The following is a 57,671-nucleotide window of genomic DNA, read 5'->3' as shown; positions in this document are numbered from 1 at the left end:
GCTTCCCGCTCGGTGCCAACACAACTGAAACAAAAGCGTTCGAAACAAAAGACGCCATTTCAAAAGGCGCCACTGAAGTGGACATGGTTATTAACATTGCTGCTTTGAAAGACAAAGAAGACGATATGGTTGAAGCGGATATCCGCGGGGTAGTCGAAGCCGCAGCCGGAAAAGCGCTTGTCAAAGTCATTATCGAAACCTGCCTTCTGACTGATGAGGAAAAAGAACGCGCGTGCCGTTTAGCGGTTTCTGCCGGAGCGGATTTCGTGAAAACATCAACGGGCTTCTCTACAGGCGGCGCAACGAAGGAAGATATCGCCTTAATGCGCAAAACGGTAGGTCCTGATATCGGCGTGAAAGCATCTGGCGGCGTCAGAACGAAAGAAGATGTAGACACAATGGTCGAGGCGGGAGCGAGCCGAATCGGCGCAAGTGCGGGCGTTTCCATTGTAAAGGGAGAAAACGCATCAGGCGGAGATAACTATTAAGAAGCCGACGGAAGGCAGACTGCTTTCCGTTTTCTGAGGAAACAATGGTTGTAAGCGAATACAAATAAAGGAGAACACATATGAAGTATTTGATTGGGATTATCGGTTTAATCGTGTTTTTAGGCCTTGCGTGGATCGCAAGCAGCGGGAAAAAAAGAATTAAGATCCGCCCAATTGTTGTTATGCTCATTTTGCAATTTATTCTCGGCTATATTCTCCTCAATACCGGAATAGGAAATTTCCTCGTAGGAGGCTTTGCGAAAGGATTCAATTACCTGCTTGGATATGCGGCAGAAGGGATCAACTTTGTGTTTGGAGGTCTGGTGAATGCGGACCAAACGACATTCTTTATGAACGTGCTCCTGCCAATCGTGTTTATTTCCGCTCTGATTGGGATTTTGCAAAAGTGGAAAATACTCCCGTTTATTATTCGATATATCGGCCTTGCCCTCAGCAAGGTAAACGGTATGGGGAGACTGGAATCGTATAACGCAGTCGCTTCTGCTATTTTAGGACAGTCGGAAGTATTCATCTCCTTGAAGAAAGAACTCGGTCTTTTAAATCAGCAGCGCTTGTACACGCTTTGCGCTTCTGCGATGTCAACGGTATCAATGTCAATCGTCGGCGCGTATATGACGATGCTCAAACCGGAATATGTGGTAACGGCGCTGGTCTTGAACTTATTTGGCGGTTTCATTATCGCTTCCATTATTAATCCTTACGAGGTTGCAAAAGAAGAGGATATGCTTCGTGTTGAAGAAGAAGAAAAACAATCCTTTTTCGAGGTGCTCGGGGAATACATCCTTGACGGCTTCAAAGTAGCGGTTGTCGTTGCGGCGATGCTGATTGGATTTGTCGCGATTATCGCCTTGATTAACGGTATTTTTAACGCAGTATTCGGTATTTCCTTCCAAGGCCTTCTTGGATATGTGTTTGCTCCATTCGCTTTTCTTGTGGGTATCCCATGGAATGAAGCCGTTAATGCGGGAAGCATTATGGCAACAAAAATGGTATCGAATGAATTTGTCGCCATGACGTCGCTGACGCAAAACGGTTTCCATTTCAGCGGCCGTACAACAGCGATCGTATCGGTATTCCTTGTATCATTTGCGAACTTCTCCTCAATCGGAATCATTGCCGGCGCGGTGAAAGGACTGAATGAAAAGCAAGGAAATGTCGTCGCTCGTTTCGGTCTGAAATTATTATACGGCGCTACGCTTGTCAGCTTTTTATCAGCGGCAATTGTGGGCTTGATTTATTGAACTTAATCGTAAAGGATCGGTGACTATACATGAGAATGGTAGATATCATCATCAAAAAACAAAACGGAAAAGAACTCACCACAGAAGAAATTCAATTTTTCGTGAATGGCTATACGGACGGAAGCATACCTGATTATCAGGCAAGCGCGCTTGCCATGGCGATTTTCTTTCAGGATATGAGTGACCGTGAACGTGCGGACTTGACGATGGCTATGGTGAACTCCGGTGAAACGATTGATCTTTCTGCCATTGAAGGAATTAAAGTTGATAAGCACTCTACCGGCGGCGTCGGCGACACGACAACACTCGTTCTCGCTCCGCTAGTCGCGGCTCTTGATGTGCCGGTTGCCAAAATGTCCGGCCGCGGCCTCGGCCATACGGGCGGAACGATTGATAAATTAGAGGCAATCGACGGTTTCCACGTGGAACTGTCGAAGGACGAATTTATTAAGCTTGTGAACCGTGACAAGGTCGCCGTCATCGGCCAAAGCGGCAACTTAACGCCGGCTGATAAAAAACTGTACGCGCTTCGTGATGTAACGGGAACGGTTAATTCCATCCCGCTCATTGCAAGCTCCATTATGAGTAAAAAAATCGCTGCCGGCGCGGATGCTATTGTACTCGATGTCAAAACGGGAGCGGGCGCCTTCATGAAAACGGAAGAAGACGCAGCTGAACTCGCCAAAGCGATGGTGCGCATCGGAAATAACGTCGGACGCCAAACAATGGCTGTCATTTCAGACATGTCCCAGCCGCTCGGCTTTGCGATTGGAAATGCGCTTGAAGTGAAAGAAGCGATCGACACGCTCAAAGGCGAAGGTCCTGAGGATCTTCATGAGCTTGTCTTAACGCTCGGAAGCCAGATGGTTGTGCTTGCGAAAAAGGCCGCTACTTTGGACGAAGCGAGAGCAAAGCTGGAAGAAGTCATGAAAAACGGCAAAGCGCTGGAGAAATTCAAAGACTTCCTGAAAAACCAAGGCGGCGACAGCTCGATCGTTGACGATCCATCTAAGCTTCCGCAAGCTGCATATCAAATTGATGTGCCTGCCAAAGAAGCGGGGGTCGTCTCCGAAATCGTCGCGGACGAAATCGGCGTCGCTGCGATGCTGCTGGGTGCCGGACGCGCCACAAAAGAAGACGAAATCGATTTAGCCGTCGGCATCATGCTTCGCAAAAAGGTCGGCGACAAGGTAGAAAAAGGCGACCCGCTCGTGACCCTCTACGCCAACCGCGAAAACGTCGATGAAGTCATCGCAAAAGTCTATGACAACATCCGCATCGCAGCGGAAGCAAAGGCGCCGAAGCTGATTCATACGGTGATTACGAGATAAAAAAATAAGATGAAAACAGATCGTGTTTTGTAGCGATCTGTTTTTTTTGTTTTGAATAAACTTACACAGCAAAGAAGTCACATTCTTCAACGACCGCTCCATCAAACCATCCGGCATAAAACAGATGGATAGCTATTCATTTGAAACAGAAATGAAAAATGAGCAGGATACGTCCAACCAGGCCATAACCCCGCATGCTTTAACAAAGCTCCTATTAATATTCCATACTCGCACGGAAAAGACATCCCAACCGGCATCAAAAAGCCACCACCATCCAGCTCAACAAAAACCACACCATCTCCAGGGAAATGACAGGAACATGGAGGGAAATTGAGAATAATACAGCCCAAATCACATTAGCTAGCAAGAAATCTAATGGGGTATTTGTACGTCAGTGGTGAGGCTGTTTGGAGGAGTAGGCATAAAAGATAAAATTATATTTAAGAACCTTTTCTTACTTACTTCATATTAGGTATTTTGAAAACACCTTATTAATTTTGTATACTATAACAAAAAATAACAATTTTATATAGATAAATAAGATGTTTTGGAGGGAATAATTTGGCGAATGTAATCATTGAGATAGGTAATACAACATATTCTGATCAAATTAAAGAATGGCGATTATCTAAACGAGATAATGCTAAAATAATTGTTGATATTACATTGAGCAGTGGAATGAGGAAAAGTGAAGAATTAGATAAGTGTATAATTACCCCTGTTCGAGAATTGGTCATTAACAAGCAAGAACGACTAATTTTAAAGGGAAATGTAAAAGCAAATATAGAAAACGTTAAAATATATGGGGATAAGTATGCTGTTTTGACTTTTAAGGGAAACGATCAGAAATATATTTATAAAGTAAAAGATATTGAAAAGATTACTTTAGGTAATGCAAAGTTTAAACAACTTTTGGATTATTTTAGACATGTAGCGGCAGTTAAAGATAAAACAAAAAATGATATCCCTCCTATTTTAGAAGGCGAAATTCAGCGTATGCCGTTAAGAATAGAAAGTGCTCTCTATGCTTATTTTTCAAAGGAAAGTCGGTCGTACAAGGATTCAGAGACCCTTCTTTTTCCTTTTGGGTTAAACCTAAGTCAAATCCAGGCAGTTCAATCTGCTTTTTCTTCTCAAATAAGTGTAATTGAAGGCCCTCCTGGTACAGGGAAAACGCAAACTATTTTAAATCTAATTACTAATATAGTGATGCGAGGAAAGAATGCTGCAATTGTCTCAAGCAATAATTCCGCAGTTGACAATGTTAAAGAAAAAATGGAGAAAGCAGGATACGATTTTCTTCTTGCAACATTAGGTAGCCAAGATAATCAAAAAAAATTCTTTGAGCAACTTCCGGAACTTCCGCGAGATATAGCCGAATGGAAGATTGAGGATGGAAGAGAATCAGAGTTACTGAAAAATGTCTTAAGTGACATAGAATCTATTAAAGAACTATTACAGTTACAAAACCGACAAGCAGTAATCAAACAGCAAATAAAAGACCTAGAAACAGAGAAAAAATATTATAAACAACATTTTGAGTCACTAGAAACCACGAAGCCAAAGCTTTTACCTTTTTATAAGTTTAATAATGTTAAGATTTTAAATTTTATGGCTGATGAAGTACTTAACAAACAAAAGCGAATGAACTTCTTTAAGAAAACCAAATATCTGTTTTACTATGGGTTATATGACTTCAAACAGATAGGAGATAGTTTAAATAAAGAGAAAGTGCTCTCACAACTCCAATACCAATTCTATAAGCAAAAACTAACTGAATTAAATTCTGAGTTAAATAAAATAAATCAAATGCTACAGGCCAAAAATTTTGACGATCTAAGTAATCAAATTCAAAATTACTCTGCTTTAATTTTTAAAAATTATATACATAATAAACAAAACAGGATTAAGGAAGAGAATTTTGAGCACAAGAAATATAAAGATGCAAAGCAGTTTGATCGATTTATAAATCGATATCCTATTATTCTGAGTACTGCATTCTCTTTAATGAAATCAATCCCAGATGGTTTCTTATTCGATTACTTAATTATAGACGAAGCCTCACAGTTAGAATTGATGCCAGGTATCCTTGCTCTAGGTTGTGCTAAAAATGTGATTATTGTTGGAGATACAAAACAGCTACCTCATATTCCAGACAAGAACATATCAAAGGGAGAAATGGGAATCGAACCTTGCTTTGATTATGTAGAAAATAGTCTTCTGCATTCTGTTTTAAAAGTATACGAGGATAAAATTCCAGTTACTTTGTTAAAGGAACACTATCGATGCCATCCAATGATCATTAAATTTTGTAATGAACAATATTATGATGGCAACCTCATTCCTTTGACTAGATATGATGAAGTAGACGATTCTTCAATTATTTTAATAAAAACCGTTAAAGGAAATCATATGAGATTCCAAGGCGGACGACACAATGTTCGTGAATTGGATTCTCTTGAAGAGACAACTATTAGAGAGAAGGTTTTCCCACAAGATTTTGATGATATTGGATTCATTGCTCCCTATAGAGCCCAAATAAAAGCTGCTAATCATTATATGAGAGAAGAAATTATGAAAGATACTGTACATAAGTTTCAAGGAAGAGAATGTGATGGAATCATTTTCTCCACAGTACTTGATGAAAAGGGCAGTAAAAAGGATATTGAGTTTGTTGATAGTGCCAACTTAATTAATGTCGCTATATCGAGGGCAAAAAAACGGTTTGTTTTAGTATCTACCGTCGATATTTTCAAGAGGAGTAACAAAGAAATCTCCGAGTTAATACGTTATATGGAATATTATACGGAAGCTAGTTTATATCATGAAAGTCAGGTCATTTCCGTTTTCGATTTACTATATAAAGAATTCTCAGAAGTTTTAGTTGAAAGAGAAAATAAACTACGAGAGAGTGACTCAAAGTATAAATCTGAAAGGATAATTGCGAGTTTGCTCAGAGATATTCTTAAAGAAGAGGCCTATAAAAAAATTCAGTTTAGACGGGAGTATCGTTTAAAGGATTTATTTAATGATACCTCCCATTTAAACAAAGAGGAACGAAGGTTCATTAAAACAGTAGCAAGATTTGATTTTTTGCTCTATTACAAAATGGGGAATGAACCTGCTGGGGTAATAGAGGTAGACGGTACTGCTTATCATCATTCAAGTGACCAGAAAAGACGAGATGAATTAAAGAATTCTATTTTGAAGAAATCGGGGATACCTTTTATTAGATTAAGGACAAATGAGAGTGGCGAGGCAGAAAAAATAAAGGGACTATTAAATTCAATTTTAAAACAATAAGATAAAAAATATTAGACACTAGATAGGACTATTTTGAGTGTAAAAATAACTCTATATAGTGAAAAAAATTATGTTGTTATAGAATCTTTTCAGTATGATAAAGTTTAACTAGATCAGATCATAAAATAAATATAGCTTTATGACTTAAAAGAAATGAAAGGAAGAAATAAAATGAAAAAAACAATTAAAGTTGCTGCAGCAGTGATTCAAAACGATAGAGATATGATTTTATGTGCACTTCGTTCGCCAACCATGTCTTTGGCCAATCTATGGGAATTCCCAGGAGGGAAACTTGAAGAGGGAGAGAATGCTCGAGAAGCTCTTGTCAGAGAAATTCATGAAGAGCTTGGTTGTAAAATTGAAGCCGGTGAAATTATCGATAACATTCATCACGAATATGAGAAAATCATTGTTAATTTAATTTCTATTCAAGCGAAAATTGTTGAGGGTGAACCTGATGCTAAAGAACATGCGGAACTCAGATGGGTGCCCGTGAGCGAACTTGATTCACTTGAATGGGCACCTGCTGATATTCCAACTGTAAATGCACTAATGAATTAAATCAACATACAAGTTTTCTGGGACAGGCTGATGGAGCTTCCATATTACATTCATAGGTTTGTCCCCATTGCTTGATACGTAATCTACTTTACCTAGATAAATGAAGGGTAAGGTAATATCATGCATTTCGTTAAATTTACGAACGAATAGATGTATATTATATTCTCTTTGTCTATGGTTAATAAAATTCTGACCGACATTAGAATGATGTGATGTTTGATTTGGACTTTGCCAATGAAAATGGTAGGGATCAATAAAGTAATCTTTATATAACAAATGGTCCTCTACTTTTTCAGATTTATTTAATGTAATAAAAATTAAGTAATTATTGTTAACTCTCTTTACACCTTCTCGCCACGTTCCCTCTTGATCAGTAGATTGAAATAAATGTATGAGTTCATTTCTAGTATATGTTTGAAATAAAGTGAGTTGTAGTTCACTAGATAAAAGTGCTTCTATATTATTCAAACGTCTAAATTCAGTTAATCCATATTGAATACGCTCCTTAATATAAGGACCAAACTGAGGATGGCATAGGCGTTCAATAATATCTGATTGTAGGATGAACGTACTTTCCTCCACTGTACCAAAACTCCATTGCTGTTTTTTTAGTGGTTTGGCTAAACGCTCCATAGATCGTTTAATTAAATTGTCGTGTATATTAGTGTTTTTGATTTGTAAATGAAATGTATCCTCTAAAGACTTTTTAACATCATCGACAGTGATTCTTTTTGTATTATATCCACATTGCAACACTAATAAATCATAAGGCCACTTGATAGGAAACTGTTGTTCTAACCAGGATACCATTTTTAAAACTAACGAATCATTTAATATTATTTTATCCAAAGAATGAAGGTCATCCATTCTGCGTTTCGTTTCGACCCAAGACTTATATTTCTTTATAAAAAAGGTAAGGCCTGGAGCTTGATCTGAATAAAGAAAATCTAGTAGCTCAGGAGAGCGTCCAATATCTCGTTTGAATTGATAATATAAAGTTTTCAACATGGCAACTGAATTTAGTTTAATACTATCAATTTTGTGTAAAATCTCTTTTTTCGTTACAGATGAAAGGTCTACATAAGACCCACCTGGTAAGTCTGCAAACTCATGGGTCACGGCAACTCTTAATGAATCTTTATCAAAGGATTTTTGACTCGTTTGTCCGGAAAGGGCTAGCGGTATGACAAACGACTTTTGATAATTACCTATAAAATCCAGAACCGTCACAAACTCTTTATCATCAGTCTTTCTTAATCCTCTTCCTAACTGTTGAATAAATATGGTTGGTGATTCAGTCGGTCTCAAAAAAAGCAGTAAGTTTAATTTTGGTATATCAATACCTTCATTAAAAATATCTACTGTGAAAATTAGCTCTAAACTGTGATGCGGGTCTTCAAGTTCTCTGATGACTTTCTGACGTTGAGCTGAAGAATCTTGCCCTGTTAAATATGTTGTATGGAATCCTAATTGATTAAATTCTTGACTCATATATTGGGCATGTTCAATGTTAGTACAGAAGCCCAACCCACACATTTTTTCTCCATGGAAACCGTACATATTTATCATCTTTATTACATAATCGACTCGCTCATGGTTTTTTAAGTGGCTGACCAGAGAGCGTTCATCATAAACCCCGTTTGTTATTTTTACTTTATCATAATCAACAGTATGATCTGGAATACCAAAGTAATGAAACGGGGCGAGCAATTCAGCTTCTAACGCATCTCGTAGGCGAATTTCATAGACAACATTATGATTACAGATTTCAAGTACATCTTTACCGTCTAAACGTTCTGGAGTTGCAGTTAATCCTAATAAGAATTTAGGTTTAAAGTAATTCAACACTGATTGATAGGTAGAGGCTTCTGCATGATGAAATTCGTCAATGACAATGTAATCAAATTCATCTGGTGCAAACCGTTTTAATGTTTCTTCTTTATACAAGGTTTGAACTGTGCTAAATAAAAACCTTTTATTCCATTCTTTTTTCGATCCAGTTAACAATCCAAAGTTATCATGATCATTAGTGACTTTTTTAAATGTTTCAATGGCTTTAGTTAGTAACTCCTCGCGATGAGCGATAAAAAGATATTTTTTTGGTTGATATTCGGAAAAATCAAATGCTGCAAGATATGTTTTTCCTGTACCAGTTGCAGCGATAATAACAGCCCTTTCCTCACCTTGTTCTCTCGTTTTCTTAAGGTTTTTAAGCGCTATTTCTTGCATGGCATTAGGTTGTATTTTTGTTTGGTAAAGAGAGTTTTGAGAGACGAGAGACGCACTAATTTTGTGATTAGCTGTTTGAAATTCTTCATAAGCTTTTAAGAACTGGTCATCGACCGGTTGTGTTTTTTCAAGCCATACTTTATTAAAGACATCTTTTGTTTGTTGAAAAATAGGAAGATATTTTGTATCAGGTATTCTCGCATTTAGCTCATACCCAGTGGTCAGAGCGGATTGCGAAAGGTTTGATGATCCAATAATGACGCTATGTTGCCCTGACTGACGTTCAAATAAGTAAGCTTTTGTGTGAAAAGATTGACGATAATCATTTACAATTCTTAAGGTAACATTTTGAAATTGCATGAGTTGTTTAAGGGCTTTAGGTTCAGTAATTCCCATATATGTGGATGTAATAATACGTACTGGTACATTGCGTTTATTGAGCTCTTGTAATGGCGGAATAAGAAGTTGGACGCCAGACCATCTTGTAAAACTGACCATAAAATCCACACGATCAGCAGTTAACATTTCATTCTTTAATGTTTTAAAAAAATTATCATCCGCTCTATGGTTTCCGAGTAGATTCAATCGTGATAGCGAAAAGTGCTCAGATACAGGAAGATCCAAGTCACCTAAATGATAAAGAACTGAAGAAAGTGGTGTTGCAAAGGCAGTATCATTACCAAGATCAGAAGATACTTTTTGGGTTAATTCAACCGCCTGATGATATTCTCCATGATGAACAAGCGTTTTGATTTTTTCACCAAATTGTTTTGCTATATGTAAAGTTAAAATTTCTGTGTATTCTTTCGGTAAAACAGGCTGAAATCGATGTTCAACCGGATAAAGCTTGTGCTTTTCTTGCAATTCTTCATGAAAACCACTGTTTTTTGTCATTTTTTCTCTCTCCATATTTAAATAGATATCCTGATTTTATCATTATTATTGACTATAGGTAACAGAGATTTGCAAAGGCACCTCGAACAAATGAGGATAATTGTACCTGCACTTATAGTCCTGTGCAAGCTGAATTTCACTCGCGAGAAAGTGAAATGAAAAGGATAATAGTTAAATATACTTATCTTATCCCTCTTCAAGACAAACCCTTTTGCCTATTTATCCAATATGACCCATCATGTAATATGAAAATAGTCTGTATTGTAAAGAATTGACACAGTTTGATAGAAACACGAGGTGTTGCGGCATGCATAGTGAAATGTTGTTACATTCGGTAAAAGCCGACTTACATGAAAAACAGGAACAGATCCATCAGTTAAAACGAGTGCTGCACGAAATCAGGCAAATCAAACACGAATTTTCCGAGGCTAAGCATCTCATTCACCGGCCTCATCTTAACCGAGAGGCATGGAGAGGAACACATGCGGAGCGATTCGAGGATATTCGTGAAGGAATGAACAAAGCATATCAGCAAATTAAAAGCGATCAAGTCAGCGGAATCATCGAAAGCATCGAAGGGAAAATCCACTCCTTAGAGGGCGATGTCTATTCCATCAGACGCCAAATCACAAGAATAGAGCATGAAATAGAGAAGGAAAAACACAAAAAGTGAGGTGAGCACAAATGGCACGGGAAATTAAAATGGTGTATGGCACAGTGAAGCAAGGGCTCTCACAGCTCAAAAATTCAGCTGAACTCAAATCCTCCTTGCCCGGCCACATCTCAGGCCGAAACCATTTAAACGTTGTGAAGTCCATTGAGCAATTAAATGAGGAGATCAAAGAGCTCACCGAAGCCTATGCGTCCGTTCTGGCCAAACATATCGCACAAACGGAAAGCGCGGTAAACGCCATGAAGGAAACGGACGAAAACATATCATCTTCCATGAAATAAAGCGCGGGAGGACAAGGGATTGAAAACATTAGATGTCCACGCTCTTCACGAGGGCATTCAACATACGATTGAGAAACTGGACAAGCAAAAACAGCAGCTGGAGAAGCTGGAAAAAAGCGTTGAGCACCTGGCAAGCATGAAGGACGCGCTAAAAGGAAAAGGCGGAGACGCCATCCGGACCTTCTACGAGGAGTGCCACAAGCCTTTTCTCCTCTTCTTTGGCATGTTTATCGACGAATACAAAAAAGTGCTGAAACAAACCCAGCATGCGATTGCATCTGTAGAATCTGACTCCCACGGCATGATCGCCGAGGCTTTTCTCTCACACGATGCAAGACACGGAGTCAAGCATGCACGAGAAGTGACAGAGCAGCTCACAGACGCAGTGAATCGCCAAACATCAGCCATCGGCCACATCGTCAGCCTGCCGACAGTCAATGACTCCATTTTTCGGATGGAAACAGAACAGGCTGAACGGCTGATCACAGACACCCTGCATAAGCTCTTTCAATTTGACGGCCAGCAAACCCAAGCACTAGAAACAGCAAAATCAGATTTTCAAACGATGAAAAAGTATATCGATCAGCTCGAAACGATGTACACCGGGCCGAAAATTGAAATCACAGGCTACAAAAGCGGCTCCATCTTGAAATCACAGGAAGAAGAAAACATCAACCAAACCTTCGGCGCGATTAACCCGCAAATGAAGCAGGCGGATGACTCACCGATGGAGATGATGTTGAAGAAGCTAGGAGAGAAAGAAGGTTCTGAAGTTGATTCGCTGGCTGCCCATAATCGCCTAGAACAAATGATAAAGAGTCAAAAAATCACCAAGAAAGTCTATACTGAAGAGGATATAAAAAAACTACAGAAAATTTACAAAACTATTGATGGAATAACTTACTGTGCCTACATAGATGGAAATATAATTGTTAAGATAGAGTGTGTTGATGAATCTCTAGAACCAGATGACAATGAACGTGATATAGAGAGATACTTAGAAATGGGTTTGGAGTTATTTAGTGCAGACGATTGGGAACGAGCAGCATTAGGATATGACCCGAATACACATGAAAAACTCTCACTTCTAGATCGATTCAAAGCTGGTGTTAACATAACGCCGCCTGCTAAAGTTATCAAATGGATTCGACGGGGAAATAAACTAGCTAAAGTGTCTAAGAAAGCAGAGAAAGCCACTGATGAAGTTTCGAAAGTTGAGAAAAGGGAGAAGGAGGCTGAGAAAGTTGCTAAAGTGGAGAAGAAAAATTCTAAATCAGCAAGTAAAGTTAAATTTTCAGAAATGACCGCTGATGAACAAATAAAAATAGCCAAAGAATACTCCAAGAGGGCACCAATTAGAATCCCTGATGCGGCAAAAGTTAAAGCTCAATCGAAAACTGATTATGAACAAATAACTTATAAATGGAATGATGGAACATACAAGTATGAGGTCAGATGGCACACAAGTACGCCTGGAGCTCCTAAAAACCAAGGGAATACGTGGGTTGTACAAAAGACTGTTCCGGGAAATGGTGGACAACAACCACAGAGGTTCTTTAAAATCGGAGAAAACGAGTGGATTGAAGGTCATAAATGGTTTGAAGCTATTAGGGAAAGAAAAGCTGGAACAGCTACTAAAGACCAATTAAGAATTTTAGAAAAAGGCCATTGGAAGGATTGATTGAGTTGTTAAATACAAAATTTTATGATGGATTTGAGGGTGAACCTGAACTTGCCTTATTTGATGGAGAAAACAAGTTCATCATGTGGAATGGATACTTTGAAACTTTATTAAAAGCTTTATTAGATAACAATCTAGAAAAAGAGGGAATTATTAAAGAATACTTTTATCAAGAAGGCTGGTATGATGACTCACCTTGGGTAATAGAAGACGTACAATTAGCAATAAACCAAATGAAAAGTTTTGATGTAAGCAAACTAGATGCCTCAGACGGTTTTAAAGAAGAATTAGTAGAATTAGTTCAAGAGATTATACAATTTCTTGAAAATGCAAAAAATAAAACTGTTGTTATTGAATACGATTAAATCTAGGGCTTTCAGTTTTTCGACAAAAGAAGCTGGGAATCCAGCTTCTTTTTGAAGTTTGATGTAATTTGATTTGAGAAAACAAAAAACAATAACATTTCCAAGCGTAAAAGTTTATGTTAAATCTGTTTGTTATTATTCTCAAAATAATTGTTAGTAGTTCTCATTCTTAAAAATTAAATTTAACGGCATATTGTAATAGAAGGAATATGAAAGCGTTGACATCCTATAAATCTAGTGCTAAAGTATACCTATAAACAAATAAAACGGCCCGTCAGGATTGTTACTGCGAAAGCAGGCAAAACCTAAATGGTGCAGGTGCAGGAGGAGACTCTCGCAATCTGCGTCATTTAGGTTTTTTTTATTCTCATTGAGGAGGTGATGCGGCATTGTGATACAAAAAAAGCTGGTGAAAGGCGGCAACCTTTCATCCAGCGGGTTCCCCCATAAAAAGGAGGTATACACATGGATTATGATAAATTATCGAAAGAGATATTACAACTGGTGGGCGGTGAAGACAATGTTCAGCGCGTCATTCACTGCATGACGAGGCTGCGTTTTAATCTTCATGACAACGCGAAGGCGGATCGCAGTCAATTGGAGCAGCTGACGGGGGTGATGGGCACCAATATCAGCGGCGAGCAGTTTCAAATTATCATTGGAAACGATGTGCCGAAGGTGTATCAGGCGATACTGCGGCACAGCAATCTCAGCGATGAGAAGAGCGCTGGTTCATCTTCTCAGAAAACGAATGTGCTGAGTGCGGTTTTTGATGTGATTTCCGGTGTGTTTACCCCGATTCTGCCTGCGATTGCGGGAGCGGGAATGATCAAAGGGCTTGTTGCGCTGGCGGTCACGTTTGGCTGGATGGCGGAGAAGAGCCAGGTTCATGTCATTTTGACGGCTGTCGGTGACGGCGCGTTCTACTTCCTGCCGCTCCTGCTTGCGATGAGTGCGGCGAGAAAGTTCGGCAGCAATCCGTACGTAGCGGCGGCCATTGCGGCGGCGATTCTGCATCCAGATTTGACGGCACTGCTTGGTTCGGGGAAACCGATTTCCTTTATTGGGCTTCCTGTAACCGCTGCCACTTATTCGTCAACAGTCATTCCGATTTTGCTGGCGATTTGGATCGCTTCGTACGTGGAAAAGTGGATCGACCGTTTTACACACTCGTCTCTCAAATTGATTGTGGTTCCGACGTTGACATTATTGATTGTCGTGCCGCTGACATTGATTACAGTCGGTCCGCTTGGCGGTATTTTAGGAGAATACTTGTCTGCCGGCGTGAATTATTTGTTTGATCATGCAGGGCTTGTGGCGATGATTTTGCTGGCGGGAACGTTCTCTCTCATCATTATGACGGGCATGCATTATGCCTTTGTGCCGATCATGATCAACAACATTGCCCAAAACGGCCATGATTATTTACTGCCGGCGATGTTTTTGGCGAATATGGGGCAGGCCGGAGCATCATTTGCCGTCTTCCTTCGCTCCAGAAATAAAAAGTTTAAATCACTTGCGCTGACGACGAGCATCACGGCGCTGATGGGGATTACAGAACCTGCGATGTACGGCGTGAATATGCGTCTGAAGAAACCGTTTGCGGCCGCTTTGATTGGCGGTGCGGCCGGCGGCGCGTTTTACGGTATGACAGGTGTTGCTTCCTATATCGTCGGAGGGAATGCGGGTCTGCCGAGTATCCCTGTGTTTATCGGCCCGACGTTTATGTACGCGATGATTGGTCTTGTGATTGCTTTTGCGGCGGGAACAGCGGCAGCTTATCTGATCGGATTCGAGGATGTACCGTCTGAAAGCGACCAGCAGCCGTCAGTGCATGAAGGCAGCGGAGAAATCATTCACAGTCCGATTAAAGGAGAAGTGAGAGCATTAAGCGAAGTGAAAGATGGGGTGTTTTCTGCCGGAATCATGGGAAAAGGATTTGCCATTGATCCTGAAGAAGGAGAAGTCGTTTCACCTGTACACGGAAGCGTTACCACCATTTTTAAAACAAAACACGCAATTGGCATTACGAGTGATCAGGGAGCTGAAATCCTCATACACATTGGATTGGAGACGGTGAAGCTGGAGGGGCAATGGTTCACGGCTCACGTCAAAGAAGGCGACAAGGTTGCACCGGGAGATCCGCTCGTGTCCTTTGATCTCGAGGAAATCAAAGCCGCGGGATATGACGTCATTACCCCGGTGATCGTGACCAACACAGACCAATATTCGTTTTCGCCGGTGAAAGAAATCGGCAAAGTGCAGACAAAAGAAGCATTGCTTGCTTTATCTTAAAAAAACTGATGGGGTGATCAATATGAGTTCAAATGCAAAACGATTTCCAGAAGGATTTTTATGGGGCGGCGCGGTTGCTGCCAACCAGGTGGAGGGTGCTTATAACGAAGGCGGCAAGGGGCTTTCGACCGCTGATGTATCGCCGAACGGCATCATGTCTCCATTTGATGAATCAATGACTTCCTTAAATCTGTATCACACCGGAATTGATTTTTACCACCGTTATAAAGAGGACATCGCCTTGTTTGCGGAAATGGGGTTCAAGGCATTTCGCACATCGATTGCGTGGACAAGAATTTTTCCGAATGGCGATGAAGAGGAGCCGAATGAAGAGGGACTCGCATTCTATGATGATCTGTTTGATGAATTGTTAAAGCATCAGATTGAGCCTGTCGTCACCATCTCTCATTATGAAATGCCGCTCGGTTTAGTGAAGAATTATGGCGGCTGGAAGAACCGCAAAGTCATCGAGTTCTATGAACGCTATGCCAAAACCGTTTTCAAACGCTATCAGCACAAAGTGAAGTATTGGATGACCTTCAACGAAATTAACGTGGTGCTCCATGCGCCGTTTACCGGCGGCGGTCTTGTCTTTGAAGAAGGGGAAAACAAATTGAACGCCATGTACCAGGCGGCACACCACCAATTTGTGGCCAGTGCTCTTGCTGTCAAAGCGGGTCACGACATCATTCCTGATTCGAAAATCGGCTGTATGATAGCGGCAACGACAACCTATCCGATGACATCTAAGCCAGAGGACGTCTTCGCGGCCATGGAAAATGAGCGCAAAACGCTTTTCTTCTCAGATGTTCAGGCACGGGGCGCGTACCCGGGATATATGAAACGCTATCTGGCAGAAAACAATATTGAAATTGAAATGGCTGAAGGCGATGAAGAGATTTTGAAAGAATATACGGTGGATTACATCGGATTCAGCTATTACATGTCGATGGCGGCGAGCACTGATCCAAAAGAGCTTGCGAAATCAGGGGGCAACCTGCTTGGCGGAGTCAAAAACCCTTACTTGAAATCATCAGAATGGGGCTGGCAAATTGACCCGAAAGGCTTGCGCATCACGCTCAACACCTTATATGATCGCTATCAGAAGCCACTTTTCATCGTGGAAAACGGCCTTGGCGCTGTAGACAAAGTTGAAAAGGACGGCACCATTGAGGACGATTACAGAATCAACTATCTGCGTGATCATTTAATTGAAGCGCGCGAGGCCATTGCGGATGGCGTTGACTTAATCGGCTACACATCATGGGGGCCAATTGACCTTGTCAGCGCATCCACTGCAGAAATGAAAAAACGCTACGGCTTTATTTATGTGGATCGGGACAATGAAGGAAACGGAACATTAAAGCGCATCAAGAAAAAAAGCTTCAGCTGGTATCAGCAAGTCATCGCCACAAACGGAGAGAGTCTCTGACAACTTTTTGAAAACTCACGCACTTCAATTGACAATAATCGGCAGCAGGCGGACAATAAAAGAGAAAGATGAACCACCCACAGTCCGAAAGGCGGGATGAAGATGTTTAACAAAATGTTAGTTGCGATTGACGGATCAGACATGAGTGAAAAAGCGCTTAATGCCGCAGTGCATTTGGCTAAAGAACAGCAGGCGGAACTAAGCATCCTTCATGTGGGGAGAGAGGCAGTCGTCGCGACTTCTTCTCTGACGGGAATTGTCTATGTGCCCGAACATTTTATTGACGACATTAGAGACCAGGTTAAAAAAGAGGGCCTGAAAATTCTTGAGGACGCAAAAGAAAAAGCAGCCGAGAACGGTGTGCAAGCTGATATCATTTATGCGAATGGCGAGCCGGCGCATGAGATACTAAATCAAGCAAAAGAGAAAGGCGTCAGCCTGATCGTCGTCGGAAGCCGGGGCATCAGCGGCCTGAAAGAAATGATGCTTGGAAGCGTCAGCCATAAAGTGTCGCAATTATCGTCTTGCCCGGTTTTGATTGTTCGATAGATTTGTTGAAAAAAGCGCCCTCGGGCGCTTTTTTTTTATCTGTTAGAAAAGGTAACTAATAAGATATCTCGATGTGCGCCATCTGCATTGACAGTGCCGACCGGTGTTACCGCATGAAAGACCTTTTGCCCGAGAGCAAGTGTTTCAAGCGGGTCTGTCAGCCGCAGCACTTTATCAATTTGCTTAACAGACGGAGCGATTAAGTTATCGCCTCCGATAGCATCCTCGCTCAGCTGAAATAGATGGACGAAAACAAGCGGTTCGTCGTCACGATGCAGCCAAATAGGTGAGCTGTATGAAGGCGCCTCAGGTGTCACTTGATATCTGACTTGGTGGAGCCCGACGATCACTTCTTTCTCCCAATCTACAAAATCGGTTTGGCGGGCCATTTCTACATTTGAATGTATCATGTGCTGCGTTACAGGATGCTGTAAAAACTCATCTGGTATTTTATCGAATTCTCTGACAATTCCGCCGTCATCATAATTATACTCTTTTGATTGGAAGTATCCATTATCGGGATCTAATTCAAGGGTGTCGGAGTGAGGAGCCAGAATATAGCGGGAGTGCGCTCTGTAACGTCCGCCTCCTTTAGGATCAGCTTTCAAAGCATCATATGTAAGCTGTAATTCGCGGACTTCGGCGTCTGTGGTTTTTTGCTGGTAGAACTCTGCTGGAATATACGAATAACCGTTTTCCTTTAAAAAAGAAGCATAGTTAGCCATATCGGATGTTGAGTTTTTTTGTATTTTTGAAACTTGAACCATATAGATCTCCCCTTAAAAAGTAGATGATTTTTTTGGTAACTTCCTGTATGATAGAAAATGTGGAAAATAGAGGATGCAAGGACAATGCTAAATTATTTGTAATATATTGTCAAACTTTAATATTCAGATTATTGGAAATTACCAAAATGAAAAAAGGCAGAATGTAAAATGATGAAAAAAAAGAATATAATGATCACTGGGGCAAATAGCGGAATCGGCTTCGCGGCGGTAAAGCAATTTCTAGCTGACGGTTTTCGGGTCGTTGGAGTGGATATTCAAACGAATAAAATGTCAGAATTTATAGTAAACAATGACTTTTACATGGAAGAAGCTGACTTGTCTAATGTTCAGCAGACAGAATCGTTGATGCCAAAGCTTGAACAACGCCAATTGATTCCGGACATCTTAATCAATGCGGCAGGAATAAGGGAAATCACCCCTGTCCTTGAATTATCAGCAGAATCATTCAAAAAGGTCATAGACATTAATCTCACGGCAGTTTTTATTCTTTCCAGAGATACGGCAAGGCTGTGGTCTAAGCTGGGGAAACGAGGCTGTATAATCAATATCGCCTCTGTGTCCGGGCTAATGGCAGAGCCTGCGCGGGCAGCCTACGTGTCTTCAAAGCATGCGGTCATCGGACTGACGAAGCAGCTCGCTATGGAATTCGGGTCAAAGGGCATCAGGGTGAATAGCATTTCACCGGGCGTGATCCGAACAGAATTAACGGAAGAGTATTTTCAAGACGATGAAATGGTTCAGCTGATCAAAGATAACCACGCCCTTCATACGTGGGGGCAGCCGGATGATATTGTTTCCTGTATGAAGTATTTAGCTTCGGATGAGGCGCAATTTATTACAGGCTCAAACTTTGTCATAGACGGCGGCTGGACGGCCGGCAAGAAACTATAATAAAAGAGAAAAGCACCTTGCAGCTGGGGTGCTTTTCCCCTATACATAATTGGAGGTAGAATACGCTTGATGCAGCAAGATCTCTCAATCACACCAAAACAAAAATCAACAGCCGTGCTGAAAATGGTCATCTCCATGGTGATTTTCGGTTCCATCGGCTTTTTCTCAGAGCATACTAATTTGCAGTCATTTGAATTGGTCTTTGTCCGCTGCCTTTGCGCGACGTTATTTTTAAGCCTTTGCTGGCTGGCATCCGGACAGTATAAAACCGAAAAGTGGAGCAAGAGAGATGTGTTGCAAACATTGGCGTGCGGTTTCTTTCTCGTATTCAACTGGGTCTTCTTATTTAAGTCTTTTGAAGAAACGTCTGTCACGATCGCCATCTCGGTTTATCACCTTGCACCAGTGCTTGTTCTTCTCCTGGGCAGCATCATCTACAGAGAGAAATTAAATGTCATTTCCGTCAGTTCCATTATCATCTGTTTTCTGGGCACTGTGCTGATTTCCGGGATTAACGGCAGCACTTCATTGACACAGCTGATGGGGTCAGGCATCATTTGGGCAGTTCTCGCCGCACTATTTTATGCGTTCACCACTTTAGTGGGAAAAGGCATTCAAAACCTCAGCCCTTACACGACAACCTTCCTGCAAACCGGTTTAGGGGTCATCATTCTGATTCCGTTTATTCACTTCGGCGCTTTTGCCAACCTGTCTCAAGGAAACTGGATCATGGTGGTATCTACCGGTATCATTCATACAGGTATTGTGTATTTGCTGTTTTTTGACAGTTTGCGATTTTTATCAACGAAATTTATCTCAATCATTGTCTTCCTCGACCCGGCTGTCGCAATCGTGCTGGATACCGTCTTCACAGGCTTCCGCCCAGACCTCTATCAAACATTGGGCATCGTCATGATCTTTGCAGGCATGGCTTTGACGCTTGCCAGAAGGCGGGGAAAGGCGGATGTGGTTGCTGAGGATAAGGATATTAAGCAAATTCAATAATGACAAAATGTAAAAAGGCCTAAGCGGCCTTTTTTTGATTCTTAAAATAACATAAACATTCCAGAAAACATATTGTAATCATATTTTAATGACGCTAACATGTTGAATCAATAATACAGTTATTTCAAATTTCGCGGTGAATCATTTGACTCAAGGGAATGTACTATTTTTATAAAATATCAACTCACAACGATAATGATTGGGTGGAAAAAGAATATAAAACAATAGAGCATATAATATTCAATGTATTGAAAAGTATAGAAAATGAACAATATGAAATGTATTCTTACTCGGTATCAAAAAACGATCATAATCATTATATATACTCTGCGGATTTAAAAACTAATACTTTATTTAATGATAAAAAAATTTCTTTTAGAATTGTCAGGATAACAAACGAAGATTGATGTACGTGGTGATCAAATTGACCGAGCCAAAGTTAATAGAATGCATAAATAAAATCAAAAGTGTCTTAAATGGACAAGCAACAAGAAAAGAAGTGTCAGATTGGGCGGGCACTTATGTTTATGCGGATGACCCCGAAGTAGAAGATAATGGTGTCTGGGATATGTTAATCCTTTTAAGCGGGATTGATTTGAAAGATTCATCAGAAACTTATTTACATTCAACAGATGATTTAAATGATTGGATCAAACAATATACGGAGTAATATGTTTTTCTGCTTGGTGGTAAGGTGTTATTGATTAAAAAAGAGGCAGGAGATGACCATGTACAAAACAATTCAAGAATGGGTTGATTACATAGATGAGGGGTGCAGTGTCCTTCATCTAAATTTTAATGTGTTTAAAAATGAACTCTCACTTGATATCAAGGTTTTTGAAAGTGAAGCTGAATATACGCATAATATTATATTTCAAAATGTTGCTTCTGTTTATTTTAATGGAGGTGACGGTGATATAAGATTGGAAAAAATAGATCCGGAAGAATACAATTGGCAAGTGTTTGAGATGAGTTACCATCCAGAAGGAATCGGAAATCTATCAAATTCTGTAATTCCTGAGTATCAATCAAATGCTAACTTTCTTATTGACATGAACAGAATGCTGATTGCTATAGAAGCTGAAATCGTTCGCTTTGATGATCAATCGTTTTATGCATACCAATTAAACACTAAATGATTTAAGACTGAATTGGAAAGTAGATTTATCCCAAAACGATTAATGAAACTAGGCTGTCCGTTACTGATAGCTAATAAATGCTTAATTATCACGTTATTTCTAACCTAGGAGCATAACCAATGAAAAAATTAAAAATGAATAAAATCATCAACACGGGCACCCAAGATTGTTTTTTTCATGCCGATGCACAGGGGCGTGTATACATTGGAAAAGGGTTGAAAGATGATATCACCATTACAATCTATGATCCTTCCGGTGATGTTCGGGATTTTAAAGTGAAAGAGCCGATTGCATACAGCGATATTCAGCTCTTTCAACAATGTGCAGATGGCTATGTCTTCGTTTATTACGAATCGCATGAGCCGAAGGCAAAGGTTTTTTCAGAAGAGGGAAGAGTGAAAAGTGCTTTTCACTTGCCTTCAGGGGTTTCTTGCTGTCTTTTGGATGAGAAACAAAACCTATGGATCGGTTTAAGCGATGAAGGCATTTATGATGATGAAAACTCAAATGGACAAAGTGTGCTGTGCTTCACTTTAGACGGACAACTAAAGGAAACTCACATTGATCAACAGCTTTCAGAAATATATGCGCCCGTGGTAGATGACTGCTATTCACTTGCAGAAAAAGATGGACTGATATACATGCTGTATTACTCTTATACAGTCATTGCCGCGTTTGACGACACGGTCGTGAGACGGGTATGGATTCTGTCGGATAAAGAGCCGGACTCAGAAGCATTTTATCAGCTTGCGATATCTGAAGAAGGTTTTTTGGTTGGGACGTTCAATTGTTACAGTGAAGAGCTTGAGTCGTCTCTTTATTTGATTTCTGCCGATGTGAGTCAAGAGATGGAAGAGATAACATGCTGTGACTCGAACGGTGAAGCCCTAGACATTCAACAGCTGAAACTGACAAGCAACGCTGTTTACGCAGTGGCCTCTTCTGGCATTTATAAGCAGGATATCCAGTAAGGTGTAGAGATGAGATTATGGTAAATTGGCGCGCTTTAAGTCAGACAAAACAAGATCGCATCTGGTCAGAAGTGAACAAGCTCATTAAATGGAAGCCAGGAAGCAGATGTCATCCCATCATCCCGCCTGATCCATATCGAGTGTTTGATATCTCAAGCGCGATGAGTGGTAAAGCCAGTAATGGTGATGTGGTCAGAGTGCTGAATGATTTAGAAACTTCAATTTTAAAAGCATTTCAATCATGCACTAAAAAGAACGATGTCATGTACGCATTAGACTGGCAACATGACGGATATACCTTTAGTCCTCATCAGGCAATGCCTAAGGATGAATTTGGTGAATGGCCTGTTCCGGTATTTCCAAACGGAGACTATTATTTCTTCTTTCATCAGGACTTCTCTTGGGGACTTTTGGGAGACCCGTGGAAATGTACAATCACAGTGTTTGGTGAGGAGCTGTTGGAGGCGATTGATCATGATCCGCCTATCTTGTTTCAAGATAAATGAGATTGTTGCGAAGGGAGGGGATCAGCATGTTTGAAAACCTGAGAAAAAGACAGCAAGAGCTTGAAGAAAAGGCATACCCTAATGAACTGTACGGATTTGAAGCGGAAATCTATGAGTTTTTTATGCTTATTGATGGCAGTTTGGATTATGTGCTGGCGAATAAAAGGATGCCCCGGCATCAACGGCGTTCGTTGGAGAAAAGCTTTTTTGAGCTGTATCCCGACATATTGCCGGATGTGGTCAAAAACGATAAAGATTTGTATCAGCACATTCTCTTGTATGAACAAGTCAGACAAGAGATTTGCGTTGTGCTATCCAATTGATAAGGGGAAGGTTTTATGGAAAGAACCTCTATAAGCAGTATCGGCAATTTGGACATAGTCGTTCTTAAGCCTCACCAAGTTGTTATGTCATGTGAGCTTGAAGATGCAGAGTCATTTTATCGTATTTGGCAAGGGCTTGACTATGAGCGAATTATGATACAGGTGATAACGACTGGTTCATTTATAGAAGACCTATCCGAGTACTTTGAAGGTTATGCTTACAAGGTGACGAAGCTGGCGAAACGAGAATTTCATTTCCAATCTGTATTACAGAAAGCAGACCGGGACATTGCAGGCTTTCTCTTTCTGTTAGCTTCTATCAATGACGATGTTTTTCTGATCACTGATCCTCAACCGGATAAAAGCTATTTTTCCGATGGGAAGCTCCAATGCCTAACGGACTCAGGCGACCGGATCATGTGGTTTGAATATGATGCTGCGGACATTTATATGGTTGGCGGTAACTAAAAATGGGAGGAAACCATTTGAATATCACACAATACGAGAAATTGAAAAAGCATCTTTCTGATGCGGATACAGGTCCATTTACATTAAACGAGTTTTCGTTCTATATGAAAGAAGATGATCGTTATATACATATTCCTGTGTTTGAATTAAAACTATCAGCTCAAACCTGTGACATTCATTTACGGTTTGAAGACATTAGTGCATCGAAGCTGGATGATCTTGAATCCATCGATTCGGTTGCATTGGAGATTGTACCGACTGACGATCAATGGGAAAGACTCAGTTATTATGTGTATGACGAAGAAAACCAAATAAGCTTCTATTGCGGAGGTTGGGATGTGATCAAGTGTGACAAGAAGTCACACTGATTTTCCCCACTTTCCAAGCGTTCTTGCTTTTGTTGCAGCATATGTCATGAGAAACGGGAAAGTCACAATCAAGAAAACCAAAGGCACCCAATTTGATAATCCTGTTACATAATGGAGGGTAAATGACAGGAGAGTCAGGAAACTCAAGGTGCAGGTGACGTTTCGAATGTCTTTTTCGCTTCTTTTATATTTCTCACTCATGGTGAATTGATCACTGTATATCGGCGAGGTCCCGGGATCAGCCGAAAAGATATGCATACCTTGTGAAGAGCAAACATGCTCCCATCCGGCCGCTTCAAATATCTCGATGTATTCTGCAAAGCTTTCTTCCCCGACATCATGATAATCAATACTGTAGATCAGTTTTCGGGGCTCAGCTTTTCTAAGTGTATACCCCATAAACGCAAATGATTCAAGCACCCAGCCTTTTCTGGTCAAATCGCTAAGTCTCTTCATATCCTTTTCCTCTGAAAAGGCCAATCCTTCAGACATTATATATTTTTTCTGTTTCATGACGAATCCCCTTTCAATTGTTGAAAAGCGCGTTGACCATGTTCCGCCATCACTTTTCTGCGCTGAATTTCTTTTTTGAGTAATTCTTGCCCGTTTCGTGTCGTTTGGTACACTTTGCGGCGTGGGTTGTCATTGTTGACGAGCTCAATGATCCCTTCTTGCAGTAACTTCTTTAACAATGTATATAAGGTAGCCGGGCCGATCGTGAAGGAGTCGTCGGTCATGTCTTCAATCTCCTGCATGATCGAATATCCGTGTTTTGGTTCCTGCAATGTTAAGACAATATAATAGGCTGGATCGGTAAGCTGATCCATTTCCTGCGGACGTTGCTTTGGCAAGTGTTCACCTCATTTTCTATATCAATGATTGATATATCATTTATTGATATAATAAAATTTTCCTTTTTATTTGTCAATGTCATTTTGTTCTGCCTTCAGTTGTTATAAAAAGAAAACTGCCGAGTATGTATTTTTCATAGGATGGTGCGCTTGACTTTAGCCAAGAGAAAAAACACATCACAGTAACTTGAGTGTTTTCAGCTCGGTATCCTTTACATTGAACGCTCCGGACAATCCCTCGCGTTATATGGCCAGAGATACGCTGTATCAAAACCGCGGGGGAATCGTACTAATGCGGCATTGCTAGTTTTACTGCATCATTTTTCGACAAAACACATATGCCTTCACCATTTAGAGTATAATGAGAACATCTGCAAGAGACAGGAGTTTATACATGAGTCATTTTAAAAACTATCAAATTAGTCATGACATTTTACGAGCACTGGAAGGACTGGGATATACAGAACCGACCAAGGTGCAGCAGAGCGTGATTCCCGCTGCTCTTGAACGAAAGGACCTTGTTGTCAAATCACAGACGGGAAGCGGGAAAACGGCTTCGTTTGGAATTCCTCTCTGTGAGCTGGCGGATTGGGATGAAAACAAGCCGCAGGCGCTGATCCTGACACCGACCCGTGAGCTGGCGGTGCAAGTAAAAGAGGATATCACGAACATCGGGAGATTCAAACGAATCAAAGCGACCGCCGTGTTTGGAAAATCACCCTTTGACAAACAGAAAGCTGAGCTTAAGCAAAAAAGCCACATTGTTGTTGGCACGCCTGGACGTGTTTTGGATCATATCGAAAAAGGCACACTGCCGTTAGACCGTCTCTCCTATTTGGTCATTGATGAAGCGGATGAAATGCTGAATATGGGCTTCATCGAGCAGGTGGAGGCGATTATCAAGCATCTGCCGACTGAGCGCACGACGATGCTGTTTTCGGCGACGCTGCCCGAGGATATTGAGAAGCTGAGCCGTCAATATATGCAACATCCGGAGCATATCGAAATCAAAGCGGCCGGACTGACCACAAAGAATATTGAACATGCGGTGATCCAAGTAAGAGAAGAGAATAAGCTTGCTTTGCTGAAAGATGTGCTGATGACCGAAAATCCCGACAGCTGCATCATTTTCTGCCGGACAAAAGAGCACGTCAATCAGCTGACCGATGAATTGGATGACTTAGGATATCCATGCGATAAAATTCACGGCGGAATGATTCAGGAAGACCGGTTTGCCGTCATGAATGAATTTAAACGAGGCGAGTACCGTTACCTAGTCGCGACAGACGTCGCCGCGCGCGGGATTGATATTGAAAATATCTCTCTTGTCATCAACTATGATCTGCCGCTTGAAAAGGAAAGCTACGTGCACCGCACGGGCCGGACAGGGCGCGCAGGAAACAAAGGAAAGGCAATTTCGTTTGTCGCTGCCTTTGAAAAACGGTTTTTAGCCGACATTGAAGAATATATCGGGTTTGAGATTCAAAATATAAAAGCCCCTTCTCAAGAGGAAGTGGCAGAGAAAAAGCCTGATTTTCTAGCTAAATTGAATGACCGTCCGGAAGTGAAAAGAGACAAAAGCGAAGAGCTGAATAAAGACATTATGAAGCTGTATTTTAATGGCGGAAAGAAAAAGAAAATCAGAGCCGTTGATTTTGTAGGAACGATCGCCAAAATTGACGGTGTGACAGCTGATGACATCGGCATTATCACAATCATGGACAACGCCTCTTACGTGGAGATTTTAAACGGAAAAGGCCCTCAAGTTCTCAAAGTGATGAAGAACACAACCGTCAAAGGGAAAAAGCTCAAGGTGAATAAAGCGAATAAATGATGAAATGACCTGCTCCCAGTTAAAGGGGCAGGTCATTTTGCTGCTGGCTGACATCGGCACTGTTCTCTTCCGGCACAAACGCAAGAATCACAATTCCGATTACAAATAAAATGATCAGGCTGAACACCGCAGTCGAGGATTTCCCGGTCAGCTGGGCGGTAACGGCGATGAGCAGCGGCCCCATAATCGAGGCGAATTTTCCGAAAATGTTGTAGAAGCCGAAGAATTCATTGGCGTGGCGCTTAGGAACGAGCTTGGCGAAATAAGAACGGCTGAGGGCTTGAATACCGCCCTGCGAGGTAGCGACAAGCATAGCCAGTATCCAGAAATCCAGTGTTGTCTCAAGAAAATAGGCGTACACGCAAACCGCCATATAAATGACGATCCCGACATACAGCATTGTCTTCCCCGTGAAGCGTTCTGCCAGTTTTCCATATACAATCGAAAACGGTGCGGCGACCACCTGGGTGACAAACAGGATGATCAGGAGGCTTGAGGGGCTGATCCCTAAATCAGATCCATAGGATGTCGACATCGTAATAATGGTGCCGACTCCGTCGATATAAAAGAAGTAAGCGAGCAAGAAGAGGAAAAGTGTCCGGTATTGCCTGATCCGTTTTATCGTTTGGCCGAGCCGCTTAAAGCTGTGGATGACGATACGGGGTTCTCTTTTGATGTAATAGCGCTGATGGACATGCTTCAGCATCGGAATGGTAAACAGCCCCCACCAGACAGCTGTTATGAAAAAGGAGAACTGGCTCGCGGCAGACACAGTCAACGGAATGGTCTCTGCTTGTGCGAGCAGGATGACGGCAATGCTGATGATAAATGGAATCGTGCTGCCAATGTATCCTAATCCAAACCCCCGTGCCGAGACGAGATTCATGCGTTTTTCTGATGTGACGTCAACGAGGAAGGCATCATAAAACACGTTGGCACCGGAAAAACCGATAGCCGATATCGTATAAAACAGCAATAACAGCAGCCAGTGTTCACTCGGAATAAAGGCAAGCATCGCAGTGCTGGCGACACCGGCAAACACAAAGAAACGGAAGAACCGTTTTTTGCATCCTTCGTAGTCGGCGATCGTGCCTAAAATCGGCCCGAGCATCGCAAGAATAAATGTTGAAATCGCAATGGTATAGCCCAAGTAGGCAGTCGATTGAGCGGCGCTGACACCGCTTTCCGCAGCTGCTGATTTATAAAATAAGGGAAACACCGCGGTGGTCACGACAATCGAGTAGGCGGAATTTGCCCAGTCATATAACATCCAGCTGTTTTCTTGTTTCGTAAAACGTTTCATCATCAGAGCCCCTCTCCGGTAACGATACTTCTATTGTACGAGAAATAAGCCTGAAAAGAATGGAACGAACGTAAATTTTTACAAAACGTTTATGCTTTTGCCCTTCGAATCATACTTTTGAATGATTGCTGGGTGCAGGTCTATCTGGTACCATTTAACTATATTTTGCCGTGTTTTCCAGAAGAGTTTCAGCAGAGAGGAGACAGAGCATGAGGCGAATAGGCTTGTGTATAAGCCTGCTGGTCACAGTTCTTGCAATGGGCGCATGCGAAAGTGAAGCTCAGACATTTGCAGATTGTGATCAAAAGACGGTGAAACAGACCGCAGCCAAACCAATAAGCAATAAGAAAAAGCAGGACTTTCAGACCCTCCCGCGAGAGATGCAGCTGGCCATTGTATTCAGTTCCATGATACACGTAAGCGAAGCATTTGATTATGGAATCGGTAACCCTGAATACTTCGTGCGCAGCAGCATGACTAAAAAAGACGCAGACAGTGCGAAGGAGAACCTTGAATCGATTCAGCTCGAAAACAAACCGCTCCAAAAACAAAACAGCGAGGCATTCGCTTTGCTTCAAAAAAACAGCAATCAAGAAATGAGCCGCAGTGAGATGCAGCAGCTGAAAGAAAATCGAGCCGCTTTTTTTGAGATCGCAGACAGTATGATCAAGCTCATCAGCCAAGTCACACCGAAAAATGCGAAAAAGACAAGATTGCAGCTGGATCAGCTGAAAAAACAATATACGCAATACAGCGCCGAAAGCGTCAAAATCATGAACAGCATTGTCAAGAAGCAGGGAGCTGACAAGGCATCATTTGATCGTCATCTGGAGGCGCTGCTTCAAAAACAGCCCGGACAGCCGGTGCTGAGTGAGTTGAATTGACCAGTTCCCGTCTTTCTCTGATGATATTGACCTAGTACAAAAAGAATGTACAATCAAGGTGTAGTCTGTTCTTAGTTGATTGGAGGGATATGCCATGAAAATTGCGAAGGTGATCAACAATAATGTGATCAGCGTGGTCAATGAACAGGGAAAAGAATTGGTCATCATGGGCAGGGGGCTCGCGTTCCAGAAAAAGTCCGGCGATGATGTCGAAGAGGCCCGCATTGAGAAGGTATTCACACTCGACAACAAGGATGTATCAGAAAAATTCAAAACTCTTTTGTATGATATCCCGATCGAGTGTATGGAAGTATCCGAAGAGATTATCAGCTATGCGAAACTTCAGTTCGGCAAAAAGCTCAACGACAGCATCTACGTGTCGCTGACCGATCATATTAACTTTGCCATCCAGCGCAGCCAGAAAGGGCTTGATATCAAAAACGCCTTGCTGTGGGAAACAAAGCGGCTGTACAAAGACGAATTTGCGATCGGAAAAGAAGCGCTGGAAATGGTAAAAAACAAGACTGGTGTGTCGCTGCCGGAGGATGAAGCCGGCTTTATTGCCCTGCATATCGTAAATGCCGAACTCAATGAAGAGATGCCCAATATCATCAACATTACAAAAGTCATGCAAGAGATTTTGAGTATCGTAAAATACCATTTTAAGATTGAATTCAACGAAGAATCTCTTCACTATTATCGGTTTATCACCCACTTAAAGTTTTTTGCGCAGCGTCTGTTTAACGGCACACATATAGAAAGCCAGGACGATTTTTTGCTGGAGACAGTGAAAGAAAAGTACCATCGCGCGTATGAGTGCACGAAGAAAATCCAAACCTACATTGAGCAGGAGTATGAACACAAGCTTACCAGTGACGAGCTGCTGTATATAACGATTCACATAGAAAGGGTCGTCAGACAAGTATAATGAAAACGTTGACATTTTTGTTTTGGTTTTTTCCTGCATTCACGATGATCTTAGGATTGTTACTGATAAGCAGGCAAAACCTACATTACAATGAGTGCGGAGGATCTATGTCTGTGCTGATGGTAATTTAGGTTTTTAATTTTTTCAGAGGGATGGTGGCGTTTTACAGAAAAAACCTAAACAGCTTGTTCCTATTGCAATTAGGATAGTTTAGGTTTTTAGTTTTTTAGCAGAAAAATGGGGATTCAAGCAGTTGCAAAACATACTGCAGCTGGTCAGAGAGGAAGAAAATGTGCGTTCTTTTGTACATTGTGCGACACGCCTGCGGCTTCATGTACGTGAAGAATAGCTTTTATTGGTATAAAGAGCTGATTGCCTCAAGCGGTGAAACGCAGAAGGATTAGTTAAAAATATACAAATTATGAACATTGAGTCATAAATGTAAACGATTTAAAGCATCCTGCCGATATATAACGTATAAAATCTGGAAGGAGTTTGTATATGAAAAACAAAAAAATATTTTCATTACCCTTTTTGTGTATTGTTTTGATTGTGGGCTTTAGCTTTTGTCTGAACTCAAATGCTGCTGCAGCGCAAAATGTGCCAAAAGAGAAAGCGATTATGAAGCAGCAGGAAACGTTGAAAAATCATAAGGAAATTGAGGATCCTTCTTTAAAGCAAGCGGATGCGGGAAGCCTTAAAAAGGATAAAAAAGCAAAAACAATAAAAGTGAAAAAGCCTGCCAATGAGAATGTTTTTAAAACCACTTCCACGTACAACTCCGAAGACCAAGTATTTGAAACTTCATCTGTTCTAAACGAAAATAACCCTGACGATATGTATTTCTTCAGCACTTCGTCAGATCGAACTCTGATCACACGGATTTTGTCTGGCAACAGTCAGTACTATTTAAAGCTGTATGTTGTCAATTGGGATACGGGTGAAGCGCAGCCGACTAATATTACAATGGATGCGGGGAACTTAGTGCTTTTAAAAGAGCTTCCGGCCGGTGATTATATGATTCGGGTTTATTCTGAAGGAACGATGGGCGATTCATACAACATTCAGTTAAATGCAAAAAACCCTTCAAATTACACAAATGTAAAGTCGATTACCTCTAATCTGCAATCCTTTGTTGCTGAGTACGCAGACGGCTCTGTCTATGCAAACGGGACATTGTTATACAATACCAGCACAAAAACATCTTCATTAAGTTGGGAAAGAGTATATTATTTTTCATATGGCGACGGATATAATCAGCGCACCCATTCTATTTCTTCTGTGAAAGTGAAAAGCGTTTCTGATCCTGTGACTTATCGTTCAAGTTATGCGAGTTCAAATTCGGCAGTGATGGTTTATTTAGATACAGGGACTCTGTTTATGCATCATGTATCAGCGTATCGAACAGGGGTAGGTTACAATGACTCTTTTCTAGATACGTTAGGCAAAAAAACACCTAGAAGACTCGATGCAGATGATCAAAACTATGGTGATCATATTTTAATCGTTGATGTAAAAACCGGCAAAGCAATCGACTTTTTCAGCGTTTTGAATTATTACTATGCATCAGGCGTTGAAAGCTTGCCAGTCATTTCGTATATTCAATAAAATATTTTAAAATGATACAGCACAAAAGGATTTCCGCCAGCGGAAATCCTTTTCTCATTAGAATGAAATAATCCCAATCAACAGCGCCGCAATTGTCATGACAATCGTTGTCCCCACAGCCCATTTGATGGTGAATTTTTGATGGTCGCCAAAGCTGACACCCGCCATTCCGACCAATAGATAGGTGGAAGGCACAAGCGGGCTGAGCAGATGCACCGGCTGGCCCAGCAAAGAGGCCCTTCCGATTTCAGCGGCGTCTATTCCGTAAGCGGAGGCCGCTTCTGCGATGATGGGAAGGACACCGAAGTAAAAGGCGTCATTCGACATGAAAAAGGTGAACGGCATACTAACGATGGCTGTGATTAGCGGCAGGTGCGGACCCATGGCATCAGGAATGAGAGAGACGAGAGAATGCGCCATTGCATCCACCATTTTTGTACCGGAGAGAATGCCTGTGAATATGCCGGCCGCAAATACCATGGACACAACGTTTAACGCGTTTCCCGCATGCGCAGAGATCCGTTTCTGCTGCTCTTTGACATTTGGATAGTTGACCATCAAGGCGATGGCGAACGCGGTCATAAAAAGAACAGGAAGCGGGAGCAGGCTGGTGATCAGCGCGGCCATCAGAGCGACAGTGAGCAGCAGGTTAAACCATTGGAGAGCGGGACGCTTGAGCGGCGCTGCATCCGGGTCAGAGGACGGCGCGTGATCAAGCGAAATGATACCGAGACGCTTCCGCTCTTTTTTTCCGAGGATATAAGCAACGGCGATTACCCAGAGAACACCCGCAGCCATGGCGGGAATCAGCGGTGTGAAGACCTCCGATGTGTCCAATTTTAAGGAAGCCAAAACCCTTGCCGTCGGCCCGCCCCACGGAATAATATTCATGACGCCCGAACCGAGCATCGCAATTCCTGCTAATACCAAACGGTTCATGCCGAGCCGTTTGTAAAGAGGCAGCATCGCCGCGATGGTCATCATATAGGTTGTTGTCCCATCTCCGTCCAGCGAAATGGTCATCGTCAGAACCGCTGTGCCGACAGCGATTTTTAACGGATCTCCTTTGACAAGTGATAGGATTTTGGCGATGAGAGGATCAAACAAACCTGAGTCAATCATAATGCCGAAATAAAGGATGGCGAATAACAGCATGATCCCGGTAGGAGCGAGGTCTGTAACGCCCTGAATCATCATCTCGCCGAGACCTTTGCCAAAGCCGCTGATCAGGGCAAACACAACAGGAACGACAATCAAAGCAATAAGAGCGGAAAGCCGGTTAGACATAATAAGGTACATAAAAACAATGATCATCACAAAACCGAGTATGGCAAGCACGATATGACCTCCCCCATTTAACATTTTTAGTAAGCGCTTCCGATATTCATTTCTGAGAAGAAGGCTTATTTCAAATATGTATGACCTCATCCTGATTTGTAGACCTAAAATCCTATTGAGCGGATTCGCGGTTTATATGAAGCATGCTGCGGGTAAAGGTCTGTAAAATGTTTCGTTTTAAAAAGGGGGAACAGACATGAGTAATGATGAAAACAAACGTGTAAATGAACACTCAAAGGACGAGCAGCTTGAGCAGTACAGGGTGGATAACAGCGGGAAGAAAATGACGACAAACCAAGGCTTGAGGGTGTCAGAGGATGAGCACTCGTTAAAAGCCGGGGTTCGCGGCCCGACACTGATGGAGGATTTTCACTTCCGGGAGAAAATGACGCACTTTGACCATGAACGGATTCCGGAGCGTGTTGTGCATGCGCGCGGGTACGGCGTGCATGGCTTTTTTCAGGTTTACGAGCCGATGACCGAATATACACGAGCCAAATTTCTTCAGGACCCTTCTGTGAAGACGCCGGTATTTGTCCGCTTTTCGACGGTCGCGGGCTCTAAAGGCTCCGCCGACACGGTGCGGGACGCCAGAGGCTTTGCGACGAAATTTTATACGGAAGAAGGAAACTATGATCTAGTGGGAAATAACATTCCGGTGTTTTTCATTCAAGACGCGATCAAATTCCCGGATTTGGTTCACGCGTTTAAGCCTGAACCACACAATGAAATGCCGCAGGCCGCGACCGCCCACGATACGTTTTGGGATTTTGTCGCCAATAATCCTGAGTCCGCTCACATGGTGATGTGGACGATGTCCGACAGAGGCATCCCTCGCAGCTACAGAATGATGGAAGGCTTCGGCGTTCATACCTTCCGTTTTGTCAATGAACAAGGAAAGGCGCGTTTCGTGAAATTCCACTGGAAGCCGGTTCTCGGCGTGCATTCTCTCGTATGGGATGAAGCGCAGAAAATTGCCGGGAAAGATCCCGATTTTCACCGCCGCGACCTGTGGGAAACGATTGAAAACGGCGGCACGGTTGAATATGAGCTTGGTGTGCAAATGATAGATGAAGAAGATGAATTCAAATTTGATTTTGATATTCTTGACCCGACCAAGCTGTGGCCGGAAGAGCTTGTACCGGTGAAAATCATTGGGAAAATGACGCTGAACCGCAATCAGGACAATGTGTTTGCGGAAACAGAACAAGTCGCATTCCACCCGGGAAATGTCGTGCCGGGCATCGATTTTACAAATGATCCGCTTCTGCAGGGACGGCTTTTCTCTTATACGGATACACAGCTGATTCGTCTTGGCGGCCCGAACTTCCATGAGCTTCCGATTAACCGGCCGGTATGTCCGTTTCATAACAACCAGTATGACGGCTATCACCGAATGACGATCAATAAGGGACCGGTCGCTTATCATAAGAACTCTTTACAAAACAATGATCCGTCGCCTGCGACAGCCGAAGAAGGCGGCTATGTCCACTATCAGGAAAAAGTGGAGGGCAAAAAAATCCGCCAGCGGAGTGACAGCTTCAACGATTATTACTCACAGGCGAAGCTGTTCTGGAACAGCATGTCTCCTGTGGAGAAGCAGCACATTATTTCTGCTTTCTGCTTCGAGGTCGGGAAGGTCAAAAGCAAGGACGTGCAGCGGCAGGTCGTTGACGTCTTCAGTAATGTCGATGCAGGCTTAGCAGAAGAAATCGCCAAAGGGGTAGGCGTGGCGCCGCCGGCAAAACGGAAAGAATCTAAAGAAATTCTCACCTCTCATGCGTTAAGCCAAGCCCGTACAGTGAATTCCGCGGCAACGAGAAAAGTCGCCGTTCTCGCAGGAAATGGATTTGATGAAAAAGAGCTGCAAACCGTGCTGGACGCCTTAAAGCAGGAAGGGGTCACAGCGGATATCATCAGCCAAACTCTGGGGTACATCACAAGCGGCACCGGACAGCAGCTTGAAGCCGGCGGCACGTTCCTGACGGCTGATTCTGTTCTGTATGATGCCGTCTATGTCGCAGGAGGACCAGAGTTAAAAGACAACAAACAAGCGATGGCGTTTATCAGTGAAGCCTACAATCACTATAAGGCGGTCGGCGCGGCAAATGAAGGCGTTGACCTTCTTCAAACCGCTGTCGGGACAACAGAGGGACCGGGAATTGTAACTGCGAAAGGTGAAGCGGACTACACCGCCTTCAGCAAGTCGTTTATCGAGGCGGTAGCCGCTCACCGCCATTGGGATAGACGAATTTGATCAGCTCCTGTATCTTAAAGAAAGATACTTTTCATAAGGAGCATGACAAATGAACGAAAAACAGCTCGCTGAAGCTTACGAACGCGATGAAAATATGATGATTTTGGTGTTTGCCCAATGGTGCGTGAACCATGATCTTGATCCGCTGGAGCTGTATGGCAAAGCGTATCCGCAGCAAAAGCTCAATGAAAGCTTGAAAAAAACCATGGACGATCTCGTGGTGCCGAAACATGAAGCAGAACATATTCCAGACCAGGCTGTCATTGGGGTGTTGGAGATGTTCGGAAATACAGATTTGGCTCAAGCGGTTCACGAAGCGATTTCTGAACGTAATCAGCAAAAGAGACATTAATTGTCTCTTTTTTTTTTTGAAAAAAATTGAGCTGTTAGACCTAGCAACATCTTTTGATTTGACCAGTCTATAAAAGTGTACCTTGCTTAAAAAAGGGAATGATAAACAACGACATCAAAGGAGGAGATCGTATGAAATGGAATCACATGCTGAAAGCCGCGGGGATTGCGGTTTTGCTTTTTTCTGTATTTGCATATGCGGCCCCTTTCACTAAAGCGGTTCAAGCGAAAACACCGACTGTCAGCAGCCATACGTACAAAAAGATCAAGGAATTAAAGTATCCACAGGTGCACCACATCGGGAATGCCGCGTTTGAAAAGAACATCAATCAAGAGCTGACAGCCTACATTGAACAATCGTATCAGGAATACCTGAAAAACAAAAAAGCAGGCGAACAGCAGGGCTTCAAAACGGAATACCAAACCTCCTACATCGTCAAATACAATGCGGCGGGCAAGCTCAGCATTCAAACACTCAATTATGTCTATTCAGGCGGCGCCCACGGTTTAACGTCTGTCCACTCCTTCAACTATGATTTGAAAGCACAAAAGCGGGTGACGCTGAATCAGATACTGAACACCAAAACAAAAGTCAGCAAAACGAAAGACTATCTGTACAGCTATATCAAAAAACACGATGAGCTGTTTTTCCCTGATGTAAAGAAAGAAGATATTGTCCTTAACAAAGACACAATGTTTTCCTTTACGAAAAACGGGATCGCCATCGTTTTCGGCCAGTATGATTTGGGACCCTATGTAGCCGGAATCCGGGATGTACAGGTGCCTTCCTCTATCTATCAATAACGAAAAGAGCCATATCCCTTTTAAGGATATGGCTCAATATGTCTACCACACAAACAGGCCGACAATCGCAGCACTTAGTAAAGATACCGCGATTCCGCTGACGAGGAGCTTCCATACGTTTTTCCCGATGACTGTTGACTTTTCGCCGTCAAGGATCGAGTTGTATGTTCCGTAAATCATGCCGACCGTACTGAAGTTGGCAAATGACGTCAGGAATGTCGTCGCAACCGCAACTGTGTGAGGCTGAAGTGATGCAAGATTGTTTTTCAAGTCAAGCATTGCAACAAACTCGTTCGTCGCCAATTTCATTCCCATCAGCTGAGCAACATACATCGCATCATGTACCGGCAGCCCGAGCAGGAAGGCGAACGGACTGAAGAGATAAGCAAAAATCGTCTGGATGGTCAGACCGTGCATGAAAATGCCAAGAATGCCGTTGACCGCCGAGGTTAATGCTACATATCCGATCACCATGGCCAAAATAACGATAACCATGTTCATGCCGACAAGCATACTGTTAGAAATCGTAGAGAAAAAGTCTTTCTTCTCTTCTTTAGGCGGTGTATAGATGATATCTTCATCCTCCGGCACGTGAACAGGGTTCAGCAGGTTTGCGATAATCAGCGCGTTTAAGCAGTTCAAAGGAATCGCTGTAAACACATATGTCGCCGGCACCATTGACAGGTAAGATCCAATAATGGAACCGCTGATGCTGCTCATGCTCATTAAGCCGAATGTAAGCAGACGGTTGTTGTTTAAGACCGTAAGCTGCTGGCGGATGACCGCAAGCGCTTCTGTGTTTCCAAGGAACATCATTTGAATAGAGAAAAAGCTTTCTAATTTCGGCAGGCGGGAAGCCTTTGAAATCACCCATCCGATTTTATCAATCAGCCAAGGCAGAATACCGAAATAGGTTAAAATATCAAAAAATGTGACGATAAAGATAATTGGAAGAAGTGCACTAAAGAAAAAGTCTACTGTTTCATTCGCCATGACTGACGGGAAGGCAAACGCGATACCGTCACTGGCGCAAGCAATCAGCCAAGTGAAGAAATCACCGATTTTTCCGATGGCCCAGCTCCCGACTTTTGTTCCCAGCATAAACCAAGTAATCAGCAATTCCAGAACAATTAACGTCATGATCGGGCGCCACTTGATTTTCTTTTTCTGCGGAGAACATAGGAATACTACTGCCATAATCACAATGAGACCGACAAGGTTTAATAAAAAGTACATGATAGCAACTCCTATGAGATTTATTTAGGAAACAAAAAAAGCTCTTATTTTTCACAAATTCTGGAAGTTCAGAAAGTGTGAAAAATAAGAGCAAACAGAAAAGAACTTGTCCTTTTCAACTCGTTCAAATTTATTCAAACTTTCTTGTAGTCTAGTTTTTTACGGTTACTAGGTAGAAACAATCAGACCATATTACTGATCATATACAAGAATGTCATTTTTCTAAGATGATAGCAGTATTTTATCCTTTCACTTTTTGAAAATCAACCTTTTTAACTATTTTCACAATAATAAAATTTATATTTTGAAATCAGAAAGTAAAGGGAAAACATGCTGGATAGCTATGTTGATATGATGTTGAAGAGGCTAACAGCATTGCAGTGCTGTTAGCCTCTTCAATATTTGGTTTCAGCTCCCTGAGGTTTGTTGTATCATGAAAATGGGGAAACCCCATACAACAAAAAAGGGAGCTATTTTCATGATTATCCAATTCATTCGTTTTAGATAATGACAGGTATAGACAATCTGCCAGACCTGGCCAATTTTGGTGAAAGGCCCAGGTTTATTTGTCTATGCCTTTTTCATTTATCTAAAAATGAGTGAATGAGGTGTTTTTTGTCATGAAACGAACAACTGATGTCAGCCAATTCGCGCTCATGTTTCGATGCCCGCTTTGCGGTTCTTCCATGGATGCGGATTCAGGAAAAAGCTTGATTTGTACAGAACGAGGGCACACATTTGATAGATCTCGGCACGGATACGTGAACTTCCTGACGAAACCGGTCAAAACGGGTTACGATGCCGGGCTTTTTGAAGCGAGAAGCAGACTGATTGGCGAATACAAATTTTTTGATCCGCTCCATCATGCGATTGCAGATCTCATCAGTCCCCCAAAATCTAGCCAAGAGACATTCACGATCTTGGATAGCGGATGCGGTGAGGGTTCTCATTTGAACGCGCTTTGCGGCTTTGATTATGCAGGGAAAACAGCCGCAGGAGCCGGCATCGATCTTTCGAAGGATGGGATTGTAAAAGCTTCTAAGACATACAAAGATCAAATGTGGGCGGTTGCCGATGTGGCGCGTGCTCCCTTTCTTGACCATCAATTTGATGTTGTCCTGTCAATTTTTTCACCGTCCAATTACGCAGAGTTTCATAGGCTGCTGAAGGATGATGGCATGCTCGTAAAAGTAGTGCCCCGAAGAGATTACTTAATAGAATTAAGGCAATTTTTATATACTGATTCACCAAGGCGCACGTATTCCAATGCGGCAGCTGTTGAGCGTTTTACAGCGAATGTGGGAAACAGCCGCCGTGTGAGGGTGCGCTATGCCAAAATGCTTAACCGGCAAGCGATCCATTGGCTGCTGAAGATGACGCCGCTCGCCTGGTCGGCGCCGGCAGAAAGAGTCAGCCTGCTGAAAGAGATGACATCAGCCGAAATGACGGTTGATGTTGATATCCTGATGGGCACGAGATGAATGACAGAGGAAAGCTCCGAAAATAGGAGCTTTCCTTTTTTTATCGGAATAGTTGGCCCCCTTTTTCCGTACATATGAAAAGGGGACGGAAAAGCCGATGCGGACAGGTTTTTGCAAACGCTTTCTATTTCGTGGGAACGGGGGATGTATGTGGAACTGATCATCATTCTATTAGCGTTAGGCCTGCTGATGTTTACGGCGTATCGGGGTTTTTCTGTCATTTTGTTTGCGCCGCTGTGCGCGTTGTTCGCGGTGCTGTTGACAGATCCAAGCCATGTGCTTCCTTTTTTCTCCTCAATTTTTATGGAGAAGATGGCGGGGTTTATTAAGCTGTATTTTCCGGTATTTTTGCTTGGGGCGATTTTTGGAAAGGTTGTTGAAATGTCCGGTCTTGCGGCATCGATTGCGAAAACGATTGTCAAGCTTGTCGGGGCGAAAAGAGCGATACTCGCCATTGTGCTGATGGGCGCGATCTTGACGTACAGCGGCGTCAGCCTGTTTGTTGTCGTGTTTGCCGTATATCCTTTTGCGAAAAATCTGTTCCGAGAAGCAAATATACCGAAACGCCTCATCCCGGGAACGATTGCTTTAGGGGCTTTTACGTTTACGATGGATGCACTTCCGGGGACGCCGCAAATTCAAAATGTCATCCCGACGGCGTTTTTCAAAACAGACATTTATGCCGCTCCTTGGCTCGGCTTGATCGGCGCAGTGATCGTGCTGGCAGCAGGCATGCTTTATTTGGAATCGAGGCGAAAAAAAGCGCAGTCATCCGGCGAAGGCTACGGCGGTTATGATTCGGAGCGTCCGGTCACTCGTGAGACGTCCGAGCTCGCGGCCGAACCTGACAAAAGCCCGCTTCAGCATGCGCTTGCTTTTGTCCCGCTAATACTCGTAGGTGCAATGAATAAATGTTTCACTATATACCTTCCTAAGTGGTATCCGAATGGATTTGATTTTTCGTCGATCGGATTAAAGGAGTTTGGCAAGCTTGATCTTTCAGCGGCGGCTGCCATTTGGTCGGTGGAGCTGGCTTTGATCATTGGCATCATCACAACAATTTTATTTGATTGGAGAAGAGTGTTTGCCCAAATGAAGGAGGGGCTGAATGAAGGGATCGGCGGCGCCTTGCTGGCATCCATGAATACCGGTGCAGAATACGGTTTCGGCGGCGTTATCGCCGCGCTGCCGGGATTTCAAAAGCTAAGCAGCGGCATTTCGCACACCTTTACCGACCCGCTTGTAAACGGGGCCGTCACGACAACGGCGCTGGCTGGAATCACCGGGTCGGCTTCAGGGGGTATGGGCATTGCGTTAAGCGCGATGTCGGATCAATTCTTGCAGGCGATTCAGGCTTACAACATTCCGCCGGAAGTCATGCATCGGGTCATTTCGATGGCATCGGGCGGCATGGATACGCTGCCGCACAATGGAGCTGTCATCACGCTTCTGGCTGTGACGGGACTGACTCACCGGCAATCATATCGGGATATTTTTGCGATCACACTCATTAAAACGGCTGCCGTATTTGCTGTGATCGCAGTTTACAGTCTGACGGGTCTTGTATAAAAGAAAACGAAGGGGCGTTAATATGGGAAAAGTACTGTCATCAAGTAAGGAAGCTGCGGAACTGATTCACGACGGGGATACGCTGATTGCCGGAGGATTCGGGTTGTGCGGCATTCCTGACCAGCTCATTTTGGCGATAAGAGATCAGGGAGCAAAGGATTTAACCGTTGTCAGCAACAATTGCGGAGTCGATGACTGGGGGCTTGGTTTGCTTTTGGCTAATAAGCAAATCAAGAAAATGATCGCATCCTATGTCGGTGAAAATAAAATTTTTGAACGGCAGTTTTTAAGCGGAGAGCTTGAAGTCGAGCTTGTTCCCCAAGGAACGCTCGCCGAGAGGATTCGTGCCGGCGGCGCGGGCATACCCGGGTTTTACACGGCGACAGGGGTCGGCACCTCAATAGCCAAGGGAAAAGAACACAAGACGTTCGAAGGCCGGCCATATGTGCTGGAGCGAGGCATCATCGGCGACGTGGCGATCGTCAAAGCGTGGAAAGCGGATACCATGGGAAATTTGGTTTTTCGTAAAACGGCGAGAAATTTCAATCCCGTTGCCGCCATGGCAGGCAAGATCACCATTGCCGAAGCGGAAGAAATTGTGGAAGCGGGAGAGCTCGACCCAGATCACATCCATACGCCGGGAATTTACGTACAGCATGTCGTGCTTGGCGCGAGCCATGAAAAGCGGATTGAAAAACGGACAGTTCGGCAAGCTTCGGGAAAGGGTGAGGCGAAATGAAGGAAGCGAGAAAACGAATGGTGAAACGGGCCGTACAAGAAATCAAGGATGGCATGAACGTCAATCTTGGGATTGGAATGCCAACGCTTGTCGCAAATGAAATACCCGATGGCGTTCACGTCATGCTTCAATCAGAAAACGGTTTGCTCGGAATCGGCCCGTATCCTGTGGAGGGAACGGAAGACGCGGATTTGATCAACGCGGGAAAGGAAACGATCACTGAAATGACGGGCGCTTCTTATTTTGACAGCGCTGAATCATTCGCGATGATAAGAGGCGGGCATATCGATTTGGCTATCCTTGGCGGCATGGAGGTTTCTGAGCAGGGTGATTTGGCCAATTGGATGATCCCCGGCAAAATGGTCAAAGGGATGGGCGGTGCCATGGATCTCGTCAATGGAGCGAAACGGATTGTTGTCATCATGGAGCATGTCAATAAGCATGGCGAGTCAAAGGTAAAGAAAACATGCTCCCTTCCGCTGACAGGACAGAAAGTGGTGCACAGGCTGATTACAGATTTGGCAGTGTTTGATTTTGATAACGGCCGCATGACACTGACAGAGCTTCAGGAAGGCGTCACAATTGAAGAAGTTTATGAAAAAACAGAGGCTGATTTCGCTGTAAACCAGTCTGTGCTCAAGCAAAATTCTTAATGGGGAGGTGTTTGGCATGAAAAACAAGGTCGCCTTGGTCACTGGGGCAGCCGGCGGAATCGGATTCGAAACCGCAAGAGAATTCGCCCGTGAAGGCGCCAGCGTCATCGTTTCGGATCTTCACCAGAAAGCATGTGAAGAGGCCGCTTCCAAGCTTGCCGAAGAAGGTTTTGACGCAGCCGCCATTCCGTGTGATGTAACAAAGGAAGCGCAAGTCGCTGAGACGGTGGATGGCATCCGGAAACGATACGGCCGCTTGGATACTTTGGTGAACAATGCCGGTATTCAGCACGTCGCCCCAATAGAAGAGTTTCCGACAGAAACCTTTGAACAGCTGATCAAGGTCATGCTGACGGCTCCATTTATCGCGATGAAGCATGTCTTTCCAATCATGAAAAAACAGCAGTTTGGCAGAATCATCAATATCGCGTCTGTTAATGGCTTAGTCGGCTTTGCGGGGAAATCCGCTTATAATAGCGCCAAGCACGGCGTCATCGGGCTGACAAAGGTCGGGGCGCTGGAAGGCGCGCCCCACGGCATTACAGTCAACGCGCTCTGTCCGGGTTATGTCGATACACAGCTTGTCCGCAATCAGCTGAGCGATCTTTCGAAAACGAGAAATGTCCCGTACGACGCGGTACTTGAACAGGTCATTTTTCCGCTTGTGCCGCAAAAACGGCTGCTTTCCGTCAAGGAAATTGCGGATTATGCCGTGTTTTTGGCAAGCGAAAAAGCGAAGGGCGTTACCGGGCAGGCTGTCGTTCTAGATGGCGGCTACACCGCCCAGTGACAAAAAAACACACCTGCTCCGCCAGGGAGTCCAGTGTGTTTTTTCTTTGCTTATTTCCAAACATCGTTAGCGATCTCAACCACATGGCGGAGTTTCGCCCATTGCTGTTCTTCTGTCAGCTTGTTGCCTTCCTCAGTTGAAGCGAATCCGCATTGAGGGCTGAGGCAAAGCTGATCTAAGTTCACATAACGGGACGCTTCTTCGATACGGCGTTTTACGTCGTCCGGATGTTCAAGCTCGCCGAATTTAGATGTCACTAAGCCAAGGACAAGCTGAAGATCAGAGCGCTTCACATAACGGAGCGGTTCAAATCCGCCTGAGCGTGAATCATCATACTCCAGGAAAAGCCCGTCCAGATTCAAGCCGTCAAAAATGGTTTCAGCAGCTGCGTCATAGCCGCCTTCCGCTGTCCAAGTGGACTGGAAGTTGCCGCGGCAAATATGCATGGTTACCGTCAAGTCATCCGGACGGTCTGCAATCGCGTCGTTAATTGATTTCGCAAACAGCTGTCGAAGCTCGTCAGGCGTTGTTCCGAACGCTTCGATTTGTTTTAAGCCTTTTTCTGATAAGAAAACAGCCCATGCCGTATCATCAAGCTGGAGGTAGCGGCAGCCTCTGTCATAAAACGCTTGAATCGCTTTTTTATATGCTTTAGATACATCATGCTGGAAAAGCTGATAGTCGTTTTTGTACGCACCCTTTTCCAGTTTTCCACGGAAAAACAGCATATTCGGGCTTGGGATCGTCATTTTTGGTGTCGCATCCCCCGCAATGCCATGGAGAAATGAGTAATCTTCAAGCATTGGGTGAGTTGAAAAGTCGATATCACCTGTGATTTTAATGCCGCGTGCTTTTGTTTGTACGTTATGGAATTGAATGCCCTGCTCAGGAATAAACGGCTCAACGCCATCCAGGTTTTCCAGAAAATCAAAGTGCCACCACGCTCTGCGGAATTCACCGTCTGTTACGACGTTCAGGCCGGTTTCCTTCTGTTTTTCCACAATGCGGATGATTTCATCGTTTTCGATTTGGCGAAGCTGCTCAGCCGTCATTTCACCGGCCGCTTTTTGAAGCCGCGCTTTTTTGACGGGCTCAGATCTCAGCAAGCTTCCAACTTGATCCGCGCGAAACGGCGGTTTTTTTCTTTGAAGTGATTTTTGTTCTGCGGGTGTTGTTTGTTGTGACATGTTGTCCATTCCTTCTTTCCATTCAAATATAAAAAAGCTCTTCCTTTGGATAAGGAAGAGCTTGTGTGACAATCTCAACCTTATCTTCAAGAGCAATCATTGCTCTAAAGGATTTAGCACCATTCTGTTAAACAGCGGTTGCCGGGTATCGCAGGGCCAGTCCCTCCACCTCTCTTGATAAGGAAAACCTTTTTTATGAAATTTTCTGATAGTATCTATTATTCACACATTTTATCTATCTGTCAATGATAGATTATCTCCACACGTCGCTGGCGATGTCGATGACATGGCGGAGCTTCGCCCATTGCTGCTCCTCTGTCAAAAGATTTCCTTCTTCTGTAGAGGCGAAACCGCACTGCGGGCTGAGGCAAAGCTGATCAAGGCTGACAAAGCGCGCCGCTTCATTGATTCGGCGTTTCACATTTTCAGGATCTTCAAGCTCGCCGTATTTTGATGTAATTAAGCCGAGAACTATTTGCAGATCCTTGCGTTTTACGAAACGAAGCGGATCAAAATTTCCTGAGCGGTCATCATCGTATTCCAAGAACAGGCCGTCCAGGTCTAAGCCGTCCAAAATCGTTTCCGCTACAGCGTCGTAGCCTCCTGATGCCGCCCAAGTTGAACGGAAGTTCCCGCGGCAAATGTGCATCGTGATTGCTAAATCATCAGGCCGGTCTGCCACTGCATCGTTAATCGTTTTGGCGAACAAGCCAGGCAATGTTTCTGGATCGCCGCCGAGCGCCCGAACAACCTCTCTGCCTTTTTCCTCAAAGAAGAGAGACCATGACGTATCATCAAGCTGAAGATAGCGGCATCCGGCGTCATAAAAGGCTTTGATTGCCTTTTTGTACGCTTGGGCCAGATCATGAAAGTATTCCTCTTGGTCGTCATAAATCGCTTTATCAGCCTTTTTACCGAAAAACAGCATATTCGGGCTCGGAATTGTCAGCTTTGGTGTCGCATCGCCGGCAATCTCATGTAAAAATTGAAAATCAGCAAGCGCAGGGTGGTTCGTAAAATCAAGTTTTCCCGTCACTTTGATGCTTCGTGCTTTTGTTTTCGCGTTATGGAACTGAATCCCTTCAGCCGGAATGAACGGTTCCACTCCGTCTAGCCCTTCCAAAAAGTCATAATGCCACCAAGAGCGGCGGAATTCCCCATCTGTTACCACCTCGAGACCGATTTCTTTTTGTTTTTCCACAATGCGGCTGATTTCTTGATTTTCGACCTCACGAAGCTGTTCCGCAGTGATCTCGCCGGCCGCTTGCTTCTGCCGGGCTTCTTTCACCGGAGCGGAGCGCAGTAAACTGCCGACATGATCAGCGCGGAAAGGAGCTTTGTGTTGTTTTTCTGTTTTTTGTCCTGTAAGACTTGTTTGTTCAGCCATGTCATTCGCCTCTTTTCTCAAATGTGTAAGCATAAAAAAGCTCTCCCTTTATGTAAGGAAGAGCTTGAACGATCAAATCTCCGCCTCATCTGCAGGATTTAGCACCATTCTGTTTGAAACAGCGGTTGCCGGGTATCATAGGGCCAGTCCCTCCACCTCTCTTGATAAGGTACATCTTCATATTCAGATTTCAATTATCTTAATATTATTACTTTTTGATCAATTGTCAACTCTTTTTTAGAAAAGACTCTCATCATCATCGTCATATAAGACCATATCCAGCACGATAGCGATGGCTGTGCAAATCAGCACATCTTCTTCGTTTGCAATCTGCAGATGATAGGAATCACCCCAGCTGAGCCATTTCTTGCTCACCGACATCCGGACATTTTCCCCGTCAGTCAGCTGGAATTCATTCTTCCACAGGTCCCCGTCAATTTCCCAGTTAAGCCCGGAAATCTCAAATTTCGGTTTGAAAAACGCTAATTTCTTCGTCACCTCACAAACCGTTTTCCCGTCAATTGAAATCACATATCGCGGCAGAAATGACATCACTTTTTGTTCAATGGAAACGAGCGTTTTCCCCGATGAATCTGTCAATTGTAATGAGTCCCCTAACGAAAAGAACCGCCCTTCGACTTTGAAGTGCTCTTGTTCATCCCGGTCATAAATATGAAATGTATCTTTAAATGAGAACATTTTTTGTTTCATAAATAAATCGATCATGGCTGAAGTCTCCTTTTGAATTTGCCCTTATAAAAGATTACGAATAGGGGGCAAAAAGGTTTCAAGTTCCAAATCTAAGTTTCCAAAATGAAAAGGCTGCGTTATTCAGCAGCCTTTTCGTTTGATATATGAACTAGGATAGATGCATCCGGCGTTTTTGGCGGATGGCGTCAAGGTCGATTAGGTTGTTGTGATGAGGTGCGGCTGCTGGCAGAGGGCTTGTCTTTTGCGGTTTGCGGCGATTATCCTTGCTGAAAGAAAAAAGAAGATAGCCGCATAATGCGATGATAATAAATAGGATCATTTTACATACCTCCCAAAAAAAGTTTTGGTATTCTCTATTGTACGGTTAAATTATCGAAAAGTATTCAAAAAATTCCAAATCAATAAAAAATAAATAACTGCCCCTCAAAAACAGTCTAACCTGTTGACCTGAAAATAGTCTTGCATTATGGTGATTGTTCTTGTTGATGATTGGTTCTATAGTTACTATCGACGATAAAATAAATTCCTTTATATAACTTTTAACCTAAATTATCGTAATTCGAATTTCCTGTTTTTAGGTTTCGTTTTCTTTCTTGTTTGGTTTATACCCCATTTTGCGGAATTGAACACAAAAAACCCAAATTACGGAGCATTTGGGCGGTACAAGAGAATGCGGATTATGTTTTGAGGATTTGAATGTTTTATCTGAAGATGCGTTTGAACATTTTTCTGATTTTTTGAAATGGGCTCGATTTCTTTTGCATTCTAAACGGCCTGGTGATGATCCATTTTTTCAATAGACTTTTTGCAGCTATCGCATGTTTTGTCATTGTTTTTCCTCCTTATCCGTTGATACTTGTTTTACGGAGGAGGCGTTCAAAATGTTTCGTTTTCACACAAAAAAGCCAGTCCTTTTTGGACTGGCTTTCGGCATTATGCCTGTTCTTCAAACAGCTTTGCGATCTCAACGATAACATTTACGGCTTTGACCATGTTATCGGCGGAGATGTATTCAAATTTGCCGTGGAAGTTTTCCCCGCCTGTAAAGATGTTTGGCGTCGGGAGTCCCATGTAGGACAGCTGAGACCCGTCCGTGCCGCCGCGGATTGGAGAAATCTTCGCTTCGATGCCGAGGTTTTCCATCGCTTGCTTGGCAATATTGACGATTTCGATGACAGGTTCGATTTTCTCTCTCATGTTGTAATATTGATCGTTCATATCATGCTGAATCCGGTCTTGCCCGTATTCGTTTTGAAGCTCTTCAACGACGCGCTTCATTGTTTCTTTTCTGTTTTGGAAGTTTTCTTTGTCAAAGTCTCTGATAATATAGTGCAGTTTTGTTTCCTCTACATCGCCTTGAATTGACAGCAGATGATAGAAGCCTTCGTAGCCTTCTGTATATTCGGGTGCTTCGTCTGCCGGCAGCAGGCTGTTCAGCTTCATTGCGATTTTCGCAGAGTTGATCATTTTGCCTTTTGCTGTGCCGGGATGTACGTTGTTGCCTTTGATCGTGATTTTTGCGGCAGCGGCATTGAAGCTTTCGTATTCAAGCTCGCCGAGCGGGCCGCCGTCAACTGTGTAGGCAAAGGACGCATTGAACCGTTTCACATCAAATTTGTGCGGCCCTCTTCCGATTTCTTCATCAGGCGTAAAGGCGACTCTGATCGTGCCGTGTTTGATTTCAGGGTGTTTGATGAGGTAATCCATGGCTGTCATGATTTCAGCGATACCGGCTTTATTATCTGCGCCGAGAAGGGTGGTGCCGTCTGTGGTGATGAGTGTGTGGCCTTTATAGCCGGACAGCTCAGGGAACTGATCAGGCGACAGGATAACCTGCAGCTGTTCATTGAGTACGATGTCTTTTCCATCGTAGCTTTCAACGATTTGCGGATTCACGTTTTTGCCGGTAAAGTCTGTGGCGGTGTCGACGTGGGCGAGAAAGCCGATAGTTGGCACGTCTTTTTCAGTATTGGAGGGAAGAGTCGCCATGACATAGCCGTTTTCATCAATGGCTGCGTCCTGCATGCCGATTGATTTCAATTCATCAACGAGCATGTTTCCTAACGTCAATTGGCCGGGTGTGGAAGGGCAGGTGTCAACGGATTCATCGGACTGCGTGTCGACTTTTACGTATGTAGTAAAACGTTCAATGATTTCTTCTTTCATTTCCAATCATCTCCTTTGTCTTATTTTATCATGGCGGGTTGAGAGAATTCTATTGCACAATGCCGTTTCGAATGGCAAAAACGACTGCCTGTGTCCGGTCTTGGGCATTGCATTTTTGCAGGATGCGGTGCACGTGGGTTTTCACGGTGCTTTCGCTGACGAAAAGTTTTTCAGCAATGTCTTCATTTCTCAGCCCGTAGGCCATTTGCTGAAGAACTTCAAGTTCTCTTTTAGTAAACGGATCTGCCGGTTCTTCGGCTTGAGTCTGCTGCTTCGAGCGAAATGTCTCGCTGATAATTTTAGCCGCTGTGGCTGTACGAAAAATCGCTTCGCCTCTGGCCGCGGCGCGGATGGCGTCTATTAATTCTTCAGGAAGTGTGTCCTTCAGCAGATAGCCGACCGCACCCGCGCGGATACCTTCAAACACATATTCTTCTGTATCAAAGGTCGTTAAAATGACAATTTTTGTATCCGGAAGTGCGTTCATAATGTCTTTCGCCGCTTCGATGCCTGAGCAATGCGGCATTTGGACATCCATTAGGATGACGTCAGGTGTTGTTTGCTTTGCCAGTGCAATGATGCCGTGACCGTCGCCGGCCTCACCGGAAACCGTCATATCCGGCTGTGCATTGATGATATAGCGAAAGCCTTCGCGCACAAGCGGCTGATCATCGGCAAGTGCGACGAGTATTTTATCTTTGTTCATCTTTTTGCTCCTTCTTCGTTGTGGCGAGCGGCAATACCAGCTCAATTTGCAGGCCGCTCGGCTGTACGGCGCAGAGAGACAGGAAACCGCCTGCTTTTTCAGCGCGCTCTTTCATTCCTGTCAGGCCAAATCCATAAGTCAGATTACCGGTGAATTGTCCGTTGTCGGTGATTGTGACATAGAGATGGGTCTCGTCGTTAGATATAACGGCAGCCGCATGAGAAGCGTGAGCGTGACGAATGATATTGGTCAGCGCTTCCTGTAAGATGCGGTAGATCGTTTCGCTTACATTTTGAGGCCAATACTCTTCGGACAGGCCGGCAGTGTCTAAAGAAACGTGCAAACCGCTCCGTTCCTCCACTTGATGAATAAGCCCCCGCAAAGCGGTAAGACCGACCATCGATTCGCTTCTGCCCATTTGGTGAACGACAGACCGTACTTCTTGAAGGCATTCTCTGGCGACATTCAGTACATTTTGAATGACTTTTTCTGAATCCTCCTTGCTGCTTTTCAGAATATAGGGAAGAGATTGAAGCTGAACAATCACAGAAGTCAGCTCATGGCCGATGCTGTCATGAATGTCGCGGGCAATTCTTGTGCGCTCCTCAAGGACTGCGTACCTTAAAGAAAGAACAGAAGCCTCCTGCAGCTCTGCGTGCGCTTTCTGGAGTTCTTCATGCGCCTGCTCCAGCTTCACGTGCATTTTCGCCAATTCAGCATGATTCCGTTCAGCCTCTCTTCTTGCTTCTCGCCTGAAACGCATGGAGGAGAAAAAGACGTACAGTCCGACCATGATTGAGATATTGCTAACGATATCGTCCCAGCTGCTGTCAAAAATGAAGTGCAGAAAGAAAACGTTGCCGCCAATTAGGAACACCGTACAGATCAAGGACAGGCGTGTTGGAAGCTTTATAGCCGCATAAACCATTAAAAATATAATTAAGAAAAAGGCGGCTCCCTGCTCCTGGCCGGAAACAGCCCAAAGGAAAACGGTCAGGAGCCAAAGCCCGATAAATATGCACAGATTGACAGAAACGGATGCCACATAGGGAATGATCCAAATAAATGCTAAGTATACCGCAAACACAAACGCTAACAAAATGGGATCAGCTTTAGCTGGGTGAGATAAAAATTGTATGCAATTCAAAATGAGAATAAGGCTCGGCACAAGCTTCTTGTAGTGCCGGGCCGGAGATTGTCGGTTCATGCTGGTCCTTCTTTCAGTTATTGAATCGATACTTTGCCAGCGGTCAGCCGTCTGTATTCTTTGTAAAGCATGATGTTGCGGGCTGTGATGGTGCCGAGGGGAATGAAGAACATAGAATGAATAATGGAAATAAAAATCTCATTGCTCTCAGGCAGCCATACTCTCGCAGCCATCCGCAAAGAAAGTATCACTAGAATGAGGATAACACTTCCAAGGGAGCCGCGTGAAGTGACCTTTCCGGTTTCCGGGTGAAGCCGCACGTTTACCATCTTTCCGATGCCAAACCCGCAGGCCAGCCCGATCAGTAATAAAAGGCCGCTGACCGCAACGTGTAAAGCTGAATGAAAATACGCCGGCTGAAATGATGCTGATACGCCCCATAACAGCAACAGCGGAATGATCAGCAATTTTCCGGGTCTCACGGTTCTTTCCCGGTACATCGAGAAAATAATAAGAATAAAGACAATAAAAATATATGGGCTCATCGCCATGTCATCAAATCCTTTCTGCATTAAGCATAGCGAATATCACGAAAGAAAACGTCAACCGGCAGATTGATTTTTCTGGTCTGGAATATGAATTTACCTCTATCAAATTGGCCGCAAAATATGAAGAAATGATTAATAAACGATTAAACTTCTTAAAAATGGATGTAGGCTGGTTCTAAACACTATATAATAATATCAGGTCATTTTTAGGAGGTTTTACATCATGGCAATACTTGTTACTGGCGGAGCCGGATACATCGGAAGCCACACATGTGTTGAATTATTGAACAGCGGCTATGAAATTGTCGTTCTTGATAATCTATCCAACAGTTCGGCGGAGGCGCTGAACCGCGTCAAAGAGATTACAGGAAAAGATGTAACATTCTACGAAGCTGATTTATTGGACAAGGAAGCGGTAGATTCCGTTTTTTCGGAAAATGAAATCGAAGCTGTGATTCATTTTGCGGGGTTAAAAGCAGTCGGTGAATCTGTAGCAATTCCGCTCAAATATTATCATAACAACCTGACGGGAACGTTTATTTTATGTGAGGTCATGGAGAAATACAGCGTCAAGAAAATCGTGTTCAGTTCATCCGCGACGGTATACGGCGTTCCGGAAACATCACCGATTACAGAGGACTTTCCATTAGGCGCGACAAATCCTTATGGGCAGACAAAGCTCATGCTGGAACAAATATTGCGTGATTTACATACAGCCGATAATGAGTGGAGCGTCGCGCTGCTTCGTTACTTTAACCCGTTTGGCGCGCATCCAAGCGGACGGATCGGTGAAGACCCGAACGGAATTCCGAATAACCTCATGCCGTATGTGGCGCAGGTAGCCGTCGGCAAGCTTGAGCAATTAAGCGTATTCGGCAATGATTATCCGACAAAAGACGGGACAGGCGTACGCGATTATATTCACGTCGTTGATCTCGCGGAAGGCCACGTCAAAGCGCTGGAAAAAGTATTGAACGCTACAGGAGCCGACGCATACAACCTCGGAACAGGCACAGGCTACAGCGTGCTTGAAATGGTCAAAGCCTTTGAAAAAGTGTCAGGGAAAGAGGTGCCGTACAAATTTGCGGACCGTCGCCCGGGAGACATCGCCACCTGCTTCGCCGACCCTGCAAAAGCCAAGCGGGAACTGGGCTGGGAAGCGAAACGAGGCCTGGAGGAAATGTGTGCTGATTCCTGGAGATGGCAGTCTTCTAATGTGAATGGGTATAAGAGTGCAGAATAAGAATGGAGGCCTTCTCAACTGAGAAGGCCTTTTTTGAGAGAAAAAGGGTGCCAGCTCAGGCACCCTTGTCAGTTATTTTTTGATTTTCACAATAACATCATTACTGAATTTAAGTTTCCAAGTTCCTTTAGAGTAGGCATCTTTGTCCACTTCGAATGCTTTTACATCTGTTACTTTAATATTAGGATTTAGATCACTTAATATTTTAGAGTTGTCAACTTTTGTCTCAGTTGCATATGTGGAAGAAGCATCGATATCGGCATCATATGAAGTGCCATCTGCATCAACTAACTTAACAGTTGGAATTGAAAAAGAACTTATCGGTTTTTTAGATACGTTTTTAATTGTATATTGAACAGCAACGATGGTACCTCCATCAGATGCTTTCTTTTCAATGAATTGAGTGCCGACAGAATCTCGTTTTTCTACTTTTGTAACTGTCACTTCAGTTTTTTCGGTTTTTACAGTATCTCCGACATTGTATGTTTTTTCAGTTTCTGCTTTGCTGCTGCTTGATGTTTTAGAAGTGGCTTCTGAACCGCCTCCGCCGCCAATAAGATTACCGATAATAATGATGACAACGATAGCAAGGATAAATGTAATGATTTTATGTCTCATAAAAAAGTTACGTTGATCCTTACCGCAGTTAGGACATTTTTTTACGCCCTTTGCAATTTCTTGACCGCAAGCTTTACAAGGTACTAGTTTACCTGCCATTATATTTCCTCCTATGTAATTAAATGTACGAAACATATGTACTATAATGCCTATATTATTCTGCTTAGTCAATATAAAATTATAAATTTCTTATAATAATTAGCATTTATAGTTAATTTAACTTGTAAAATATATGCTTTTTTTCTTATCGGATATTTCTTTAATTTGTTAATAGATAAACTGTTTTTTTTCTTATGGCTCATTTGGTTACATCTCCGCAAATACCCCTTGAACCAATTCCAACCGTCCCTTATAATGCTAATATTGAAAGTGAAAATGATATGGTAAAAACAGTGGTTTTCTAGGGTTCCGCAATGCAAATTGGACTGTGACCGAGAGAAAACACATAGCAGCCCGGCTGTTATGACACGGTGGGATAAAAGCCCAGGAGTTTCTGCTCTTTTTGAGAGAGCGTCCTCCTGGGTTTTTTTATTTGAGAGAACAATGGAGAAGGAGTGTTTTGTGATGAAAAAGAGAATACTGGATGTGCTTACGCTTGTGGTTGGCGCTTTTTTCTTCGCGCTTGCGGTTAATTTGTTTGCCATTCCCAATGACCTTGGGGAGGGCGGGGTCACTGGGGTTACGCTCATTTTGTATTATGTGTTTCAGTGGTCTCCCGGTGTGACGAACTTTATCTTAAATGCGTTTCTGCTTTTAATCGGATACAAGTTTCTGGACGGAAAAACAACGGTCTATACGATGATTGCTGTGGCGGCGAATTCGCTTTTTCTTCATCTGACACACGGCTGGAGCATTCCGTCTGATCAATTGATCATCAATACGATTTTCGCTGGTGTATTTGCGGGAGTCGGGATTGGGATGATTATCCGGGTTGGCGGCACGACAGCCGGTTCTGCGATTTTGGCCAGAATCGCTAATAAATATTTAGATTGGAATATCAGCTACGCGTTATTGTTTTTTGATTTAATTGTGGTATTCAGCTCTTATTTTATTATTGGTGCGGAAAGAATGATGTTTACGATCGTAATGCTGTATATTGGAACGAAAGTGATGGACTTCATTATTGAAGGCTTGAATACGAAAAAAGCCATTACGGTCATTTCGGAAAATAAGAGTGAGATTGCAGAGCAGGTGAATACCTTGATGGATCGGGGCGTGACGATTTTATCAGGAAAGGGAAACTATACGGGCCAGGCGAAAGAGATTTTGTATATCGTCATTAACAAACAAGAGCTGTCTATGCTGAAGAAAATTATCAGAAGCTGCGACAAAAGAGCGTTTGTGATCGTTCATGATGTACGCGATGTATTTGGCGAAGGATTTGTTGATATATCTAAATAAAAAAATCCCTCTGCACGTCAAGCAGAGGGATTCGTTCGTTTAAAAAGGATATTTGCGGTATTGCTTCTGTATCGAAATCCATTTCGTCACGGTAAATTCCTCGACCACCCACGGATTGCCGAAGCGGCCGACTCCGCTTGCTTTGTTTCCGCCAAAGGCGATATTCGGCGAATCATTGACGGACTGGTCGTTGACATGGGTCATGCCGCTGTCAATTTGCAAGGCGAACGTTTCGCCTTTTTCTAAATCAGAGGTAAAAACCGCCGAACTGAGACCATATTCCGTATCATTAGCCATGTCGATCGCTTCCTGATCACTGGAGGCTTTGATAATGGTGGCAATCGGGGCAAACAGCTCCGTTTGGGCAATCTTGCTGCCGTTATCAGCACCGACAAAGACATACGGTGTGAGGACGTTTCCGACACGTTTTCCTTCAACAGCAAGTTCAATGCCGTCTGCCTTTGCCTGCTCAATGATTTCCAGCGCCTTCTCGATTTGGCGCTCGTTGATCAGCGGACCGACAACAGTTTTCGGATCGGTTTGATCGCCGTAGGGAAGCTGTTTGACACGGGCGGTGAATTTATCAACAAACTCATCGTACACATCTTGGTGAACAATGATCCTGTTGATAATCATGCAGATTTGCCCCTGATGAATAAATTTTCCGAAAATCGCGGCGTCTACAGCTCGATCGACATCCGCGTCTGAAAGGACGGCAAACGGGTTGTTGCCGCCGAGCTCAAGGGCCATCCGCTTGAAGTCACGCCCGGCGATTTCACCGATACGGCGCCCGACAGCGGTAGATCCTGTAAAGCTGATTAATCTCGGGATCGGATTGGTCAGCATGCCGTCTCCGATTTCCTTTACATCCGTCAGCATGACGTTGAGGACACCCTCAGGGAGACCAGCGTGTTCAAACGCTTTCGCAATGATGGTTCCGCCAGACAGTGCGGTTTGGATATCGGGTTTGTGAACAATGCTGTTTCCGAGCGCAATCGCCGGCGCAATCGTTCTCATCGATAAATTCATCGGAAAATTAAATGGAGAAATCGATGAAATGACACCGAGCGGAAGACGGTAAATCTTATTGATTTTCCCTTCAATATCGGATGGAACCTCTTTGACGCCGCCTAATTCGCCGGTATATGTCATCGCTTCATCTAAAATCGCAATTGTTTGTTCGAGCTCAATCGTTGATTTAATGATCGTTCCGCCGGTTTCGCGGGCGATCATCAAGATGATGTCATCACGATTTTCCTGTAGATAGCCGCGCGCTTTTTTCAGGACTGCTTTTCGGTCTTCTGCTGTGCTCTTAGCCCACTCTTTTTGCGCCTGCTGTGCAATGTCAAAAGCATCCTCCAGCTGTTTGCCCGTTGCTAAGGATGCTGTTGTGATGACAGACTGGTCATACGGATTCAAAATGTCCTCCGTACGCCCGCTTTCCCCCTCGGTCCATTTGCCGTTGATATAACTTTTGTTTAACGCTTCTGCACCCATTGATGATCAGCCTCCTTTGGTCCTGCCTATTCCTTACTGTTTCCGCTGAAACCAATAAATAAACGAACTCTTTCAGTTTATCATCCTCCTTTTTTATTGGAGAACATGTGCAATTCGCCTTATACTGGATATACAGATCCTTACATAAGAGAGGAGACCTTATGAAATCGCTGCTGGCTATTTATCCCGGTTCAGTTATGTCTGAGGAGCTTTGCGTAAAGGAAGACTGTCTATGCTTTTTTGATGAGAACAGTCAGAGATATATCTCCATACCGAAAATGGAGATCAGCAAAAAAGAGACATTGCTGCTGCAGTCATTTTTGACGCCTGCTGATGAGTCCGATCAAATGTCTTTGAAGCCGCCGGAAGAAAACAAGTGGTTTGCGTTTCTTTTTTCCAGAGGGGAAGTGCCGGCGAACATAAAAAAGCGGACGAGATTTGTTCATTTTCATTTGCTCGGTAAGATAGAGCGGACGTCATTTGCGGAAGCGGTTCGCCATTTTTGGCCGGTGCCTTTTGTGATAGTGTGGAAGCATGAGGACAGAGGCGTGATTGTCGAGCAGGAAAGTGAAGCGGCGGCGGGGAAAGACGAACTTGAATCACTCGCTAAAGTTCTTGAAAGTGATTTCTATTTCAGTGTCCGTTTTTACGCCGGGAGATTTTATGAACCGGATGAGAGTTTGCGCAGCCATTACGCCCGTGAACAGACGTATTTCCTGTTTGCTGAAAAACGGCTGCCCCAGATGCAGAGTGTGACCTTTGAGATGATATTTCCTTTTTTATTATTAGAAACAGAAAAAGAAAAGCTTGAAATATTGCTTTCTGAAGAAGCTGAGCTTTTATTTAGAAGTGAATCTGAGCTGAGGAAAACGATCAAGCTGTTTATCGAAAATAACTCAAACGCCACATTAACGGCGAAAAAGCTGCATCTGCATCGCAACACCCTGCAATATCGAATTGATAAATTTATTGAGCGGTCAGGGATAGACATTAAAACGTATAAAGGCGCGTTGCTCGCCTATTTTATCTGCCTGCAAAGCGAAGGTTCAGAATAAATTGGAAATATGCACGAAAAATGGCTGGTGGATTTTATGAATACTGCCCATTCCAGCGATAGGGGATTGCTGTTACACTCAATTTAAGAAAGCGTTTACAAACAAAGGGGGATGTTACATGGCTGAATTGCGGATGGAGCACATTTATAAATATTATGATCAGAAGGAAGCAGCTGTTGATGACTTTAACCTTCACATTGACGATAAGGAATTTATCGTATTCGTCGGCCCGTCAGGCTGTGGGAAATCAACGACGCTGCGGATGGTCGCAGGGCTTGAGGAAATTTCGAAAGGTGATTTTTATATTGAAGGCAAACGGGTCAATGATGTAGCGCCAAAGGACAGGGATATCGCAATGGTATTTCAAAACTACGCGCTCTATCCGCATATGACGGTCTATGATAATATCGCATTCGGGCTGAAGCTTCGAAAAATGCCGAAGCCTGAAATCAAAAAAAGGGTAGAAGAAGCCGCCAAAATTCTTGGTCTTGAGGAGTATTTGCACCGTAAACCGAAAGCGCTGTCAGGCGGCCAGAGACAGCGGGTCGCGCTTGGACGGGCAATCGTGCGGGACGCAAAGGTGTTCCTGATGGATGAGCCTTTATCGAACCTGGACGCGAAGCTGAGGGTGCAAATGCGGGCGGAAATCATTAAGCTCCACCAGCGACTGCAAACCACAACGATTTATGTGACGCATGACCAGACAGAAGCGCTGACGATGGCGACACGGATCGTCGTCATGAAAGACGGGAAAATCCAGCAAATCGGGACGCCAAAGGATGTATACGAATTCCCTGAAAACATGTTTGTCGGCGGTTTTATCGGCTCACCCGCAATGAACTTTTTTAAAGGAAAGCTGACGGATGGCGTCATCAAAATAGGTTCTGCGGCATTAACGGTGCCGGAAGGGAAAATGAAGGTGCTTCGTGAAAAAGGCTACATCGGTAAAGAAGTCATCTTCGGCATCCGTCCTGAGGATATTCATGATGAATTGATTGTCGTGGAATCGTATAAGAACTCTTCGATAAAAGCCAAGATCAATGTCGCAGAGCTGCTCGGTTCTGAAATCATGATTTATTCGCAGATTGACAACCAAGACTTTATCGCGCGGATCGACGCCCGTCTCGATATTCAATCAGGTGACGAGCTGACGGTTGCGTTTGATATGAATAAAGGCCATTTCTTTGATAGTGAGACAGAAGTGAGAATTCGCTAAATTCAAAACCGGACATGGAGACATGTCCGGTTTTTTGCACTTGAAAATCCCACAAACAAACCGATGAAAAAGGAGGAAGAAATAGACAGAAAGCAGGAGAACGATGAAACAATTGATTTTAAGCATTTTTCTTTTGGGAAGCTGCTTGGCTCTAGCGGCTTGTGCTGATCAAGAGGCGAACGCGGAGCAGCAGATGCCGAAAGCGGAACAAAAGAAACCGGAAGAAAAGAAAGTACATATTCAGAAGAAAGAAAACGATACATCCGAATGGATCAAAACAGGGAAACCGGCAAAACTGCCGATTTTGATGTACCATAGCATTTCCTCAGGAAACAGCCTCCGTGTCCCGAAGGAAGAATT

Annotated in this window: 56 protein-coding genes, 3 pseudogenes and 4 riboswitches (2 of these 63 running past the window's edge); of the genes and pseudogenes, 41 read left to right on the top strand and 18 right to left on the bottom strand. The window is 43.5% G+C overall.

From position 1 onward, the window contains the following. From deoC to V756_RS0102395, 6 genes are all read left to right on the top strand, one after another. A protein-coding gene (deoC, locus tag V756_RS0102415; protein ID WP_024713257.1) for a deoxyribose-phosphate aldolase crosses the window boundary here: on the top strand, positions 1-488 show its 3' portion. Its footprint begins 184 nt before the window's first position; only the last 488 of its 672 coding nucleotides appear in the window; the start codon falls outside the window, past its left edge; its stop codon occupies positions 486-488. Between the two features lie 80 nt (positions 489-568). Further along, positions 569-1,750, top strand: a complete 1,182-nt coding sequence (gene nupC / locus V756_RS0102410) for a nucleoside permease NupC (protein WP_024713256.1) — start codon at positions 569-571, stop codon at positions 1,748-1,750. 29 nt (positions 1,751-1,779) lie between these two features. Then, positions 1,780-3,081: a pyrimidine-nucleoside phosphorylase gene (locus tag V756_RS0102405; RefSeq protein ID WP_024713255.1), complete on the top strand. Its 1,302-nt coding sequence runs from the start codon at positions 1,780-1,782 to the stop codon at positions 3,079-3,081. A 224-nt stretch (positions 3,082-3,305) separates the two neighbouring features. Next, positions 3,306-3,482: a lipocalin-like domain-containing protein gene (locus V756_RS1000000124690; RefSeq protein WP_309441089.1), complete on the top strand. Its 177-nt coding sequence runs from the start codon at positions 3,306-3,308 to the stop codon at positions 3,480-3,482. Between the two features lie 160 nt (positions 3,483-3,642). Then, complete coding sequence (locus tag V756_RS0102400) at positions 3,643-6,384, top strand: AAA domain-containing protein (protein ID WP_024713254.1); 2,742 nt, start codon at positions 3,643-3,645, stop codon at positions 6,382-6,384. Between the two features lie 171 nt (positions 6,385-6,555). Then, positions 6,556-6,945: a (deoxy)nucleoside triphosphate pyrophosphohydrolase gene (locus V756_RS0102395; protein WP_024713253.1), complete on the top strand. Its 390-nt coding sequence runs from the start codon at positions 6,556-6,558 to the stop codon at positions 6,943-6,945. Here the strand turns inward: V756_RS0102395 and V756_RS0102390 are convergent. After that, a complete protein-coding gene (locus V756_RS0102390) occupies positions 6,934-10,068 on the bottom strand; it encodes a DUF3427 domain-containing protein (protein ID WP_024713252.1) in 3,135 nt (1,044 codons plus the stop codon). The two genes, V756_RS0102395 and V756_RS0102390, sit on opposite strands and share 12 nt — an antisense overlap. Before the next feature lie 307 nt (positions 10,069-10,375). Here V756_RS0102390 and V756_RS0102385 point away from each other — a divergent pair, with 307 nt between their 5' ends. From V756_RS0102385 to V756_RS0102355, 7 genes are all read left to right on the top strand, one after another. Then, positions 10,376-10,741 (top strand): YwqH-like family protein, encoded by a 366-nt coding sequence (locus tag V756_RS0102385; RefSeq protein WP_024713251.1) that lies wholly within the window; start codon positions 10,376-10,378, stop codon positions 10,739-10,741. Between the two features lie 11 nt (positions 10,742-10,752). Continuing rightward, on the top strand, positions 10,753-11,022 hold the full coding sequence (locus V756_RS0102380) for a YwqI/YxiC family protein (protein ID WP_024713250.1): 270 nt from the start codon (positions 10,753-10,755) through the stop codon (positions 11,020-11,022). 19 nt (positions 11,023-11,041) lie between these two features. After that, entirely contained in the window at positions 11,042-12,703 is a 1,662-nt protein-coding gene (locus V756_RS01000000121730; protein WP_024713249.1) for a T7SS effector LXG polymorphic toxin, read from the top strand. Positions 12,704-12,708: 5 nt separating this feature from the next. Beyond that, positions 12,709-13,068, top strand: a complete 360-nt coding sequence (locus V756_RS0102370; protein ID WP_024713248.1) for a hypothetical protein — start codon at positions 12,709-12,711, stop codon at positions 13,066-13,068. A 465-nt stretch (positions 13,069-13,533) separates the two neighbouring features. After that, the gene (bglP, locus tag V756_RS0102365) at positions 13,534-15,363 is read left to right on the top strand and encodes a PTS beta-glucoside transporter subunit IIABC (RefSeq protein WP_024713247.1); all 1,830 of its coding nucleotides are present in this window, start codon (positions 13,534-13,536) and stop codon (positions 15,361-15,363) included. Between the two features lie 22 nt (positions 15,364-15,385). After that, positions 15,386-16,795, top strand: coding sequence for an aryl-phospho-beta-d-glucosidase (gene bglH, locus V756_RS0102360; RefSeq protein WP_024713246.1), 1,410 nt, complete (start codon positions 15,386-15,388; stop codon positions 16,793-16,795). 102 nt (positions 16,796-16,897) lie between these two features. Beyond that, the gene (locus tag V756_RS0102355) at positions 16,898-17,344 is read left to right on the top strand and encodes a universal stress protein (RefSeq protein ID WP_024713245.1); all 447 of its coding nucleotides are present in this window, start codon (positions 16,898-16,900) and stop codon (positions 17,342-17,344) included. A 35-nt stretch (positions 17,345-17,379) separates the two neighbouring features. Here V756_RS0102355 and V756_RS0102350 read toward each other — a convergent pair whose 3' ends face one another. Next, a complete protein-coding gene (locus V756_RS0102350; protein ID WP_024713244.1) occupies positions 17,380-18,111 on the bottom strand; it encodes a 2OG-Fe dioxygenase family protein in 732 nt (243 codons plus the stop codon). Positions 18,112-18,279: 168 nt separating this feature from the next. Here V756_RS0102350 and V756_RS1000000124260 point away from each other — a divergent pair, with 168 nt between their 5' ends. From V756_RS1000000124260 to V756_RS1000000124240, 10 genes and pseudogenes are all read left to right on the top strand, one after another. Beyond that, positions 18,280-19,023, top strand: coding sequence for an SDR family NAD(P)-dependent oxidoreductase (locus tag V756_RS1000000124260; protein WP_024713243.1), 744 nt, complete (start codon positions 18,280-18,282; stop codon positions 19,021-19,023). A 69-nt stretch (positions 19,024-19,092) separates the two neighbouring features. Beyond that, positions 19,093-20,028 carry a DMT family transporter gene (locus V756_RS1000000124255; protein ID WP_032681653.1) on the top strand — a complete coding sequence of 312 codons (936 nt, stop codon included), beginning with the start codon at positions 19,093-19,095 and terminating at the stop codon, positions 20,026-20,028. A 424-nt stretch (positions 20,029-20,452) separates the two neighbouring features. Then, complete coding sequence (locus V756_RS0102330) at positions 20,453-20,698, top strand: YxzC family protein (protein WP_024713240.1); 246 nt, start codon at positions 20,453-20,455, stop codon at positions 20,696-20,698. 52 nt (positions 20,699-20,750) lie between these two features. Further along, entirely contained in the window at positions 20,751-21,167 is a 417-nt protein-coding gene (locus tag V756_RS0102325) for a YxiG family protein (protein WP_024713239.1), read from the top strand. Positions 21,168-21,286: 119 nt separating this feature from the next. Continuing rightward, positions 21,287-21,613, top strand: a pseudogene (locus tag V756_RS1000000124250) (DNA-binding protein); the annotation flags it as partial. Positions 21,614-21,685: 72 nt separating this feature from the next. Next, positions 21,686-22,138, top strand: a complete 453-nt coding sequence (locus V756_RS1000000124245; protein WP_255210009.1) for a YxiH-YxzG fusion protein — start codon at positions 21,686-21,688, stop codon at positions 22,136-22,138. A gap of 17 nt (positions 22,139-22,155) precedes the next feature. Next, the gene (locus tag V756_RS0102315; RefSeq protein ID WP_024713237.1) at positions 22,156-22,644 is read left to right on the top strand and encodes a DUF2716 domain-containing protein; all 489 of its coding nucleotides are present in this window, start codon (positions 22,156-22,158) and stop codon (positions 22,642-22,644) included. A gap of 26 nt (positions 22,645-22,670) precedes the next feature. Then, positions 22,671-22,967, top strand: a complete 297-nt coding sequence (locus tag V756_RS0102310) for a YxiJ family protein (protein WP_024713236.1) — start codon at positions 22,671-22,673, stop codon at positions 22,965-22,967. A 15-nt stretch (positions 22,968-22,982) separates the two neighbouring features. Further along, positions 22,983-23,435, top strand: a complete 453-nt coding sequence (locus V756_RS0102305; protein ID WP_024713235.1) for a hypothetical protein — start codon at positions 22,983-22,985, stop codon at positions 23,433-23,435. A gap of 17 nt (positions 23,436-23,452) precedes the next feature. Beyond that, positions 23,453-23,581, top strand: a pseudogene (locus tag V756_RS1000000124240) (hypothetical protein); the annotation flags it as partial. 213 nt (positions 23,582-23,794) lie between these two features. On the opposite strand, the gene V756_RS0102295 reads toward V756_RS1000000124240, so the two are convergent. Beyond that, the gene (locus tag V756_RS0102295) at positions 23,795-24,316 is read right to left on the bottom strand and encodes a DUF2812 domain-containing protein (protein ID WP_024713233.1); all 522 of its coding nucleotides are present in this window, start codon (positions 24,314-24,316) and stop codon (positions 23,795-23,797) included. After that, positions 24,313-24,654, bottom strand: coding sequence for a PadR family transcriptional regulator (locus V756_RS0102290; RefSeq protein WP_024713232.1), 342 nt, complete (start codon positions 24,652-24,654; stop codon positions 24,313-24,315). The genes V756_RS0102295 and V756_RS0102290 overlap by 4 nt, the downstream gene beginning before the upstream one ends. A gap of 394 nt (positions 24,655-25,048) precedes the next feature. Between V756_RS0102290 and dbpA the strand changes: the two genes are divergently transcribed. Continuing rightward, positions 25,049-26,488, top strand: a complete 1,440-nt coding sequence (dbpA, locus tag V756_RS0102285; protein ID WP_024713231.1) for an ATP-dependent RNA helicase DbpA — start codon at positions 25,049-25,051, stop codon at positions 26,486-26,488. A 19-nt stretch (positions 26,489-26,507) separates the two neighbouring features. Here the strand turns inward: dbpA and V756_RS0102280 are convergent, their stop codons facing one another. Next, a complete protein-coding gene (locus tag V756_RS0102280; RefSeq protein WP_081719748.1) occupies positions 26,508-27,794 on the bottom strand; it encodes an MFS transporter in 1,287 nt (428 codons plus the stop codon). Positions 27,795-28,000: 206 nt separating this feature from the next. Here V756_RS0102280 and V756_RS0102275 point away from each other — a divergent pair, with 206 nt between their 5' ends. From V756_RS0102275 to V756_RS0102260, 4 genes are all read left to right on the top strand, one after another. Then, on the top strand, positions 28,001-28,675 hold the full coding sequence (locus V756_RS0102275; RefSeq protein ID WP_024713229.1) for a hypothetical protein: 675 nt from the start codon (positions 28,001-28,003) through the stop codon (positions 28,673-28,675). 94 nt (positions 28,676-28,769) lie between these two features. Next, positions 28,770-29,603 (top strand): BglG family transcription antiterminator LicT, encoded by an 834-nt coding sequence (gene licT, locus V756_RS0102270; protein ID WP_024713228.1) that lies wholly within the window; start codon positions 28,770-28,772, stop codon positions 29,601-29,603. 292 nt (positions 29,604-29,895) lie between these two features. Continuing rightward, positions 29,896-29,952 (top strand): hypothetical protein, encoded by a 57-nt coding sequence (locus tag V756_RS1000000124785; RefSeq protein WP_373683397.1) that lies wholly within the window; start codon positions 29,896-29,898, stop codon positions 29,950-29,952. A gap of 152 nt (positions 29,953-30,104) precedes the next feature. Next, positions 30,105-31,211, top strand: coding sequence for a hypothetical protein (locus tag V756_RS0102260; RefSeq protein WP_024713227.1), 1,107 nt, complete (start codon positions 30,105-30,107; stop codon positions 31,209-31,211). Positions 31,212-31,268: 57 nt separating this feature from the next. Here the strand turns inward: V756_RS0102260 and citH are convergent, their stop codons facing one another. Then, entirely contained in the window at positions 31,269-32,549 is a 1,281-nt protein-coding gene (gene citH, locus V756_RS0102255) for a citrate transporter CitH (protein WP_024713226.1), read from the bottom strand. 196 nt (positions 32,550-32,745) lie between these two features. Here citH and V756_RS0102250 point away from each other — a divergent pair, with 196 nt between their 5' ends. From V756_RS0102250 to V756_RS0102240, 3 genes are all read left to right on the top strand, one after another. Continuing rightward, positions 32,746-34,806, top strand: coding sequence for a catalase (locus V756_RS0102250; RefSeq protein WP_024713225.1), 2,061 nt, complete (start codon positions 32,746-32,748; stop codon positions 34,804-34,806). A 49-nt stretch (positions 34,807-34,855) separates the two neighbouring features. Next, positions 34,856-35,158: a protein YxiS gene (gene yxiS / locus V756_RS0102245; RefSeq protein WP_024713224.1), complete on the top strand. Its 303-nt coding sequence runs from the start codon at positions 34,856-34,858 to the stop codon at positions 35,156-35,158. A gap of 131 nt (positions 35,159-35,289) precedes the next feature. Beyond that, on the top strand, positions 35,290-35,961 hold the full coding sequence (locus V756_RS0102240) for a DUF3298 and DUF4163 domain-containing protein (RefSeq protein WP_024713223.1): 672 nt from the start codon (positions 35,290-35,292) through the stop codon (positions 35,959-35,961). Between the two features lie 42 nt (positions 35,962-36,003). Here V756_RS0102240 and V756_RS0102235 read toward each other — a convergent pair whose 3' ends face one another. Then, positions 36,004-37,197 carry a NupC/NupG family nucleoside CNT transporter gene (locus V756_RS0102235; protein ID WP_024713222.1) on the bottom strand — a complete coding sequence of 398 codons (1,194 nt, stop codon included), beginning with the start codon at positions 37,195-37,197 and terminating at the stop codon, positions 36,004-36,006. A 127-nt stretch (positions 37,198-37,324) separates the two neighbouring features. Next, positions 37,325-37,426: riboswitch (purine riboswitch) on the bottom strand. A 391-nt stretch (positions 37,427-37,817) separates the two neighbouring features. Between V756_RS0102235 and V756_RS0102230 the strand changes: the two genes are divergently transcribed. The 5 genes from V756_RS0102230 (at position 37,818) to V756_RS0102210 (ending at position 42,429) form a co-directional block, all read left to right on the top strand. Next, positions 37,818-38,678, top strand: a complete 861-nt coding sequence (locus tag V756_RS0102230; protein WP_024713221.1) for a putative RNA methyltransferase — start codon at positions 37,818-37,820, stop codon at positions 38,676-38,678. Positions 38,679-38,828: 150 nt separating this feature from the next. Then, the gene (locus V756_RS0102225) at positions 38,829-40,247 is read left to right on the top strand and encodes a GntP family permease (RefSeq protein ID WP_024713220.1); all 1,419 of its coding nucleotides are present in this window, start codon (positions 38,829-38,831) and stop codon (positions 40,245-40,247) included. 22 nt (positions 40,248-40,269) lie between these two features. Continuing rightward, on the top strand, positions 40,270-40,986 hold the full coding sequence (locus V756_RS0102220) for a CoA transferase subunit A (protein ID WP_024713219.1): 717 nt from the start codon (positions 40,270-40,272) through the stop codon (positions 40,984-40,986). Continuing rightward, complete coding sequence (locus V756_RS0102215; RefSeq protein WP_024713218.1) at positions 40,983-41,639, top strand: CoA transferase subunit B; 657 nt, start codon at positions 40,983-40,985, stop codon at positions 41,637-41,639. The genes V756_RS0102220 and V756_RS0102215 overlap by 4 nt, the downstream gene beginning before the upstream one ends. A 16-nt stretch (positions 41,640-41,655) precedes the next feature. Continuing rightward, positions 41,656-42,429, top strand: a complete 774-nt coding sequence (locus V756_RS0102210; RefSeq protein WP_024713217.1) for a 3-hydroxybutyrate dehydrogenase — start codon at positions 41,656-41,658, stop codon at positions 42,427-42,429. Between the two features lie 50 nt (positions 42,430-42,479). Here the strand turns inward: V756_RS0102210 and V756_RS0102205 are convergent, their stop codons facing one another. The 9 genes and pseudogenes from V756_RS0102205 to V756_RS0102165 all read right to left on the bottom strand — a co-directional run bounded on the left by V756_RS0102205 (position 42,480) and on the right by V756_RS0102165 (position 50,284). Further along, entirely contained in the window at positions 42,480-43,616 is a 1,137-nt protein-coding gene (locus V756_RS0102205) for a 5-methyltetrahydropteroyltriglutamate--homocysteine S-methyltransferase (protein ID WP_024713216.1), read from the bottom strand. Between the two features lie 77 nt (positions 43,617-43,693). Then, positions 43,694-43,800: riboswitch (SAM riboswitch) on the bottom strand. Positions 43,801-43,869: 69 nt separating this feature from the next. Further along, a complete protein-coding gene (locus V756_RS0102200; RefSeq protein WP_024713215.1) occupies positions 43,870-45,003 on the bottom strand; it encodes a 5-methyltetrahydropteroyltriglutamate--homocysteine S-methyltransferase in 1,134 nt (377 codons plus the stop codon). An 82-nt stretch (positions 45,004-45,085) separates the two neighbouring features. Continuing rightward, a riboswitch (SAM riboswitch) is annotated at positions 45,086-45,174 on the bottom strand. Between the two features lie 66 nt (positions 45,175-45,240). Continuing rightward, positions 45,241-45,729 carry an LURP-one-related/scramblase family protein gene (locus V756_RS0102195; protein ID WP_024713214.1) on the bottom strand — a complete coding sequence of 163 codons (489 nt, stop codon included), beginning with the start codon at positions 45,727-45,729 and terminating at the stop codon, positions 45,241-45,243. A gap of 133 nt (positions 45,730-45,862) precedes the next feature. Next, a pseudogene (locus tag V756_RS1000000124235) lies at positions 45,863-46,141 on the bottom strand (hypothetical protein). A gap of 274 nt (positions 46,142-46,415) precedes the next feature. Then, a complete protein-coding gene (locus V756_RS1000000124230; RefSeq protein ID WP_032681614.1) occupies positions 46,416-46,544 on the bottom strand; it encodes a hypothetical protein in 129 nt (42 codons plus the stop codon). A gap of 103 nt (positions 46,545-46,647) precedes the next feature. Next, the gene (gene pepT, locus V756_RS0102180) at positions 46,648-47,880 is read right to left on the bottom strand and encodes a peptidase T (protein ID WP_024713213.1); all 1,233 of its coding nucleotides are present in this window, start codon (positions 47,878-47,880) and stop codon (positions 46,648-46,650) included. A gap of 49 nt (positions 47,881-47,929) precedes the next feature. Beyond that, positions 47,930-48,586, bottom strand: coding sequence for a two-component system response regulator YxJL (gene yxjL, locus V756_RS0102175; RefSeq protein ID WP_024713212.1), 657 nt, complete (start codon positions 48,584-48,586; stop codon positions 47,930-47,932). Then, on the bottom strand, positions 48,573-49,793 hold the full coding sequence (locus tag V756_RS0102170) for a sensor histidine kinase (RefSeq protein WP_024713211.1): 1,221 nt from the start codon (positions 49,791-49,793) through the stop codon (positions 48,573-48,575). Before V756_RS0102170 ends, yxjL begins: the two co-directional genes overlap by 14 nt. A 17-nt stretch (positions 49,794-49,810) precedes the next feature. Next, the gene (locus tag V756_RS0102165) at positions 49,811-50,284 is read right to left on the bottom strand and encodes a CcdC protein domain-containing protein (protein ID WP_024713210.1); all 474 of its coding nucleotides are present in this window, start codon (positions 50,282-50,284) and stop codon (positions 49,811-49,813) included. A gap of 220 nt (positions 50,285-50,504) precedes the next feature. Between V756_RS0102165 and galE the strand changes: the two genes are divergently transcribed. Continuing rightward, positions 50,505-51,524, top strand: coding sequence for a UDP-glucose 4-epimerase GalE (gene galE / locus V756_RS0102155; RefSeq protein WP_024713208.1), 1,020 nt, complete (start codon positions 50,505-50,507; stop codon positions 51,522-51,524). A gap of 72 nt (positions 51,525-51,596) precedes the next feature. On the opposite strand, the gene V756_RS0102150 is transcribed toward galE, so the two are convergent. Continuing rightward, the gene (locus V756_RS0102150) at positions 51,597-52,142 is read right to left on the bottom strand and encodes a DUF4352 domain-containing protein (protein WP_142675224.1); all 546 of its coding nucleotides are present in this window, start codon (positions 52,140-52,142) and stop codon (positions 51,597-51,599) included. Positions 52,143-52,531: 389 nt separating this feature from the next. Beyond that, positions 52,532-52,634: riboswitch (guanidine-I (ykkC/yxkD leader) on the top strand. Positions 52,635-52,706: 72 nt separating this feature from the next. Between V756_RS0102150 and V756_RS0102145 the strand changes: the two genes are divergently transcribed. Then, positions 52,707-53,543, top strand: a complete 837-nt coding sequence (locus V756_RS0102145; protein ID WP_024713206.1) for a YitT family protein — start codon at positions 52,707-52,709, stop codon at positions 53,541-53,543. Between the two features lie 39 nt (positions 53,544-53,582). Here the strand turns inward: V756_RS0102145 and V756_RS0102140 are convergent, their stop codons facing one another. Further along, the gene (locus tag V756_RS0102140; RefSeq protein WP_024713205.1) at positions 53,583-55,040 is read right to left on the bottom strand and encodes an aldehyde dehydrogenase family protein; all 1,458 of its coding nucleotides are present in this window, start codon (positions 55,038-55,040) and stop codon (positions 53,583-53,585) included. A 161-nt stretch (positions 55,041-55,201) separates the two neighbouring features. Between V756_RS0102140 and V756_RS0102135 the strand changes: the two genes are divergently transcribed. From V756_RS0102135 to V756_RS0102125, 3 genes are all read left to right on the top strand, one after another. After that, positions 55,202-56,095: a PucR family transcriptional regulator gene (locus V756_RS0102135; protein WP_024713204.1), complete on the top strand. Its 894-nt coding sequence runs from the start codon at positions 55,202-55,204 to the stop codon at positions 56,093-56,095. Between the two features lie 118 nt (positions 56,096-56,213). Next, positions 56,214-57,311, top strand: coding sequence for a maltodextrin ABC transporter ATP-binding protein MsmX (msmX, locus tag V756_RS0102130; protein ID WP_024713203.1), 1,098 nt, complete (start codon positions 56,214-56,216; stop codon positions 57,309-57,311). Between the two features lie 103 nt (positions 57,312-57,414). Beyond that, a protein-coding gene (locus V756_RS0102125) for a polysaccharide deacetylase family protein (protein WP_024713202.1) crosses the window boundary here: on the top strand, positions 57,415-57,671 show its 5' end (the start). The gene runs 583 nt beyond the window's last position; only the first 257 of its 840 coding nucleotides appear in the window; its start codon is at positions 57,415-57,417; its stop codon lies off the right edge, out of view.

It is taken from the genome of Bacillus tequilensis KCTC 13622 (genome assembly GCF_000507145.1).
GTDB lineage: Bacteria > Bacillota > Bacilli > Bacillales > Bacillaceae > Bacillus > Bacillus tequilensis.
Note: the sequence above shows the minus strand (reverse complement) of the source record. Positions and strands in the feature narration are given on the sequence as shown.

Coding starts and splice junctions, on each gene's coding strand:
- V756_RS0102275 (WP_024713229.1), top strand. CDS start 28,001: ATGAGGCGAATAGGCTTGTGTATAAGCCTGCTGGTCACAGTTCTTGCA.
- V756_RS0102140 (WP_024713205.1), bottom strand. CDS start 55,040: ATGGGTGCAGAAGCGTTAAACAAAAGTTATATCAACGGCAAATGGACC.
- V756_RS0102205 (WP_024713216.1), bottom strand. CDS start 43,616: ATGTCACAACAAACAACACCCGCAGAACAAAAATCACTTCAAAGAAAA.
- V756_RS0102235 (WP_024713222.1), bottom strand. CDS start 37,197: ATGTACTTTTTATTAAACCTTGTCGGTCTCATTGTGATTATGGCAGTA.
- V756_RS0102280 (WP_081719748.1), bottom strand. CDS start 27,794: ATGATGAAACGTTTTACGAAACAAGAAAACAGCTGGATGTTATATGAC.
- V756_RS0102170 (WP_024713211.1), bottom strand. CDS start 49,793: ATGAACCGACAATCTCCGGCCCGGCACTACAAGAAGCTTGTGCCGAGC.
- galE (WP_024713208.1), top strand. CDS start 50,505: ATGGCAATACTTGTTACTGGCGGAGCCGGATACATCGGAAGCCACACA.
- bglP (WP_024713247.1), top strand. CDS start 13,534: ATGGATTATGATAAATTATCGAAAGAGATATTACAACTGGTGGGCGGT.
- V756_RS0102395 (WP_024713253.1), top strand. CDS start 6,556: ATGAAAAAAACAATTAAAGTTGCTGCAGCAGTGATTCAAAACGATAGA.
- V756_RS1000000124255 (WP_032681653.1), top strand. CDS start 19,093: ATGCAGCAAGATCTCTCAATCACACCAAAACAAAAATCAACAGCCGTG.
- V756_RS0102165 (WP_024713210.1), bottom strand. CDS start 50,284: ATGGCGATGAGCCCATATATTTTTATTGTCTTTATTCTTATTATTTTC.
- V756_RS0102230 (WP_024713221.1), top strand. CDS start 37,818: ATGAAACGAACAACTGATGTCAGCCAATTCGCGCTCATGTTTCGATGC.
- V756_RS0102310 (WP_024713236.1), top strand. CDS start 22,671: ATGTTTGAAAACCTGAGAAAAAGACAGCAAGAGCTTGAAGAAAAGGCA.
- V756_RS0102350 (WP_024713244.1), bottom strand. CDS start 18,111: ATGGTTCAAGTTTCAAAAATACAAAAAAACTCAACATCCGATATGGCT.
- V756_RS0102325 (WP_024713239.1), top strand. CDS start 20,751: ATGACCATGTACAAAACAATTCAAGAATGGGTTGATTACATAGATGAG.
- V756_RS1000000124260 (WP_024713243.1), top strand. CDS start 18,280: ATGATGAAAAAAAAGAATATAATGATCACTGGGGCAAATAGCGGAATC.
- pepT (WP_024713213.1), bottom strand. CDS start 47,880: ATGAAAGAAGAAATCATTGAACGTTTTACTACATACGTAAAAGTCGAC.
- V756_RS1000000124230 (WP_032681614.1), bottom strand. CDS start 46,544: ATGACAAAACATGCGATAGCTGCAAAAAGTCTATTGAAAAAATGGATC.
- V756_RS0102390 (WP_024713252.1), bottom strand. CDS start 10,068: ATGACAAAAAACAGTGGTTTTCATGAAGAATTGCAAGAAAAGCACAAG.
- V756_RS0102355 (WP_024713245.1), top strand. CDS start 16,898: ATGTTTAACAAAATGTTAGTTGCGATTGACGGATCAGACATGAGTGAA.
- V756_RS0102150 (WP_142675224.1), bottom strand. CDS start 52,142: ATGAGACATAAAATCATTACATTTATCCTTGCTATCGTTGTCATCATT.
- V756_RS0102295 (WP_024713233.1), bottom strand. CDS start 24,316: ATGAAACAGAAAAAATATATAATGTCTGAAGGATTGGCCTTTTCAGAG.
- yxiS (WP_024713224.1), top strand. CDS start 34,856: ATGAACGAAAAACAGCTCGCTGAAGCTTACGAACGCGATGAAAATATG.
- licT (WP_024713228.1), top strand. CDS start 28,770: ATGAAAATTGCGAAGGTGATCAACAATAATGTGATCAGCGTGGTCAAT.
- yxjL (WP_024713212.1), bottom strand. CDS start 48,586: ATGAACAAAGATAAAATACTCGTCGCACTTGCCGATGATCAGCCGCTT.
- V756_RS0102405 (WP_024713255.1), top strand. CDS start 1,780: ATGAGAATGGTAGATATCATCATCAAAAAACAAAACGGAAAAGAACTC.
- V756_RS0102145 (WP_024713206.1), top strand. CDS start 52,707: ATGAAAAAGAGAATACTGGATGTGCTTACGCTTGTGGTTGGCGCTTTT.
- dbpA (WP_024713231.1), top strand. CDS start 25,049: ATGAGTCATTTTAAAAACTATCAAATTAGTCATGACATTTTACGAGCA.
- V756_RS0102200 (WP_024713215.1), bottom strand. CDS start 45,003: ATGGCTGAACAAACAAGTCTTACAGGACAAAAAACAGAAAAACAACAC.
- nupC (WP_024713256.1), top strand. CDS start 569: ATGAAGTATTTGATTGGGATTATCGGTTTAATCGTGTTTTTAGGCCTT.
- V756_RS0102240 (WP_024713223.1), top strand. CDS start 35,290: ATGAAATGGAATCACATGCTGAAAGCCGCGGGGATTGCGGTTTTGCTT.
- V756_RS0102215 (WP_024713218.1), top strand. CDS start 40,983: ATGAAGGAAGCGAGAAAACGAATGGTGAAACGGGCCGTACAAGAAATC.
- V756_RS0102305 (WP_024713235.1), top strand. CDS start 22,983: ATGGAAAGAACCTCTATAAGCAGTATCGGCAATTTGGACATAGTCGTT.
- bglH (WP_024713246.1), top strand. CDS start 15,386: ATGAGTTCAAATGCAAAACGATTTCCAGAAGGATTTTTATGGGGCGGC.
- V756_RS0102315 (WP_024713237.1), top strand. CDS start 22,156: ATGGTAAATTGGCGCGCTTTAAGTCAGACAAAACAAGATCGCATCTGG.
- msmX (WP_024713203.1), top strand. CDS start 56,214: ATGGCTGAATTGCGGATGGAGCACATTTATAAATATTATGATCAGAAG.
- V756_RS0102260 (WP_024713227.1), top strand. CDS start 30,105: ATGAAAAACAAAAAAATATTTTCATTACCCTTTTTGTGTATTGTTTTG.
- V756_RS0102220 (WP_024713219.1), top strand. CDS start 40,270: ATGGGAAAAGTACTGTCATCAAGTAAGGAAGCTGCGGAACTGATTCAC.
- V756_RS0102135 (WP_024713204.1), top strand. CDS start 55,202: ATGAAATCGCTGCTGGCTATTTATCCCGGTTCAGTTATGTCTGAGGAG.
- V756_RS0102210 (WP_024713217.1), top strand. CDS start 41,656: ATGAAAAACAAGGTCGCCTTGGTCACTGGGGCAGCCGGCGGAATCGGA.
- V756_RS0102380 (WP_024713250.1), top strand. CDS start 10,753: ATGGCACGGGAAATTAAAATGGTGTATGGCACAGTGAAGCAAGGGCTC.
- V756_RS0102250 (WP_024713225.1), top strand. CDS start 32,746: ATGAGTAATGATGAAAACAAACGTGTAAATGAACACTCAAAGGACGAG.
- V756_RS0102385 (WP_024713251.1), top strand. CDS start 10,376: ATGCATAGTGAAATGTTGTTACATTCGGTAAAAGCCGACTTACATGAA.
- V756_RS0102195 (WP_024713214.1), bottom strand. CDS start 45,729: ATGATCGATTTATTTATGAAACAAAAAATGTTCTCATTTAAAGATACA.